32 protein-coding genes, 2 tRNA genes and 1 pseudogene are annotated in these 41,287 nt (G+C 60.7%); 10 read left to right on the top strand and 25 right to left on the bottom strand.

From position 1 onward, the window contains the following. Window positions 1-141: 141 nt before the first annotated feature. The gene (gene fucO, locus DXD49_RS08740; protein WP_117794757.1) at window positions 142-1,308 is read right to left on the bottom strand and encodes a lactaldehyde reductase; all 1,167 of its coding nucleotides are present in this window, start codon (window positions 1,306-1,308) and stop codon (window positions 142-144) included. 164 nt (window positions 1,309-1,472) lie between these two features. Continuing rightward, on the bottom strand, window positions 1,473-2,189 hold the full coding sequence (locus DXD49_RS08735) for a YoaK family protein (RefSeq protein WP_117734433.1): 717 nt from the start codon (window positions 2,187-2,189) through the stop codon (window positions 1,473-1,475). A gap of 268 nt (window positions 2,190-2,457) precedes the next feature. Between DXD49_RS08735 and DXD49_RS08730 the strand changes: the two genes are divergently transcribed. Beyond that, window positions 2,458-4,605 (top strand): YgiQ family radical SAM protein, encoded by a 2,148-nt coding sequence (locus DXD49_RS08730; RefSeq protein ID WP_233541784.1) that lies wholly within the window; start codon window positions 2,458-2,460, stop codon window positions 4,603-4,605. On the opposite strand, the gene DXD49_RS08725 is transcribed toward DXD49_RS08730, so the two are convergent. The 8 genes and pseudogenes from DXD49_RS08725 to DXD49_RS08690 all read right to left on the bottom strand — a co-directional run bounded on the left by DXD49_RS08725 (window position 4,602) and on the right by DXD49_RS08690 (window position 13,431). Next, window positions 4,602-5,513 carry a CPBP family intramembrane glutamic endopeptidase gene (locus DXD49_RS08725; protein ID WP_147347846.1) on the bottom strand — a complete coding sequence of 304 codons (912 nt, stop codon included), beginning with the start codon at window positions 5,511-5,513 and terminating at the stop codon, window positions 4,602-4,604. The two genes, DXD49_RS08730 and DXD49_RS08725, sit on opposite strands and share 4 nt — an antisense overlap. A gap of 88 nt (window positions 5,514-5,601) precedes the next feature. Then, window positions 5,602-5,805, bottom strand: a complete 204-nt coding sequence (locus tag DXD49_RS08720) for a hypothetical protein (protein WP_117734431.1) — start codon at window positions 5,803-5,805, stop codon at window positions 5,602-5,604. A gap of 217 nt (window positions 5,806-6,022) precedes the next feature. Further along, a pseudogene (locus DXD49_RS09800) lies at window positions 6,023-6,226 on the bottom strand (hypothetical protein); the annotation flags it as partial. A gap of 125 nt (window positions 6,227-6,351) precedes the next feature. Continuing rightward, window positions 6,352-7,734 (bottom strand): 6-phospho-alpha-glucosidase, encoded by a 1,383-nt coding sequence (locus DXD49_RS08710; protein WP_117734429.1) that lies wholly within the window; start codon window positions 7,732-7,734, stop codon window positions 6,352-6,354. 3 nt (window positions 7,735-7,737) lie between these two features. Next, complete coding sequence (locus DXD49_RS08705) at window positions 7,738-9,354, bottom strand: PTS transporter subunit EIIC (RefSeq protein ID WP_117794754.1); 1,617 nt, start codon at window positions 9,352-9,354, stop codon at window positions 7,738-7,740. Between the two features lie 99 nt (window positions 9,355-9,453). After that, the gene (locus tag DXD49_RS08700) at window positions 9,454-10,308 is read right to left on the bottom strand and encodes a PRD domain-containing protein (protein ID WP_117794762.1); all 855 of its coding nucleotides are present in this window, start codon (window positions 10,306-10,308) and stop codon (window positions 9,454-9,456) included. A gap of 18 nt (window positions 10,309-10,326) precedes the next feature. After that, window positions 10,327-10,839, bottom strand: coding sequence for a PTS glucose transporter subunit IIA (locus tag DXD49_RS08695; RefSeq protein WP_158557550.1), 513 nt, complete (start codon window positions 10,837-10,839; stop codon window positions 10,327-10,329). A 348-nt stretch (window positions 10,840-11,187) separates the two neighbouring features. Next, window positions 11,188-13,431 (bottom strand): DEAD/DEAH box helicase, encoded by a 2,244-nt coding sequence (locus DXD49_RS08690; protein WP_117794752.1) that lies wholly within the window; start codon window positions 13,429-13,431, stop codon window positions 11,188-11,190. 600 nt (window positions 13,432-14,031) lie between these two features. Between DXD49_RS08690 and DXD49_RS08685 the strand changes: the two genes are divergently transcribed. From DXD49_RS08685 to DXD49_RS08660, 6 genes are all read left to right on the top strand, one after another. Then, a complete protein-coding gene (locus DXD49_RS08685) occupies window positions 14,032-14,994 on the top strand; it encodes an FHA domain-containing protein (RefSeq protein WP_117794751.1) in 963 nt (320 codons plus the stop codon). A 187-nt stretch (window positions 14,995-15,181) separates the two neighbouring features. Further along, window positions 15,182-17,257, top strand: coding sequence for a DUF6273 domain-containing protein (locus tag DXD49_RS08680; protein ID WP_117794750.1), 2,076 nt, complete (start codon window positions 15,182-15,184; stop codon window positions 17,255-17,257). Between the two features lie 493 nt (window positions 17,258-17,750). Beyond that, the gene (locus DXD49_RS08675) at window positions 17,751-20,093 is read left to right on the top strand and encodes a cation-translocating P-type ATPase (protein ID WP_117794749.1); all 2,343 of its coding nucleotides are present in this window, start codon (window positions 17,751-17,753) and stop codon (window positions 20,091-20,093) included. 152 nt (window positions 20,094-20,245) lie between these two features. Beyond that, window positions 20,246-20,467 (top strand): heavy-metal-associated domain-containing protein, encoded by a 222-nt coding sequence (locus DXD49_RS08670; RefSeq protein ID WP_117794748.1) that lies wholly within the window; start codon window positions 20,246-20,248, stop codon window positions 20,465-20,467. A gap of 43 nt (window positions 20,468-20,510) precedes the next feature. Further along, the gene (locus DXD49_RS08665) at window positions 20,511-20,783 is read left to right on the top strand and encodes a metal-sensing transcriptional repressor (protein ID WP_117763176.1); all 273 of its coding nucleotides are present in this window, start codon (window positions 20,511-20,513) and stop codon (window positions 20,781-20,783) included. A gap of 128 nt (window positions 20,784-20,911) precedes the next feature. Further along, window positions 20,912-21,385 (top strand): hypothetical protein, encoded by a 474-nt coding sequence (locus tag DXD49_RS08660; protein WP_117794747.1) that lies wholly within the window; start codon window positions 20,912-20,914, stop codon window positions 21,383-21,385. A gap of 133 nt (window positions 21,386-21,518) precedes the next feature. On the opposite strand, the gene DXD49_RS08655 is transcribed toward DXD49_RS08660, so the two are convergent. From DXD49_RS08655 to gltB, 5 genes are all read right to left on the bottom strand, one after another. Then, the gene (locus DXD49_RS08655) at window positions 21,519-22,889 is read right to left on the bottom strand and encodes an amidohydrolase family protein (protein WP_233541783.1); all 1,371 of its coding nucleotides are present in this window, start codon (window positions 22,887-22,889) and stop codon (window positions 21,519-21,521) included. Between the two features lie 249 nt (window positions 22,890-23,138). Next, a complete protein-coding gene (locus tag DXD49_RS08650) occupies window positions 23,139-24,215 on the bottom strand; it encodes a hypothetical protein (protein WP_147347844.1) in 1,077 nt (358 codons plus the stop codon). Window positions 24,216-24,573: 358 nt separating this feature from the next. Next, on the bottom strand, window positions 24,574-25,281 hold the full coding sequence (locus DXD49_RS08645) for a hypothetical protein (protein WP_117794744.1): 708 nt from the start codon (window positions 25,279-25,281) through the stop codon (window positions 24,574-24,576). A gap of 415 nt (window positions 25,282-25,696) precedes the next feature. Further along, window positions 25,697-27,178: a glutamate synthase subunit beta gene (locus DXD49_RS08640; protein WP_117794743.1), complete on the bottom strand. Its 1,482-nt coding sequence runs from the start codon at window positions 27,176-27,178 to the stop codon at window positions 25,697-25,699. A 5-nt stretch (window positions 27,179-27,183) separates the two neighbouring features. Beyond that, window positions 27,184-31,881 (bottom strand): glutamate synthase large subunit, encoded by a 4,698-nt coding sequence (gene gltB, locus DXD49_RS08635; RefSeq protein ID WP_117794742.1) that lies wholly within the window; start codon window positions 31,879-31,881, stop codon window positions 27,184-27,186. A gap of 522 nt (window positions 31,882-32,403) precedes the next feature. Here gltB and DXD49_RS08630 point away from each other — a divergent pair. Further along, window positions 32,404-33,660 carry an Nramp family divalent metal transporter gene (locus DXD49_RS08630; RefSeq protein ID WP_117743043.1) on the top strand — a complete coding sequence of 419 codons (1,257 nt, stop codon included), beginning with the start codon at window positions 32,404-32,406 and terminating at the stop codon, window positions 33,658-33,660. Between the two features lie 267 nt (window positions 33,661-33,927). Next, window positions 33,928-35,010, top strand: coding sequence for an IS1595 family transposase (locus tag DXD49_RS08625; protein ID WP_158553197.1), 1,083 nt, complete (start codon window positions 33,928-33,930; stop codon window positions 35,008-35,010). 71 nt (window positions 35,011-35,081) lie between these two features. Here the strand turns inward: DXD49_RS08625 and DXD49_RS08620 are convergent, their stop codons facing one another. The 7 genes from DXD49_RS08620 to DXD49_RS08590 form a co-directional block, all read right to left on the bottom strand. Continuing rightward, a complete protein-coding gene (locus DXD49_RS08620) occupies window positions 35,082-35,576 on the bottom strand; it encodes a nucleotidyltransferase domain-containing protein (RefSeq protein WP_117635919.1) in 495 nt (164 codons plus the stop codon). A gap of 390 nt (window positions 35,577-35,966) precedes the next feature. Next, the gene (locus DXD49_RS08615) at window positions 35,967-36,110 is read right to left on the bottom strand and encodes a rubredoxin-like domain-containing protein (protein ID WP_035137395.1); all 144 of its coding nucleotides are present in this window, start codon (window positions 36,108-36,110) and stop codon (window positions 35,967-35,969) included. Window positions 36,111-36,200: 90 nt separating this feature from the next. Then, window positions 36,201-36,704: a flavin reductase family protein gene (locus tag DXD49_RS08610; protein ID WP_117743517.1), complete on the bottom strand. Its 504-nt coding sequence runs from the start codon at window positions 36,702-36,704 to the stop codon at window positions 36,201-36,203. A 231-nt stretch (window positions 36,705-36,935) separates the two neighbouring features. Next, window positions 36,936-37,406: an SsrA-binding protein SmpB gene (gene smpB, locus DXD49_RS08605; protein WP_006235325.1), complete on the bottom strand. Its 471-nt coding sequence runs from the start codon at window positions 37,404-37,406 to the stop codon at window positions 36,936-36,938. Next, window positions 37,396-38,313, bottom strand: a complete 918-nt coding sequence (locus DXD49_RS08600) for a hypothetical protein (protein WP_117794741.1) — start codon at window positions 38,311-38,313, stop codon at window positions 37,396-37,398. The genes smpB and DXD49_RS08600 overlap by 11 nt, the downstream gene beginning before the upstream one ends. 97 nt (window positions 38,314-38,410) lie before the next feature. Beyond that, a tRNA-Glu gene (locus DXD49_RS08595) sits at window positions 38,411-38,487 on the bottom strand. A gap of 17 nt (window positions 38,488-38,504) precedes the next feature. Then, window positions 38,505-38,578 (bottom strand) — tRNA-Gln (locus tag DXD49_RS08590). 276 nt (window positions 38,579-38,854) lie between these two features. Between DXD49_RS08590 and DXD49_RS08585 the strand changes: the two genes are divergently transcribed. Continuing rightward, window positions 38,855-39,265, top strand: a complete 411-nt coding sequence (locus DXD49_RS08585) for a hypothetical protein (protein WP_117794740.1) — start codon at window positions 38,855-38,857, stop codon at window positions 39,263-39,265. Window positions 39,266-39,337: 72 nt separating this feature from the next. Here DXD49_RS08585 and DXD49_RS08580 read toward each other — a convergent pair whose 3' ends face one another. From DXD49_RS08580 to DXD49_RS08570, 3 genes are all read right to left on the bottom strand, one after another. Beyond that, entirely contained in the window at window positions 39,338-39,697 is a 360-nt protein-coding gene (locus DXD49_RS08580) for an arsenate reductase family protein (RefSeq protein WP_006235321.1), read from the bottom strand. A 92-nt stretch (window positions 39,698-39,789) separates the two neighbouring features. Next, on the bottom strand, window positions 39,790-40,842 hold the full coding sequence (locus tag DXD49_RS08575; protein WP_117794739.1) for a MupG family TIM beta-alpha barrel fold protein: 1,053 nt from the start codon (window positions 40,840-40,842) through the stop codon (window positions 39,790-39,792). A gap of 117 nt (window positions 40,843-40,959) precedes the next feature. Beyond that, the gene (locus tag DXD49_RS08570; protein WP_233541782.1) at window positions 40,960-41,220 is read right to left on the bottom strand and encodes a hypothetical protein; all 261 of its coding nucleotides are present in this window, start codon (window positions 41,218-41,220) and stop codon (window positions 40,960-40,962) included. Window positions 41,221-41,287: the final 67 nt, after the last annotated feature.

The raw sequence follows: 41,287 nt of genomic DNA, 5'->3' as shown, positions 1-41,287 counted from the left end.
GAGCCGGCGGCCCCCGCCCGTTAGCCCCACAATCTTTCCGCAGGACGGAGGAAGCCCCCGCCGCACGAAGTGCGCAGCGGGGGCTTCCGACATGTCCGAGGACGATTGTGGGGCTAACGGGCGGGGGCCCGCCGAACCAAGTTAGGCAGCCGGGCAGATCTTCTTGAAGAGCTCGATAACGTCGTCGAGCGTCGCCTCGCGCGGGTTGCCCGGGAAGCAGGCGTCAGCCATAGCGTCCTTGGCCAGGACCTCGATCTCGTCGGCCTTCATGGCCTCGCAGACGTGCGGGATGTTCACGTCGGCGGAAAGCTGCTTGACGGCGGCGATGGCAGCGTCAGCGGCCTCGTCGGTGCTCATGCCCGTGGTGTCAACGCCCATGGCGACGGCAACCTTGGCCAGGCGCTCGGCGCAAACCGGCTTGTTGAACTCCATGGCGATCGGCAGCAGCATGGCGCAAGCGACGCCGTGCGGGGTGTCGTAGTGAGCGGACAGGGTGTGAGCCATGGCGTGGTCGATGCCCAGGCCAACATTGGAGAAGCCCATGCCGGCGACATACTGGCCAAGGGCCATGCCCTCGCGGCCGGAGCCGGGCTGACCGGACTTGGCCTCAGCGACAGAGTCGCGCAGGTTCTCGCTAATCAGCTTAATAGCCTCAAAGTGGAACATGTCGGAGAGCTCCCAAGCGCCCTTGGTGGTGTAGCCCTCGATGGCGTGGGTCAGAGCGTCCATGCCGGTAGAGGCGGTCAAGCCGGCGGGCATGGAAGCCATCATGTCGGGGTCGACGACGGCGACCTCGGGGGCATCGTTGGTGTCGACGCACACGAACTTGCGGACCTTCTCGGGGTCGGTGATGACGTAGTTGATGGTCACCTCAGCAGCGGTACCGGCGGTCGTCGGCACGGCGATGGTGAACACGGCATGGTTCTTGGTGGGAGCAACGCCCTCGAGGCTGCGGACATCAGCGAACTCGGGGTTGTTGATGATGATGCCGATAGCCTTGGCGGTGTCCATGGAGGAGCCACCACCAATGGTCACGATAGCGTCAGCCTCGGCGACCTTGAAGGCCTCGACGCCGTCCTTGACGTTCTGGATAGTGGGGTTGGGCTTGATCTCGGAGTAGAGGCTCCAAGCGATGCCGGCGGCATCGAGCTCGTCGGTCACCTTGGCGGTAACGCCAAACTTGACCAGATCGGGGTCGGAGCAGACGAAGATCTTCTTGTAGCCACGACGCTGGAGCTCGCCGGGGATCTCCTTGATGGCGCCAGAACCATGATAAGAAATGGTGTTAAGAACGAAACGATTAGCCATTGATAGCCTCCCATCGTGTGCGGGGCACCCATTACGCCCCGCGCTATGAATCTCATCCTAACGCTTTTGAAACAAAAAATGCATGAGAACGTCAAAAGTGTTAAAGCGTTTCAACAGGAAATGAAAAAACAACGGCAAAGGGACAACCCCTCTGCCGCATTCGGTTACTTTCGACAGCCCTCTTTCCAAGCCTCGGCCGCAACCTTCCAGCGAAAACGCAAGTCGCGTTCGCGATCGATAAACATGATGGCAAACGCGATAAACAGCAGCACGCTCGCCACCGCAATGGCATGCAGACCCATGCGCTCAATGCACCAATTGCCCAGCACGGCGCCAAACACAAAGGTAAAGATCACACCAAAGTACAGCAGGCCGTTTTCCAAAAAGCCGCGCTTGTGGGTGATGATGTAATCGTCCACGTTTTGCAAGGCATTACGGAGGTTGCCGATACACATGGTCGTGGCGATGCCGTGTCCATGAATCTTGCGGAAGCTCTCGACCTGCATGCCGCAGGCAAACGAGGTAAGGCAGTTGGCGAGCAGGTTGAAATCGCCACCGGGAATAAAACTCACGCCCAGCAAGATGACGGCTTCAAAGAACACCGTCACCTGGCGCCAGTGAATCACGCTGCCAAAACGCTCGTGTACCAGGTCGGCAAGCATAATGCCCACAGCAAACGAAACCACAGGGAAGAAGTAACGCCCCGCAAGTGCCCAATTGCCCTCCGAAATACTCACGCCCACCAGCAGGATATTGCCTGTCTGCGCGTTGGCGAAAACATGGTCGCGCCCAATGTACGAATACACATCCATAAAGCCACCGGCGAGCGCCAAGATGATGCCCAGCTCGATGGACTCCGATATCTGTTTGGCACGCTGCATCGTCGTACATCCTCCTTGTTGACGACCCTCTCGTGCGTTGGCGGAGACATTGCCGCCGTTCATACTGTAACCCATTGACAACATGGCGTGCGCGCGAGACGACCCCTTCGACACGGGGATACACAGTCTGGAAACAAACGGCGGGAGAGGCGCCGACACCCGCATCGACGCGCCGATCCGCCAGCCCATGTACTCCACCAGTCTTTTTAGCCCCGTTCCAAAAAGACTGGTTACAATTACGTGCAGCATACAAACACCGGGAGGGATCGTGGCAAAAAAGCCTCAGCACGCTCAGAATAACCAGCGCAGTCAGCAGGGCAAACAGGGCCAGCAGCAAAAGCGCGGCGGTAAGGCGCAGGTCACGGCCGCCCCCGCCACCCGGGCCGCGCACACCCAGGCAGCGCCCTCACGCCCCTGGCGTCCGAGCCGCGATAAGTTCCTACCCGTCAGTCGCGCCGACATGGATGCACGCGGCTGGGACCAGTGCGACTTTGTCTACATCTGCGGCGACGCCTACGTGGACCACCCCAGCTTTGGTATGGCCATCATCAGCCGCGTACTCGACGCGCATGGCTACAAGGTGGGCATCATCTGTCAGCCCGACTGGACCGATCCCGCCAGCATCACCGTGCTCGGCGAGCCGCGCCTGGGCTTTCTCGTCAGTGCCGGCAACATGGACTCCATGGTCAACCACTATTCGGTGACCAAGCACCGCCGCCACACCGACGCCTATACCCCCGGTGGCGAGGAGGGTCACCGCCCCAACCGTGCCGTTACGGTCTACGGCAACCTCATCCGCCAGACGTTCAAGGACGCCCCCATCATCATCGGCGGCATCGAGGCGAGTCTGCGCCGCCTGGCCCACTACGACTACTGGCAGGACAAGCTCAAGCGCTCGGTACTGCTCGACTCGGGCGCCGACATCCTCATCTACGGCATGGGCGAGCACGCGATCGTCGAGATCGCCGACGCGCTCGACGCGGGACTGCCCGTCGACCAGATTACCTATATCAATGGCACCGTCTACCGCACCAGCTCGCTCGACGAGGTCTACGACTACGACCTGCTGCCCAGCTGGGACGACCTTACCGCCGACAAGCTCAACTACGCGCGCAGCTTTAACGTGCAGCAGCAGAATATGGACCCCATCACTGGACATCGCCTGGTAGAGCCCTACCCCAACAGCGTCTATGTGGTGCAGAACCCGCCTTCGGCGACGCTCACCACCGACGAGATGGACGAGGTGGCAGAGCTCCCCTACGCACGCGATTGGCATCCCGACTACGACGCGGCAGGCGGCGTGCCTGCCTTTGCCGAGATCAAGTTTTCCATCAGCTCTAACCGCGGCTGCTTTGGCGAGTGCTCGTTTTGCGCGCTCACCTTCCACCAGGGCCGCGTGCTGCAGATGCGCAGCCACGATTCGATCATGCGCGAGGCCGAGCTGCTCACGCGCGACCCCGAGTTTAAGGGCTACATCAACGACGTGGGCGGACCGACGGCCAACTTTAGCCGTCCTGCCTGCGACAAACAGCTCAAGCACGGCGTGTGCAAGAACAAGCGCTGTCTGTGGCCGAGCGTATGCAAGAACATGGTGGTCGACGAGAGCGGCTACACGCAGCTGCTGCGCGACCTGCGCCAGCTTCCCGGCGTCAAGAAGGTCTTCGTCCGCAGCGGCATCCGCTTTGACTACACCATGGCCGACACCTCGGACGAGTTTTTGCGCGAGCTGCTGGAACATCACGTCTCGGGCCAGCTGCGCGTAGCGCCCGAGCACGTGAGCGATGCGGTGCTGAGTGTGATGGGCAAGCCGAGCCGCGCCGTCTACGATGCGTTCTGCCGTAAATTTGAACGCCTGAACCGCGAATACGGACTCAAGCAGTATGTGGTGCCGTACCTGATCTCGAGCCACCCCGGTTCAACCATGAAGGAAGCCGTGGCCCTTGCCGAGGCTGTGCGCGACATGGGCTATATGCCCGAGCAGGTGCAGGACTTCTACCCCACGCCGTCCACCATGTCGACGTGCATGTACTACACCGGCGTTGACCCGCGCACCATGGGGCCAATCTATGTGGCGCGCGACCCGCACGAGAAGGCCATGCAACGCGCACTCATCCAGTATCGCAAGCCCGAGAACTACAAGCTGGTGCGCGAGGCGCTGGAAAAGGCCGGGCGTCGTGACCTGATCGGCTACACCAAGCATTGCCTAATCCGTCCCGTGCCGCCGCGCCCGGGCGAGACGTCTGCTAGCGGCGGACACGGCACCGGCAAGAAGGGCGGCAAGGCCCACGGTGGCGCCGGCAAGGGCCCCAAGGGCAGCAAGGGGCACGGCGGCATGTCGCGTGCGCAGAACACCGCCGGCCGCAACCGTGCGGCCCAGGGACGACAGGGCGCCAACGGAGGCGGGCGTCGCAACTAGGGCAGCGGCGCGCTCACTGCGTCCATCCCACACGCGTGGCGCAGTGAGCGCATTGCCTCAACGAGGATGACGCCAGCGATAGCGACCGTAATTGCCACATCGAACGGCGTGTTCACAAACCAGAGCAACGTCATGAGATACGACCCGGCGTTAAAGGCAAAGTGCAACAGGATCGTGTAACGGAGCTTTCCGGTGGTCACGAGCACCCAGCCAAAGACCAGACCGGCAGCGCCCGCGTAGCAACCCTGCACCCAATTCATGTGCATAAAACCGAAGATTGCCGCCTGCAGCACAATCGCCGCGGCAATACCCCACGTACTTGGGGCCGCCCAGGACACCATGGCGCCGTCCTGCGCACCCGCACGACGCCGGCGCTTCCAAAGTGGGCGGCACTGCGGGTTAAACGCTCGGAGCGAAAACTCAAAAATGATGCCGCGCACCAGCAGCTCTTCACAAAATGGGGCGCCGAGCACCGTAGTCAGGACGGCGAGATAGCTGGTGTCGCCCATGCCGGTTTCCTCGACAAGCTCGCTGTAGTCGGCCGCGGCATCGGGCAACAGCGCCAGCACGGCGTCGGTCACGTAGCCAACGACCACCTGCAGGGCTAGGCCAATCACGATAACGCAAACGATGCGCTTCCATGCAGCATTTGCTCCCCCGCCAAGCGGGCGCTCGCCCTGCCAGCGCGCCATAAACGAGCGCGGCCACAGATAACGCCACCACAGCAGCGCCATCAAAAACGACGCCATCTGCGCGGCAGCCTGAAGCAATTGAATATCGAGGTCGTCAATCGAAAAGCCCATGAACACCGATGCGACGCCCAGAGCGGAGAACAAAACCACACTCAGGGCGATATCGGCAGCGACGACGCCAAAACAGGCAAGCGCCCAAATCATCGCATTGAGCATGCCAACCTCCTCAAAACCCGGCACTTAGGGACGTTCCTTAACTGCCGGCAGAAAAGGAACGTCCCCAAGTGCCGGCAGTTTGGGACAGTCATTGTTGATGAGAATCGGGCGCAGTGCCAAAGGCCCCGTTGGGCGAAATGTCGAACGGAAAGGTGCCGCAGCGATTAAACGCGGCGATAAACATGCGGATGGCGTTGGACGGCGTGGTACCTACGAGCTGCGTTGCCGCCGCGAAGGCCGCCTTTTCCTCGGGCAAGACCTTCGCGACAACCGGGGTCATGTGTTCTGCCATGGCGCTTCCTTTTTGAAACGACGGTGGTGCGGATAGATGCGGGCCACGCGGCTGGGCGACGGGCTGTGAAGGCAACCCGATTGGCCCGCATCTAGAGTTTGTTTCTACGGCGTTGGTATTACTTGGTATTCCGAAGTATTACCCCGCAGATAGAATACCATACCCGACCCCATGGGGACGGAGAAAAAAACGGATCATTTTGTTGCTGAGTAAGTATTTAGAGCGTGATGATATCCGAGATATTGAGGGCTTGAGCGTCGACGGCATCGTGCGTGGCAAGCAACAGGATGCGACCGTCGAGCAAGTCGAGCACGACCTCGGCGCATGCGTCGCGCGCAGCGGTATCTAGACCGGTAAAGGGCTCGTCCAGAATCACCGCGTCGCCTGGGCACAGCAGGGCTCGGGCAATCTCGACGCGACGGCGCTGCCCACCCCCATATCAACCCTTTGCGCAAAACGGCAATGCCCCGTCCGCGCAAACACGCGAACAGGGCATTGATCAAGTTTTACGGTCAGCGGCTCTTTTGTGCCAGAGACCTTCTGTCTTTAGCGAAGCTCGGGCCAGTAACCCTTGTTGGCCTCGATCATGTCGTCGAGAACCTCCTTGGCGACCTTCATCGAAGGCACGGTCTTGTTGAGCGTAAAGGCCTTGAGCGCCTTCTCGTACGAACCCTCGATCGTAGCCTCGACGATGAGCTTCTCGGAGTTCAGCTGCTGCATCATAAGACCCTGCTGGAACAGCGGGATGTTGTCGCGGCTGATGACCTCGGGGCCGTTCTTGCCAATGTAGGCAGGCAGCTCGACCATGGCGTCGTAGGGCATGTTGGGGATAGCGCCCTTGTTCTCGCAAATGACCAGGAAGCGCTGCTTGGTATCGTTCTTCAGAGCGATGGCCAGATCGGCAATCCAGTCGCCGTGGCTGCCCGCATAGAACGTGCTCTCGTCGATCTCGCCCGTCTTCTCGTAATGGTCGATGCCATCAAAGAGGTTCTTCTCGCGCGTCTCCTCGACCTCGTTTGCACGGGTGCGCTCGGGGTTGGAATGCTCGACGAACTCCTTCTGCTGCAGGTAGTAGTTCAGATACGTGTTGGGCAGGTACTCCGGGAAGCACTCCATGATCTCGTACTCGCCCTTCCAGACGTAGTACCAGCTGCCCTTGGTGTGGCGGTTCTGCTCGGGATGCTCGTCGGTGGCCTCCTCGGGCTTCTTGGACATCAGCGAGCTCATGCCCTTGAGGTAAGAATCGGGCAGCAGAATCTCGTGCTCCTTGATGTACTCGCGCAGCTGCGGGAGCACCTCCTCGCCCTTGTGGCGGATCGAGGTGAACCAGCCAAAGTGGTTGAGGCCAAAGTAGTCGTACTCGACGTCCTTCTTGTCGATATCGAGCGCGGCGCAAACCACGTCGATGATCGCAATCGGCATGTCGCAGATGTTGATGATGCGAGCGTTGGGGCGCAGGACGCGGCAGCCCTCGGAGACGATGGCGGCAGGGTTGGAGTAGTTGAGAATCCAGTAGTCCTTCTTGGCGTACTTCTCAACGTCGTCAATCAGCTCGACCATGGGGAAGATGGTACGCATGCCGTAGGCAAGGCCGCCGCAGCCGCAGGTCTCCTGGCCCACGCAGCCGTGACGCAGCGGAATCTTCTCGTCCTGCTCGCGCATGGCATAGCCGCCCACGCGCATCTGGGCAAACACGAAGCTCGCGTCGGTAAAAGCCGTCTTTTTGTCGGTGGTCACCGTAAGCTTGATGTCCAGGCCGAGGTCCTCGTGCAAAATCCAGTCCACGAGCACGCCGATCTTGCGCTGGCGCTCCTCGTTGATGTCGTACAGACGAATCTCGTCAACGTCGAGCTCGTCCTTGCGCAGAGCGATGGACTTGACGATGCCGGGGGTAAAGGTGGATCCGCCACCACACAGAGTAATGATCATTGTTTACTGCTCCTTCTCAATTGCGTTTTCGACCTTGTCGCGCATCTCGGCGACCTTCATGCCAAAGATGATCTGGATATTATTGCCATTGCGGTTGATGCCGCTGTTGGGCACGTGGTTGATGAGGTTCTCATCGATGAGGTCCGGGTTCTTAACGTTCACGCGGAGACGCGTAAAGCAGTTCTCGAGCTCCTCGATGTTGTCCTTGCCGCCAAGACCTGCGACCAGATCGGCAATGCCCGCATCGACGCCCTCTGCGGGAGCCGCGGCAACAGCGCCCTGCTTCACCGCGACAGACGCGGCGGCCTCGCCCTCGGCGACGGACTCGGCGAGCTCGGACTCCTCCTCGCGACCAGGCGTGTGGAGGTTGAGCTTCTTAATAAGGAAGGTGAAGAGGAAGAAGTACAGAGCGGCGTTGAGAACTCCAAGCACCAGCATCATCGGCCAGTTGGTCTTATCGACACCAAGGACCAGGTTGGAAACAACGATGTTGATGATGCCGCCTGCAGTCGAAGCGGGCACGGAGAGAACCTTAAGAAGAACCAGGAAGACGCCGGAAAGAATCGAGTGGACGACAAAGAGCACAGGGGCAGCAAAGACAAAGAGGAAATCCATGGGCTCGGTCACGCAGGAAAGCACGGCGGTGATGATCAGCGGGATGATGACAGCCTTGGTCTTGTCCTTGTTCTGCTTGTAGGCGGTGAAGATAAAGGCGAGACCGATGCCGATGTAGGGCCACAGGTTGTTGAAGGCGTAGCTGTTGAAATACGTGCTATCGGAGAAGGGCTGGCCCGTCATTGCCATCTCAGCGACACGGATGGGATAGGCGCCGGCGATAACCTGATCGCCCAGCGTAAGGGTGCCACCCACATCGGAGAACTGGAACGGGGTGTAGATGAGGTGGTGCAGACCGGTGGGAACGAGCAACTTGTTGAGCATGCCGTAGATAAACAGACCGATGTTGCCCGACTCCTTAATGATGCCGGCAACGGAGGAGATGGCACCCTGAACCGGAGGCCAAACGATGCAGAAGCCAGCGCCCATGATCCAGGAAATGATGATCATGATCAGGAACGGAAAGCGAACGCCCGAGAACATCGAAAGGGCAACGGGGAACTGCTTGTTCGAGTACTTGTTGAACACGGCACCGGTGATGCAACCAAGAATGATGCCGCCAAACACGCCGGTATCGAGGACCTGAATGCCCATAACGGTGCTCTGGCCGGTTCCGGTAAGGCCGAGCATGCCGCTCGCTTCGGCAAGAGAACCGGTGGCGTTGAGCACGATGTTATTGGCCTGAAGGAACAGGAAGAACGACATCAGGGCGATCAGCGAAGCATGGCCCTTGTTCTTCTTTGCCATGGCGCCGGCGATACCCACGCAGAACAGAATCGAGAGGTTGTTGATGATAAACATCAGCGACTGATAGACAACGGCGCCCGCAAGCTGGAACGGGCCGGAGCCCAGCACGGGGACCACGGCACAGATGGTCTTGTTGGTCAGAATGATGCCCACGATGAGCAGGATGCCGGCAACCGAGAGATACATCATCGGCTGGACGATCGACTTCGCGAACACCTCCAACGGCGCCTTGAGGTTTATTTTCTTTTTTGCGGTCATAGCGATACTCCCCTTTCTTTTCCGCAAATTAAGACAGGTGTGCCCTGGACAAGACCATGAGCCTTGTCTTATATCAATCGATGTGCGGGCACGTTATGCCTAGAGACCAGATTCTCCAAGCAGGTTAACAATGTGATATGCGAGATAACTCTTCTCGGCATTGGTAACGACAACGTTATAGGTAGACGCTAAGCGGTCGGCAATTGACTCCGCGCACGAGAACGCCCTCGGATACACCGTTTCATCGATACGGAACAGCGCGTCGCCATTGACCTGCCCCGCCGCGGGATCGAGCGCTCGCTGCGCAAAAAACTGCAGATGGCGAACGAAACGCTCGTACGGCAACGAGGCGACGTCAAGGGTCGTGGCATAGTGCTCGGAAACAATCGCGAGCACGTCGCGAACAAGCTGGACCGAAACAATCAGACGGTCAGAGCGCTGCGGCATGGTAGCGTTGACGATATGCAAGGTGATGAAGCCCTGCTCCTCCTCGCTCATCTCGATGCCCAGGTAATCCTTGATAATCTGAAGGGCACGGCCCGCAAACGCATACTCCTTGCGATAGAACTGCTGGATCTCGAGCAGCAACGGGTTCTCGCACGGAATGCCCTTGCGCTCGCGATCAAGGGCGAGGCTAATATGATCTGCGAGAGCAATGAGAATCTTGTCATTGATATCAACATTGAGCTCTCGACGAAGCATCTGAACAATGTCCTCGGAAATCACGAGGTTAACGGTGGGGATGGACTCCAAAAGATGTGCCAAGCGGTCAATCGTACGAGAATCCTGGGAGGTACCCTCCTGCAGCGCATAGGTCTTTTCGACCGACGCCTCGTCGATGATATCACCGGCATGGCGGCCAAAGCAGAGGCCTCGGCCGATGACGATGAGCTCGGATCCATCGTCCGAAGTGACCATTGCGACGTTATTGTTGAAAACTCGCTTGATAACCACGGTACCCACCACAAGAATTTACTCGGAAAGCCAGACGACAGGCTCTTTAACAGCAACAGGGCCGGAAGCATGCTCACGAAGAGTCGAGTTCTCCGAGCGCTCGCACACGATAACGAAGACCGTGGGGTCGAAGCCAGCGGCGCGAACCGCGTCGAAATCGACCTCGACGAGGGGCTGGCCCACGTCGACATGGTCACCCTGAGCAACGAGCGCATGGAAGCCCTTGCCCTCAAGTTTAACAGTGTCGATTCCGATATGCAGCATCACCTGAGCAGAGCTGTCGTCGGACATGATGCCCAGCGCGTGCTCAGTCGGAAACAACGCCGCGACGGTGCCGGAAACAGGAGCGCACACCGTTCCCTCTTGGGGAACCACGGCAACGCCATCGCCCACCGCGCGACTGCTAAAAGCAGGGTCATTGGTATTTTCTAGATGAACAAGCTCGCCGGAAACGGGAGCGAGGATTTCGAGCTCGGAAGCTGCAGTCTTCTGCTCATCCGAACCGCCCATCAGGCGAGAAAAGAAACCCATGGCGGCATGTCCCTTCATAAATATAGCCCAACCAAAATCATGCGAATGCATCCATAGAGACACACCCGTTCAAAGACTTTGGTTAGGCCCACGTCCGAGGGACTCGGTAACCTTCCGCATTTCTTTTTACGAGAGCTATTGTAGACAAGCCCAAAGCCAGAATAATCATTATGACCGGTGAACGGTATTTATTCTCCGATAAACGGTAGCTATGCGGCACTTAGGGACGTTCCTTTTCTGCCGGCACCCAGGGACACTCCTTGCTCTGACCCCTTTGCACCAAAAAGGGCCCCGAGCGTAGTTGCTCGGGGCCCTTAGCTTGTCTCACGCTAGCGTGCGATGTGTATGTTATTTGCGCTTGCCGCCGCCGTCGCCGGGACGACGGGAGCTGCCGCCGCGCTTGCCGCCACGGCTGTTGCCATAGCTGCCACGGTTATCGCGACCGCCGGCGCGGCCGCCACGGGAACCGGCCTGGTTGCCGCCGCGACCACCACGGTAGCCGCCGCGACGCTCCTCGCGGGTATCGTCGTAGTTGCGCCAGTCATCGCGACGATCGCGGCTGGCACGCGGATCGCGACGCTCGCGCGACTCACCGGAACGCCCAGCGCCGCTGCGCCCACCATTGCCGCGAGCGCCCTCGCGACGCTCGCCGCCGCGGCCACCGCGCTCTTCAAAGCGCTTGCCGCCACGGGACTCACCGCTGCGGGTGCCATGCTCACCGCGACCCTCGCCGCCACGGCGCTCATCGCGCCCGCCGCGCTCGTCATTGCGACCGGAACGACGACGATCGCCCGAGCCACGCTTGCCGCCGCGCGAGCCACGGCCCTCGTCCTCGCGCTCAACACGGCGACGACCGCCGCGGTCCTCGTCCTCGCGGCGACGGCGATGCGCCTCGCCCTGGAACTGCTTGGCACGGCGCTCGGCACGGTTGCCTCGCGGGACCTGCTCGGCAGCGCCAGCACGCTCCTCGGCAGCCACCTCGCGGGCCACGCTCTCAACAGCCTCGTCCACGCGAGCCTGAACGCCCTCGCGCACGCGGATCTTGCCGCCGCGCTTGGGACGGCTCGGACGCTCGCCGTCGCCGCGACGCTCGTCGCGACCGCGGTTGGAACGACCGGCCACATCGCCGTAGTCATCGCCGTTGCGCTTGCCGTCGCGACGTGCCTGCTCAAGCTTCTTCTTGCTCTTGGACTTGCCGCGCTTGGTCTTCTTCTTCACCTTAAAGGCCGCAGGGTCGCGCTCGGGATCGACGGCGGGCGGGTTGGGGCCCACATGCAGGTCGCCGGCCTCGTAGATGTCGGCCGTCTTGTCCATGAGCTTCTCGATCTCGTAGAACTCATCGACGTCCTGCTCGGTCACAAACGTGATGGCCCAGCCTAGCTCGCCGGCGCGGCCCGTGCGGCCGATGCGGTGGATGTAGTCGGTCGGCTCGGCCGGCACGTCAAAGTTCACGACGTAGCGCACGTCGCTGATGTCGATGCCGCGGGCAAGCACGTCGGTTGCCACCAGCACGTCGACGGTACCGTCGCGGAAGGCCGAAAGCGCGCGCTCGCGCTGGGCCTGGCTACGGTTGCCGTGAATCGCGGCAGCCTTGATGCCTTTACGCTCCAGACGACGGCAGCAGCTGTCGGCGCGGTGCTTGGTGCGCATAAAGACGATGGTGCGCTCCGGGCCCTCCTTCTTGAGGAACTCGGGCAGCAGGTTGTTCTTGGCCTCAATGGACACCGGGAAGACAAACTGGTCAACGGTGTCGGCGGTCGATGTGGCGGGCGCGATCTCCACGCGGGCCGGATCGCTCACCAGGTCGGTGATCTCGCCCACGGCCTCCTCGTCGAGGGTCGCCGAGAACAGCAGCGTCTGGCGCTCGGCCGGCGTCTCGCGCACAATGCGGCGGACGGCAGGCAAAAAGCCCATGTCGAGCATACGGTCGGCCTCGTCGAGCACCAGCACCTTGACCTCGTCCAGATGGCAGGCACCCTGCTCGATCAGATCGACCAGACGGCCCGGCGTTGCGACCAGGATGTCGCAGCCGTACTTGAGGGCAGCGGTTTGCGGCTTGTAGCTCACGCCGCCCACGACGGTCACGGCGACATGGCCGGTGACGTCGGCGATCTTGCTCGCGACCTCGTCGATCTGCTGTGCGAGCTCGCGCGTGGGGGTGATGACGAGCATCACGGGGCCACGGCCGTTGCCCTCGGGCTTTTTAGCACCGCGACGGCGGTTGCGACCGCCGCGCTCGTGCACAGGCTTGGGAGGAGCGATGTGCTCCAGATTATTCATGGTCGGCAGCAAGAAGGCGGCCGTCTTGCCGGTGCCGGTCTGAGCGGCGGCAAGCAGGTCGCGACCCTCGAGCACTACGGGAATCGAGCCAGCCTGAACAGGCGTCGGCGCCGTGTAGCCCAGGTTCTCGATGGCACGGAGCATCTCGTCGGAAAGTCCCAGCTCGTCAAAGGCGGGCAGGTTCTCGGTCGCGGACTCGACGGCCTGGGCAGCATTGGCCTCGTCGGCAGCATCGAAGGCAGCCTGGCTCATGGCCTCGCGGGCCTCGTCCAGGATCTCGGCGTCGGTGACGTCGGATACAGAATTACGCATATGTTGTTGTTCCTTATCTGCACGCGCAATGGGCACGGCATGCGGCCGCGCGGGCGTGCTTGGTAGTGCGCTAATACATACAAAAATAGGTGCGCACAGAGAGGACGTTGCTCAGCACGCTGGCGATCGCTTTGGCAGCCCTATCACGCGCCGTCCAGACGCAGCAGCCCTAAGCGATGGAGCAGATTCGCCGCCGGTAAGTATACCCGTGCTTCGCATGCCCCCACGTAAACCACAGATGACGGGGCGGACGAGACGGGCCCGAGGCGGGCCCGGCTGATTGTCTCAATCAGTAACATCTACAGGGCAAATCTTCCTCTACGTGTTACAGATCGAGACAAACGGTCGACACGGTTCAGAAACGTCTCAATCTGTAACAGTTACGCAGCAAAATCGGTCCCAATTGTTACAGATCAAGACAGAGGGGAATTTCCGTCCAGTCCAAACCAAATCTCTCAGTCTTCCTGCAATTTCGAACATGTGGCCTATAATGTTGCTTTGGTTACGCCATATATTGCGCAGCCATTTAATACGTGGCCCACCGGGGGGGCATTAATTCCTATCGCCATATTGGCTAGGAAGCAATCAAAGGAGGTATCCGTGGCAGCAGAGACGCCTTGCTCGGTCCTCTATAACGATATTCGCTCGTTCGGCGGTCTTAAGCATCTCGAAATCGCCCGAATGCTTATCAATGGAAACTCCTATCTCGGCAGCACCTTGCTCGAGAAATGCTCTTCCAACCGCTCGTATCTCACCCGTTACATCGTCCATCGCGAGCCCGACCAGTACGCACCCGCCATCTACAGCGACTTTACCGTCACCACGCTCAACATTTCCGCGGCAATCTGCAGCAAGCTCGGCGGCGGCGAGTCCGCCTATCAGGCAATCGCCGAGCACTATCGTGGTCCGGCAGCCAACGAAATGATGTCAGCTCTCGCCAGCTACAAGCTGGACAGCCGCCTATATGCAAATGCCCTCAATCACATCGATAACTTTGACGGCAATACCGTGCGCGAGAAGAGCACGCTTTACCTTATGCTCTTTGTGGCAACGGGGGCGCTCGCTGACCCCATCCAAGGCGTGGCCACCGTCGAGCGCTTTTGCGACAGCAAGACAGGCGGGCACTTTGGCACCACCGAAACTACCGTCGGACGTGGCTTTATGAGCAGCCTGGAGCAGCCGCGCACTGTCGCCCCCAACCTCGGTCTGCTCAGAACCCATGCCGACAACTGCGCCGACATGCAAATCCATCCCCTCACACGCGATCCGCGCGGCACGGTAATTGGGTCCTTGCCCAAAACCTCGCCCAGCATCACCGATGTAGGCGCTGATGCATCGCGCGAGCATCTCCGCATTTGGCTCGAGGGCGGGCACTGGTACGCCCAGGGCCTTGGGTCGACCAACGGCACAGTGCTCGAATCGGGCGCGGGCGACGGCGATATTGTGATTGAGCCGCCCCGCGACCAACGAGAGCCCGGCAAAATCTATCCCCCGGTGGAAATCGAACACAGCGACAGGCTCCATCTGGGCCTCTACACGACATTCCTTGTCATTGTGGACTAGCGCGGAAAGGCGGACGGCGGCCAATCGTCCTCCGCCTTTCCGCCGTTTGCGTCGTGCTGCACGCAATAATTGCGACAATGAACATTCACTTTTCATCAGAGCCGTCTATCATAGGTTCTATCGATGTCCGTACTTTTAGTATGAGCATACGGCCAACCCCTATAAACAAAGGAACGTTGTGAACACTATGGATCCCGTTCGTGGCAGCAAACTCATCCGTCTCGACACATTCGACACCGCCGTGGCGGTCAATCCGAGCGCGGAAGACGATGCCAAGCGCCGTTTCATGACGCTTATCCTCCAAACGCCCTATCGCAGCAACGGCAATATCGGACAGGTACTGCGCGCGACCAACACGAGCGGCGAGGTCTTTGCCGTCAAGCTGCTCAAGGACAACGCCATCCTTTCCGACCAGACGCCCAATCGCTCCGCCGAGCAAGCATCTGCGCACCTGGCCAACACCGCCGCGCTGTTCGAGGAGTACCGTCATCTGTGCACCGTCTCGCACCTGCGCGGATTTCCGCGCGTCTATGGCTATGGATCGTGCGAGGACGACCCGCTCATCCTCATGGAGTGGGTCGAGGGTGCCTCGCTCAAGCAGGCGCTGCCTTTGCTTCCGCACGACGCCTCGGGCGGGCTGACCACCCAGATGGTGGCCGCCGTTGGAAACGCCGTGCTTCGTGCGCTCTTGATGACCCAAGGCCTCGTGAATCCGGTCGTCCATCGCGACCTGTCGCCTGCCAATATCATGTTCCGCACCACCAGCCGAACACTCGAGCAGCAGATCGACGATTGCTCCTTTGACCCCTGCCTCATCGACATGGGCTCCGCGACCATGGCCCTCGGCGACGACACGATCACCCGACGTGCCGACATCTGGCGTTTTGCCACGCCCGCATACGCCGCGCCCGAGATGCTCACGCAGGATATCGAAGGCATCGCGGCCCTTCGCCGCTCGCCCGCCATCGACGTCTATGCGCTTTCGAGCATTCTGTACCAGCTCTACAGCGGTCGCAAGCCGTTCGATGTCGAGTCGACGGGTGCCGCGGCAACCGGCTCGTTCTACCTCATAAAGACCAAGACCAAGCCGGCACCGCTCGAGCCGCGATGCGATGACGACGAGGCACTCGTCCAGATCATCATGAAAGGCATCTCAGTCGAGCAGTGCGATCGTCCCACCGAACAGCAGATGCTCGAGGTGCTCTCGGCATACCTCCCCGCTGCAGAATCTGAGGGCCGCGAGGGCGCGGGCAATGACGCCGTAATTGACATCGACTCCGGTACGCACCTTAAGGTCGACGTCGCCGGCGAGCGCGCGCGAGAGATCCTGGAGCAGGCCCGGCACGATGCCATGACCCGCCGCCGGTTTATTATCGGTGGCGTCGTTGCAGTAGTTGCGGGGCTCAGCGTCGTTGGGGCGGCGACCCATGGCTTTGGCATCCCCGACTACCTCGATGGCATCCGCAGCTCTCTTGACGACTACACCTGGGATCAGCTGCAGGAGATTTCGCTCAAGATTAAGGCCGCCGAGACCCGTAGCGAGGCACGCGAGATTGCCAAGCGCTGTCACCTGCTCGATGCCGATGGGCATATCCCCTATCCATGCACCAAGCGCGTCACGCTCACCAACGGGCTGCAGGTTGGCGCACAGCTTGTGGGCATCCGCCACGATGAGCTTCTGGACGGGACGGGCAAGGCCGGACTGACGTTTATGTTCGATGCCGGCATTGCCGAGCGCGATGCCGCAACGCAGGCATTGAACGCCGGCTGGGCAGATTGCGAACTGCGAGAATGGCTCGACAGCGACGGCCTCAAGCTGCTGCCAAGCGAGCTGCGCGCGCTCATCAAGTCTGTCAAAAAGACCTCGAATAACGTTGGCGCCGCCAGAAGCGCATCGTGTCTGAGCAAGTTGCCCGCAACCCTTTGGCTGCCCGCCATGGTCGAGCTGTGCGGTACGCAACCGCCCGAGTCATTTGCCGAGGGCTTTCACTACCTGGCCGACATCTACAACGGCGAGGGCAAGGAGTACCAACTCTTCCGCGAGCTCAAGGTAAGCCCGTATTCCACGAACGAGACGATGGTCCGCCAGTGGAAGGGCAAGGACACCTGTTGGTGGGAGCGCACGGTGAGCCCCGACACATCGGAGAGCGAAGGCACGCTCTATATGAACCGCGTGGGGCACGACGGCGACGTCTTTACGTACGCAACGCCTGCGGAAAAGCCAAACAAGCGAACCTGCGTGATTCCCGGATTCTGCATCTAGGCAGCGGGCGCCTTGCCGCGGCGGGGCCCCTCCCCGGCAATTGTCTCGATCTGTAACATTAGCTCGGCAGATACAGGTCTAGATGTTACAGAACGAGACAAACCCCAGCCCCGCGAGACAACATCTCAATCTGTAACAGTAAGGGGTCAAAAACCTCTCTTGATGTTACAGATCAAGACATTTGAGTTGGCCGCGGGCGATCTGTCTCGATCTGTAACATCTATCAGAAAAAACGGTCCTTAGGTGTTACAGATTGAGACGTTAAGCTGTGGCTCGATGCAATGTCTCGATCTGTAACAGTTACTCGACAAAAACGGGTCTAGTTGTTACAGATTGAGACATTAGACCGGCTACGGTCCGCCGACCTGGCTATCACCTCGACCAATACCAGAATGTCATACATTTCAATCTCCAGTGGACACCCCCAGGGGGTATGGGTGTATAGTATCTCTAGGTTAACATTCATGACACTACGCCACAGAAAGGGGAAGCCATGGCCCAAGATACGTTCGACGTGGACGGCATGACATGCGCCGCCTGCCAGGCGCATGTGGACCGCGCCGTAAGCAAGCTCGGCGGCGTCCAGAGCGTCGCGGTCAATCTGCTCGCCGGCTCCATGTTGGTCGACTACGACCCCGCACAGGTCTCCCCCGACGATATCTGCACCGCTGTCGATCGCGCAGGGTACTCTGCCTCGCCCATCGATGCGGGCACCGGTGCCGTCGGCTTAAACGGCAGCGCGCAAGCCCGATCCGGCGCCACCCATATGGAGCCGCCCACCAAAAAGCTGGAGGCCGCCGCCTCCGCCATGCGCACCCGCCTCATCGCCTCGATCGTCTTCCTCATCCCATTGTTCTATATAGGCATGGGGCATATGCTCGGCTGGCCGCTGCCTGGCGTCTTCACCGACCACACCCACAGCATGACGCTCGCGCTCACCGAGCTCGTCCTGCTCATCCCCATCGTCTACGTCAACGACGCATACTTTATCAACGGGTTTAAATCGCTCGCGCACGGCGCGCCAACCATGGATGCCCTTATCGCCGTTGGCGCCACCGCGTCCATCGCCTGGTCGCTCTACGCCATGTTCATCATGGCCGACCAGCTGGCCGCGGGTCAGGTCCACGAGGCCATGATGACGGGCATGGACAACCTGTATTTTGAGAGTGCGGGCACGATCCTGTCGCTCGTCACCGTGGGCAAATACCTCGAGGCACGCAGCAAATCCAAAACCGGCGGCGCCATCGAGGCGCTCATCGACTTGGCACCCAAGACCGCGACCGTCGTTGCCGATGACGGCACCGAAACCACCGTCGACGTCGACAGCATCCTTCCCGGCCAGGTCCTGCGCGTGCGCCCCGGCGAGTCCATCCCCGTCGACGGCGTGGTGCTCGAGGGCAGCTCGGCAGTGGACGAGAGCGCGCTCACCGGCGAGTCCATCCCCGTGGAGAAGACCGCCGGCGACACCGTCAACGCCGCCACCGTCAACCGCACGGGCTCGTTTACCTTCCGCGCCACGCGTGTGGGCGCCGACACGTCGCTCGCCAAAATCATCAAGCTCGTTGAGGACGCCAACGCCACCAAGGCGCCCATCGCCCGTATGGCCGATAAGGTCGCCGGCGTGTTCGTACCCGTGGTGTTCGCTATCTCTGCCGTGACCTTTGCGGTGTGGATGGCACTGACTGGCAGCGTGAACGAAGCGCTCACCTCCGCCGTGGCCGTGCTGGTGATCAGCTGTCCGTGTGCACTGGGCCTGGCCACGCCTGTCGCCATTATGGTGGGCACCGGCAAGGGCGCCGAGATGGGCATTCTGTTCAAGAGCGCCGAGGCGCTGGAGAACCTGCGCAGCGTGGGCACCGTGGTGCTCGATAAGACGGGCACGGTCACCCGCGGCAAGCCTGCCGTGACCGATATCGTGGTAGCCACGCGCGCTGACGGGTCACCCGCGGCGAGTGAGAAGGCGCTGCTGAAGCTTGCCGCTGCGCTGGAACGCCAGAGCGAGCACCCGCTGGCAGAGTCGATTATGGCCGAGTGCGAGACACGCGGCATTGTCGCTCGCTCGGTTGAGGACTTTACCGCTGCGCCCGGTCGCGGCGTTACGGCACGCGAGGGGCAAAACGCCATCGCCGCCGGCAATATGCGCCTGATGGACGAGTTGGGCGTTACCGTGCCCGCCGGTCTTGCCGAGCAGTTCGCTGCCGAGGGCAAGACGCCGCTGTTCTGTGCCAAGAACGGCGAGCTCGTTGGTACCATCGCCGTGGCGGACGAGGTCAAAGAAACGAGTGCCGAGGCCATCGCCGCGCTCCGCAAGCTCGGCGTCGACGTGCGCATGCTCACCGGCGACAACCGCGTGACGGCCGAGGCCATCGCCCGCCGCGTGGGGCTGAGCAGCGAACAGGTCATTGCCGACGTCCTCCCCGCCGACAAGGAACGCCACGTGCGCGAACTGCAGGACGCGAGCAGCATGGTGGCCATGGTGGGCGACGGTATCAATGACTCCCCCGCCCTGGCGCGCGCCGACGTGGGCCTTGCCATCGGCACCGGCGCCGACATCGCCAAGGAGGGCGCCGACGTGGTACTCATGCGCAGCGACCTCATGGACGTCGCCCGCGCCATCGAGCTTTCGCGCGCCACGATCCGCAACATCAAGCAGGACCTGTTCTGGGCACTGTTCTACAACGGTATCGGCATTCCGCTGGCGGCGGGCGTGTTCTTCCCGCTCACCGGCTGGCAACTCTCGCCGATGTTTGGCGCTGCGGCCATGAGCCTGTCGAGCGTATGTGTCGTAAGCAATGCGCTGCGCCTGAAATCCTTTAAGCCCAAGACGGCGCGCTGAAGCACCCGACCTTGCCCCTCAAACCGTCGCTCGCGTACCCAAGTACGCTTCGCTCCTCTTTCGGGGCAAGGTCGGGTGCTTCAGCACACCTTTAAGATGACGCTGTTCACGACTAAACTGTCAAATAATCTCAATCGATAAGGAGTACACCCATGCGTTACAAAATTAAGACTTCCGGCCTCATGTGCGGCCACTGCGACGCCACTGTCGAGACGGCACTGCTCAACGTGGCAGGCGTGACCGACGCCGACGCCGACCACGAGACTCAGACCGTCCAGGTGGAGTGCGCCGACACCGTGACCGCCGAGCAGCTCGCTGCCGCCGTCGAGGGCGCCGGCGAGAAGTTCCACGCCCTTTCGGTGACCGCCGCGTAACGACCCGCACGTACCCCCCCCCGACCAGAAACGAGGACCCGCCATGATGGCAGACCATAAATCGGTGACCCGCATGCTCAAGACGGCGCGCGGCCAGATTGATGGCATCCTGCGGATGGTCGAGGAGGACCGCTATTGCGTCGATATCTCCACGCAGCTCATGGCCACACAGGCGCTCCTCGCGCGCATTAACGCCGACGTGCTCAAGGCGCATATTGAGGGCTGCGTGACCTCGGCAATCGAATCGGGCGACGAAGACCTCAAAGCCGCTAAGCTCGCCGAGATCGAACGCGTCGTCGACAAGCTCGCCAAGTAATTGGGGCATTGGGAACAAACTTCTTTGCACCGTCTTGGTATTCCGGGGACAGGTATGTTTTTAACCTGTCCCCCTTGCTCTAAATCGGGTATAAAGGCGTGCAGCATATCGAACGAAAGGCAATTTGCATGAATGACTTTATGAAGGGTCGCAATGGTGCCGATGAGCTCACCATCGTGATGGGTTTTGCCGGCATCGTCATCGCGATGATCGGATCGATAGCCCACATCCAGTGGCTCAGCTGGATTGCCATCGCCGTAATCGTGATTGGCGTGCTGCGCGGCCTATCCAAAAATATCGACGCACGTCGTAAGGAGAACGAGGCCTTTGTCGCCGCGACTGCAAACGTACCCGGCTTGGGCAAGTTTGTAGCTAGCTTGGGCGGCGGAGCTGCAGCGGCCAACGCCTCGCGCGCAGCCGGTACTAGCAAGGAAGACTTTGAGCGCGCCAAGCGCACGGCCAAGAAGATGTGGAAGGGTCGCAAGACCACGGCATACCTCAAGTGCCCCAACTGCGGCCAGATGCTCTCCGTCCCCAAGGGCAAGGGCAAAATCCGCGTCACCTGCCCCAAGTGCCACGCCAAGATGGAAACGCGCTCCTAGCGCCCGCACGCGGGACAAATTAATCAGGTTTGTTTGTCCCAAATCTTAAGTATTTGTTCGATAAAAAAGCCGAGGCCTCGTGTTGAGACCTCGGCTTTTTGCATGCGGTAATGGAGTCGTCCCTTTGTCACATCTACGCCACGCCGTCGCGGGCAAGCTCCTCAGCCAGCGCTTCGGCAGGCATGGCCATAATCGCGTCGAGCTCGGCATCCACCTCGGGGATGCGCTTCACCTTCAGCTTGCGCACCAGATCGCCGCGGCACATTACGTGTACCGGCTCACGCAGAGCGCACAGGTCATCCAGAGGATTCTCGCGCGTCACCAGGATATCGGCGGCCTTGCCGCACTCGATCGTGCCGGTCTCGCCGCCCAGACCCAGCAGCTCAGCATTGACCTGCGTGGCCGTATGCAGCGCAAAGGCGTTGCTCACACCCACGTACTTGGCAAAATAGGCTACCTCGCGCCACATGTCGTACTGCGTCACAAACGGGCAGCTCGAGTCCGTGCCCAGGCCTACCTTGATACCGGCTTCCAGCGCCGCACGAGCACTCTCGATAATGCCCGAGCACACGATATCGCCGTTCTTCTTTTGCGTATCGGTCGAATGGGTCTTCTCCGGGTCGAGCAGCACAAACGGCAGCGCCGGACTGATAGTGCAGGTAACGCTGGGTGCACGATCCTCAAGCTGAGTGCCCGCGGTGCCGCGGTATAGTTCCAAGATCTCGGGCGTCATCGGGGCACCGTGCTCGATCGTATCGACGCCGGCCTGAAGCGCAGCCTTCACGCCCTCGGTGCTCTCGACATGAGCCATAACCGGCAGGCCCACCTCGTGCGCCGCCTTGCACGCCGCCGCGGCAACCTCGACCGGCATGCGCAGCACGCCCGGCTCGCCCACCTCGGTCGCGTCGAACACGCCGCCCGTCACGAACAGCTTGATGACATCGGCACCGCGCGCATACAGGTCTCGCACCTGCTCGGCTGCCTCAACGGGGCTGTTGGCCACCTGCGCGAACAAGCCCGCACCGTGGCCGCCCGGCACCGTGACGCCCGTTCCCGGCGCTACCAGGCGCGGACCCTGATATCTGCCGGCGTCGATAGCGTCGCGCACGGCGAGATCGGCAAACAACGGATCGCCCGCGCCGCGCACCGTGGTCACGCCGCTTGCCAGCTGCTGCTGGGCACTGCCCTTGAGGATGCGGCGGACGATGGCACGGCCCACGGGATTATCGAGTTTCTTCATCAGCGCTCCCGCATCGCCGGCCGAGACCGGTTTGCCCGAGCCGCACAGGTGCACGTGCATATTGATGAGACCGGGCATGAGATACGCACCACCCAGGTCGATGACCTCGGCACCCGCGGGCGCCTGCGCCACAGCACTCGGCCCCATCCAGGTGATGACGCCGCGCTCAACAGTCACGGCCATATCGGGTTGCGACTCCATATGTTCCGAACCATCCAGGACGGTCGCATTGATAAACAACGTGGAACGATCGGCAGACGCCATATCGAGCTCCTCCCTCACGATTAACTTGAACATTTGTCCATTATCGCCCAAGGCGACGGAGATGCAGCCGATGTATCGGTTAACGGAGAAAAGGGAGGATGCGAGGATAGAGAGGCCAGCGCGGCGATGTCCCAGCCGTGTGTGCCGAACGTCTCGATCTGCAACAGTAAACCCGGATTTTGGGCCACTAGATGTTACAGATCGAGACAAACTCGGCAGGAACAACCACATTCGCGTCAGTTGCACCCCTTAGCACCCATACCACTGGCGTCTCCATTCCTCAGCCAGATCTGCCCGCTGTTGAATTCCCGCCAGTCTCATCTTTTCAGCCAGTTTCCCCGGGTTCTTGAGTTCATCAAACGTAAACCGAAGCACCTTGTGCCCGAGCATCGTCAGATGAGACTCTCGCTGACGTTCTGCCACGAATGGGTCGACCGACTCCCGATCCCCACCATCCTGCAGGGTATACTTTCCCTTCCCGTCGAGCTCGCCGATGACACATGTCCCGTCCTCGAGCTTCCAGAAATAATCAACCCGAAACACCTGGCTCGGATCGAGCGGGTCGCGAAACTCCATCTGCAGCTCCGGAACCGAAAAGCCGTATGCAATAAAGAACGCTCGGAACCGAGACTCGCCACCGTTTTCGGACAGGCCGTCTGCATGCGACGCAATCACCCGAGCTCTGCGATACCCGCGCCTGCCCTCGCAATCGGCCTGAAGCCGTTCGCACAGGTCGTCGCGCGACATGCCCTTCGCCCGCAATGCGGAATCGGCGATTGCCAGACCATACGAAAACGGCGCGCGCAGCAGACAATCCTCCACCGTTCGCCAAAACGGCGTCACTCGCACGCCGTCAACTTGTTCAAGCGCACCCGCCGCCTGCGGACGCAGCAGCCTATATCCCGTACTCAACGTCACTGAACAACCCGTCTTAACAAGAAAACGCGGCCCGAGCAGATCATTCGGCACCTCCAAACCCCACAAAAGTGCCGCGTCATAACCCCAAAACGCCCAATCTGGATGAAACTTCGCAAGCCCTTTGATGGTACGCAGCGCTCGCTCCGCCGGTGTCAACGTATCCCAATCATGTTGAAAACAGAACAGATACGACTCGGGTTCCGCGATATCGTCGGTTCCAACATGGCGTCGCAGCCACATGAGCTCGGCATTGTCATGCGTTGCGAGCAGTGCACCTTGCTCGGTCGCCTCCGTGAGCCGCGCGAGCATCCTGTTCCGTGCCAACGTGTTGCGAGTCGTATGCTTGTGTTTGAAAACGGTATTAGACACTTCCATCACCACCACGTCAGACAAATGGACCATCGTCACCGTTGCCTCCGCTGACAAATGTCTTGATCTGTAACAGGAAGACAGTCTTTGAGCCTCTAGTTGTTACAGATTTAGATCTTTCGGCACCGCTTCCAGCCTTTGTCTCAATCTGTAACAGTAAGGTCGACTTTCAGCCTGTAGATGTTACAGATTGAGACATTCCCCCAACCAGGTGCCAAACGTCTCGATCTGTAACAGGTAGACGTTCTCCAGGCCCCTAAACGTTACAGATTTAGACAAATCAGCAGCGCCCAAGCATTCGTCTCGATCTGTAACAGGTAGACCGGTTTTTTGTCCCTAAACGTTACTGATCGAGACATAAAGACAGAGAGCAAGGCAGGCGACAGCTGCCCATCCCCTACTCCCACTCTTGCTCGTAGATGTTGAGGGACTTTACGTACCGCCCCTGGGCGCCCATGACGTCGCGGACCAGACGCAAGAAGAAGCTGATGCATGAGGTGTCAAAGCCGTCCTGCAGATCCTCGGGATGCACCGCACCCGGCCCGTCGACCGCCGTGTCGTTCAGGCGCGCGATGTCATATAGGTAGAGCTGTCCCACCGCAAGCCAGACATCGTCAACGCACGCGATGCGCACCGCGATCGCGCCGTCATTCCAATGCTCCTTTTGCACGATATGGGGATCGTAGACATCAAAGCGATGATCGGTGCGTGTGTCCTTCAGCGCGACCATGCCGGACGCAGGATCCTTGTCCAAAATGCCAAAGCGAGAGAAGTACTGCGTGCCGCGCACCTGCTCGAGCCGCTTGAGCGAGGCTGGCAAAATGGATGCTGGCGGCTCATCCACATATAGCTCGAGCAGCGTCTTGCCATGGCGATAGGGGCGCTCAAACAGCAGCCAATCGGTAAACGCCATGTTGTAGGCCATGATTTCGTTTTGAGAAGGTTCGGTGCAATAGCTGAGCCACGGATCGACAATGATCTCGAACTGTTCGCGCGCCGACTCCAAAAACTGGAACTTCCGCAGCATCCAAAAGTGAGCCATGTCGGCAATATCGTTGCCGACGGCTTCGGCCAGCTCTGCTCGGTCAAAAACTTGGTCAGTCATGGCATCCTCCTCAAACTGATGGACCTCAATTTGAGCTTACGAGGAGGGCGAGCAACCGAGGCAAGCGCGGGCAAAATAGGCCTCCGGCTGCAAACCAGATGCTGACCAAACACTTGACGAAAAGCTTGACCGAATGAGCGCACCGCAAAGAAACCGCAGGTAGACATAGACAGCCAACCCGCCCTTTTGAGCCAGATGCCCGCAGCCACCACAGAAACAACAGGTGACCACAGCCCAAAAAGTCGACAAATGAACACCCGTACGTCGACAAACGAGCAAGTCGCTCGCAAATCCGCAAGGAGTGTCCCCGAATGCCGACAGAAAAGGAACGTCCCCAACTGCTGGCACTTAGGGACGTTCCTTTTGTGCCGGCAGTTGGGGACAGCCCTTGTTGATTCGATTGTGGGCGACTACCTTACAGCTCCAGCGCGTCTGCGACTTCGGTAGCACAGGCCAGGGCGTCGGCCATGGCGTTCACCACGAGCGAGCTGCCGTTGCGGGCGTCGCCGGCAACAAACACCGGCGCGGCATCCGCAGCAACGCCATCCACGCGAGCTGCACGATGCGAACCCTCGGCAGCCATTACGGGCAGAGGTCGCCCGGCCGTGGCAACAGGCACGCCGACAGCTTCGAACACGCTGTGCTCCGGACCCGTAAAGCCGCAGGCGATGAGCACCAGCTGCGCCGGCACCTCGTGCTCGGAGCCCGCGATGTGCTCGGGCTTTCCCGCCGACCAATCCAGATCGACCACGCGCAGGCCCGCAGCCGCACCCTTCTTGTCCAGCAGCACCTCGAGCGTATCCACGCCCCAGGCACGCATCTCGCCACCCATCGCAGCGATAGCCTCCTGCTGGCCGTAGTCGGTCTTCTTAACGTTGGGCCACTGCGGCCAGGGGTTGCTCGCCGCGCGCTTATCGGGCGCGGCCGGCAAAAACTCAAACTGGCGCACACTGCGCGCACCCTGGCGCACGGCGGTACCCACGCAGTCGTTGCCGGTATCGCCGCCGCCAATGACCACGACGTCCAGGCCGCGAGCGTCCACCGCGAGCTCGCCACCATCGAGCAGCGAGACGGTCGAAGCCGTCAGGTAGTCCACGGCATACACCACGCCGGGCGCTTCGATGTTCGCAGCCGAAAGCCCGCGCGGGGCACGGGCACCAGCAGCCACCACGACAGCGTCAAAGCCATCGAGCTTGGCTGCCACCGCAGGGTCCGTCACATCGGCGCTCAGCTCAAACACAATGCCCAACTCACGCATGAGCGCCACGCGACGCTCGACCACGGACTTCTCGAGCTTCATGTTGGGAATGCCATACATAAGCAGACCGCCCGGGCGGTCATCGCGCTCAAACACCGTCACACGGGCGCCGCGACGCGCAAGCTCCCATGCAGCCACCAGACCAGCCGGTCCAGAACCAACCACCGCGACCGTGGGCGCATCCTCCCCCGCCGGCTCAAAGCGGCGCGGACCGCCGTTGGCCCACTCATGGTCGCTAATCGCGCGCTCGTTATCGTGAATCGTCGTGGGCTGGCCGTCGACCGAACCCAGGTTGCACGCGGCCTCGCACAGCGCCGGACACACGCGGCTCGTAAACTCGGGCATGGGCGAGGTGAGCGACAGGCGCTCGGCCGCCTCGTCCCAGCGGCCGCGGTACACCAGCTCGTTCCACTCGGGAATCAGGTTATGCAGCGGGCAGCCGCTCGGGCGTGCCTTGCCAAAGCTCGCGCCCATCTGGCAAAACGCCACACCGCACATCATGCAGCGGCTCGCTTGGGCGCGACGCGCATCGTCGTCGAGCTCCACGTACAGCGGATCAAAATCATGGCTGCGCTCCTCCACGGGGCGAAGCTCGTGGGTCACGCGATCGATATCAAGAAAAGCACCGGGCTTACCCATGGCACTTACGCCTCCTTCTTGGTCGAAGCAACAGAGCTGGCAGCCACGGACGCAGCGCCCGCAGCACCGCCCACAGCATCGAAGCGAGCAGCATCCGCGGCACTCGCGCGACCGGTCACGATGTCAAACGCCAACTCCTCGCCCTGCGCATGCGTCTTGCCGACGGCCTCGGCGGCGGCGACAATCGCCAGCACGCGCTCGTACTCGGTCGGGATGACCTTCACAAAGTGCTTGCTCATCGTCTCAAAGCTGTAGAGCAGCTTAATACCGCGCGGGCTCTGCGTCGCGTCCACGTGCTCCTGGATGAGCGCACGAATCTGCGCCAGTTCGTCGGCCGTCGGGGCCTTGAGCTCAACGCTCTCGTGGTTCACACGGGCATCGAGCGTGCCGTACTGGTCAAAGACATAGGCCACGCCACCTGTCATGCCGGCGGCGAAGTTCTGCCCGACCTCGCCCAGGATGAGCGCCAGGCCGCCCGTCATGTACTCGCAGCCGTGGTTGCCGCAGCCCTCGACCACCACGGTAGCACCGGAGTTGCGCACGCCAAAGCGCTGGCCGGCCAGACCGTTAATGAAGCCGCGGCCGCTCGTAGCGCCAAAGAACGCAACGTTGCCCACGATGATGTTCTCGTCGAACTTGAAGGTCGCATGCGGGTTGGGGCGCACCGACACCTCGCCGCCCGAAAGGCCCTTGCCAAAGTAGTCATTGGCGTCACCGCACACGTTGAGCGTAATGCCGCGCGGCAGGAACGCGCCAAAGCTCTGACCAGCCGATCCATCGCAATCGATGGTGATGGAGCCGGCGGGCAGGCCCTCGGGATGCGCCTTGGTCACCGCGTTGCCCAGAATGGTGCCAACGCAGCGGTTGACGTTTGCGATATCGGCGCGGAAGCGAATCGGACGCAGGTGCGCACGAGCATCGGACGTGTAGGGCACAAACAGCGTGGAGTCGAGCGTCTTGTCGAGCTCACTGTCGGCAGCCATCTGCGGCAGGAAGTGACGACCGTCGGCACCCGGAATGTGGGCACCGAACTCGCAGGTCGCGCTCGCCAGCACGGGCGACAGATCGAGCAGGTTGGCCTTGCGGTTGCCCGGGACCTCGATCTGGCGCAGGCACTCGGGATGGCCGACCATCTCGTCGACGGTGCGGAAGCCCAGGCTCGCCATGACCTCGCGCAGCTGCTCGGCAACAAAGAGCATAAAGTGCTCGACGTGCTCGGGCTTGCCGCGGAAGCCACGACGCAGGCGGCAGTTTTGCGTGGCGATGCCGGCCGGGCAGGTATCCTGCTGGCAGTCGCGCTGCATGAGGCAGCCCATCGAGATGAGCGGCATGGTCGCAAAACCAAACTCCTCGGCACCCAGCAAGCAGGCGACGGCGACATCGGTGCCGTCCATGAGTTTGCCGTCGGCCTCGAGCACCACGCGCGAGCGCAGGCCGTTTTGCAGCAGCGTCTGCTGGGCCTCGGCAAGGCCGAGCTCCAGCGGCAGACCCGCATGCCAGATAGAGTCGCGCGCAGCGGCACCCGAGCCGCCATTGTGGCCGCTGATCAAGATCTTGTCGGCAGCACCCTTGGCCACACCGGTGGCGATGGTACCGACGCCGGCCTCGCTGACCAGCTTGACCGACACGCGCGCGCCGGGGTTGGCGTTCTTAAGGTCAAAGATCAGCTCTGCCAGATCCTCGATGGAATAAATATCGTGGTGTGGCGGAGGCGAGATCAGGCCGATGCCGGGCGTGGACTGACGGACCTCGGCGATCCAGGGGTAGACCTTCTTACCGGGCAGGTGGCCACCCTCGCCGGGCTTTGCGCCCTGGGCCATCTTGATCTGAATCTCGAAGGCGCTGCACAGGTAACGGCTCGTCACGCCAAAGCGCGCGCTTGCCACCTGCTTGATGGCGGAGTTCTTGGAGTCGCCGTTGGCCAGCGGGGTCTCGCGACGCGGGTCCTCGCCGCCCTCACCCGAGTTGGAACGTCCATGCAGGCGATTCATGGCGATGGCCATGCACTCGTGCGCCTCTTTGCTGATGGAGCCGTACGACATGGCGCCGGTGTTAAAGCGGCGGACGATGTTGAGCGCGGGCTCGACCTCGTCGAGTGGCACCGAAGTGCGGCCGCTGGCATTAAAGTCCAGCAGGTCGCGCAGACGCACGGCACGACCGGTGCGGTGCAGGCGGGCGCTGTACTCCTTAAAGGTGTCGTAGCTGTCCTCGCGACAGGCAGTCTGCAGCAGGTAGACAGTCTGGGGGTCGATCAGGTGATCCTCGCCGCCGAGCGGGCGCCACTTGGTCAGGCCCAGTGTGGGCAGCTGATCGGGAGCCGGGCTCTTAAGGATAGCGAGCGCGGCGTCGTATCGCTCGTTTTGCTCGCGCTCAACGTCCTCGACACCCATACCGCCCACACGGCTCACCGTGCCGGCAAAGTACGCGTTGACGAACTCCGGCGTAAAGCCCACGGCCTCGAAGATTTGCGCGGAATGATAGCTCTGCACCGTGGAGATGCCCATCTTGGACATGATGGAGACGATGCCGGCGGTCGCAGCTTTGTTGTAATTGGCGATGCCCTGCTCGGCCGTCACGTCCAGATCGCCGCGCGCAGCCAGATCGCGGATGCACGCATGCGCGTTATACGGATAGATGCCGCTCGCGGAGTAGCCCACCAGTGCCGCAAAGTCGTGCGGGGACACCGCGTCGCCGCACTCCACCACGATATCGGCAAAGGTGCGCACACCGGCGCGGATCAGATGGTTGTGCACACAGCCCACGGCAAGCAGCGAGGGCACGGGTACCTCGCCCGCTCCGGCGCGATCGCTCAGCACCACGATGTTCACGCCGTCGCGGACCGCAGCCTCAACGTCCTCGGCAAGCTGCTTGAGCGCAGCCTGCAGCGCGCCCTCGCCGGCATCGCGGCGGTAGACGGCACGGAAACGGCGGGTCTTAAAGCCCACACGGTCGATGGCACAGATGCGCTCGAACTCCTCCTCGTTGAGCAACGGGCGCTCCAAGCGCACCAGCTGGCAGGCCGTGCGGGAGTCCTCGAGCAGGTTGCCGTGGTTGCCCAGGTAGAGCGTGGTCGAGGTGACCATGTGCTCGCGCAGGGCATCGATCGGCGGATTCGTGACCTGGGCGAATAGCTGATAGAAGTAGTCAAAGAACGAACGCGTCTTCTTGGACAGGCAGGCCAGCGGTGCATCGATACCCATCGAGGCGAGCGGGGCCTTGCCCTGCTGGGCCATAGGGCGCACGACCTCGTCAACATCATCCCAGTGATAGCCAAGCTTGGCCATACGCACGGCGGCAGGCACCTCGGCGTCCTCGGCGGGTGTTGCCGCAACGGGTTCATCGAGCGCGTCGACGGTCAGCGTCTCCTCGGCAATCCAATCACGGTAGGGCTTTTCCTTGGCGTAACGGGCGCGCAGCTCGTCGTTGTAGATCACGCGGCCGCGGGCAAAGTCGACCTCGAGCATCTGACCCGGTCCCAGGCAGCCGCTCGTCAGGATGTTCTCGGGGCGCACCTCGATGGTGCCCACCTCGCTCGCCAGCATAAAGCGGCCGTCGCGCGTCACGTAGTAGCGAGCCGGGCGCAGGCCGTTACGGTCGAGGGCGGCACCCAGGGTACGGCCGTCGGTAAAGGCGATCGCCGCCGGACCATCCCAAGGCTCCATGAGCATAGACTGGTAGGCGTCGTAGGCGCGACGCTCCTCACTCAGACTATCGTTGTGGTCCCACGGCTCGGGCAGCAGCATGGATGCGGCACGCGTAAGCGGACGACCGTTCATAACCAAAAACTCGAGAACGTTGTCCAGAATCGCGGAGTCGGAACCCTCGCGGTTGATGATGGGCATCACGCGCTCAAGATCGTGCTGCAGCACGGGACTGTACAGGTTGGGCTCGCGGGCGCGAATCCAGTTGACGTTGCCCTTAAGGGTGTTGATCTCGCCGTTGTGAATGATAAAACGGTTGGGGTGCGCACGCTCCCAGCTGGGCGTGGTGTTGGTGGAGTAGCGCGAGTGGACGAGCGCCACAGCCGTCTTGACGGCGGCGTCGTTAAGATCAATGAAGAAGCGGCGCATCTGCGTGGCGACCAGCATGCCCTTGTACACGATGGTGCGCGAGCTCATGGAGCACACGTAGAAGATCTTGTCACGCAGAGCGAACTCAGCGTCGGCCTTCTTCTCGATGGTACGGCGGCACACGTACAGGCGGCGCTCGAAGGCATCGCCGGCGGGCGTGTCGTCCGGACGGCCCAGGAAGGCCTGCAAGATAGTAGGCATGCAGGCGCGGGCCGTCTCGCCCAGGTCGTGCGGGTCGACCGGTACCTCGCGCCAAAAGAGCAGCGGCACGCCGGCCTCGGCGCAGCCCTCCTCAAACACGCGGCGGGCATCCTCTACGCCCTTGTCGTCCTGCGGGAAGAACAGCATGGCCACGCCATAGTCGCCCTCTGTCGGCAGAATCTGGCCGCACTTTTGAGCCTCTTTTCGAAAAAAGTGATGCGGAACCTGGAACAGGATGCCGGCACCGTCGCCGGTGTTCTTCTCGAGTCCCGTGCCGCCGCGGTGCTCCAAGTTAACCAAAATGGACAGCGCGTCGTCCAGAATCTGGTGATGGCGCTCGCCGTTGATATCGGCAAGCGCGCCGATGCCACATGCATCGTGGTCGAATTCGGGGCGATAAAGGCCCTGTTGCTGAGCGGAATCTGCCTGCATCGCGATCCTCCCCTAGATATAAGACAGTCAGTTGAATAGGCATACTAGGAGCATCGCCGGCCCGCTGTGTTTCCCGCCCGTTTCGAAACAATCGCGTAACGCACGCCCTACGAGTGGACACCGCCGACCTCAAGGGCGACAACAAGGGCCCCAAGTTCGGCCTGTAAGCTCACCGCTTCAAACATCTCAATCTGTAACAGGAAGACCCAATTTCGACGGCTTACTGTTACAGATTGAGATGTTTTCGAGAGACAATTCCGAATGTCTCAATCTGTAACACGAAGGGCCGGCTTTGGCGGTCAGCTGTTACAGAACGAGATTTTCCATAGGACCATTTCTTCCTGTCTCGATCTGTAACACCTAGGCCCAATTTCCATCCCCAGTTGTTACAGATCAAGACATTTCGGCAGCCCCCTTTCACCATCCTATTCAAATACGGCAATTTTATTAGTCTTGGTTAACTTTCGAGCCTAAAACGGGTATCCTTTGTGGCGTCAAACAAACGGCACGCAGGAGTGCACCATGATCGACCAGCTCAAACATCACTTTGGCTCCCCGCGCACCGGCGGCCACGGCGGACTCGACATCGCACGGCATATCGGCCCCGGGCTGCTCGTGACCGTCGGCTTTATCGACCCGGGCAATTGGGCCTCCAATATGGCCGCCGGCTCGCAGTTTGGCTACGCGCTGCTGTGGATCGTCACGCTGTCCACGATCATGCTCATCATGCTGCAACACAACGCGGCTCACTTGGGCATCGCCACGGGCATGTGTCTTGCCGAGGCCACGACGCGCCACCTGCCCCGCCTCGTCGGGCGTGCGATACTCGGCAGCGCGTATCTAGCCACGGTCGCCACCGCCATGGCCGAAGTCCTGGGCGGTGCGATCGCACTTCAAATGCTCTTTGGCCTGCCCGTACGTGCCGGCTGCATCATCGTGGCGGCGGCATCGATTGTCATGCTCATGACAAGCTCCTACAAACGCGCCGAACGCTGGATCATCGCCTTCGTGGGCGTGGTGGGACTTTCGTTTTTAGCCGAGCTTGCGCTGGTCAAGGTCGACTGGCCGCAAGCCGCCACAAGCTGGATTACACCCAGTATGCCCACCGGCTCAGTCGCGATTATCGTAAGTGTCCTAGGCGCGGTCGTTATGCCCCACAACCTCTTCCTGCACTCCGAGGTCATCCAATCCATGCACTTCGAAGGCCAAGGCGAGCAGGTTATCGAAGAACGCCTGCGCTACGAGCTCTTCGACACGCTCTTTTCGATGGGTGTGGGCTGGGCAATCAACTCGGCCATGGTCATCCTGGCCGCAACGACCTTCTTTGCGCACGGCATTGTCGTAGACGACCTCGCCGTCGCAGCGGCCACGCTCTCCCCCATTCTGGGCCCGGCAAGCTCGACCATCTTTGCGGTGGCACTGCTGTTTGCGGGCATATCGAGTAGCGTGACGGCGGGCATGGCGGCGGGCACCATCACCGCGGGCATATTCGACGAGGAATACGACATCCACGACCGACATTCCTCGATCGGAGTGGCGGCCTGTTTCGTCGGCGCAGTGGCGGCGTGCCTGGTCGTCCCGAATCCTTTTGAGGGTCTCATTTGGAGTCAGGCACTGTTGTCGCTTCAGCTGCCGATTACGGTCTTTGTGCTCATACGACTCACCAGCTCGCCCCGCGTCATGGGCAAATACGCCAACTCGCGCCCGCTCAACGCGTTGCTCGTAGGGATCGGTGTCATCGTGACGATTCTCGACATCGTGCTGCTAACGGGGATGTAATGGGATGGCGTGACTGTCCAGATATAACGTCTCAATCTGTAACAAGTGAGGCCGCTTGGAGCCCTTAGATGTTACAGATTGAGATTTTCTGAGAGATAGTTTCAGTTTGTCTCGATCTGTAACAAGTGGACCCAATTTCCTCGCCCAGATGTTACAGATCGAGATATTTCGTTGTGTTAGACCACTTTGGATAAGTGTCCTGCACGCAGTACACGCGACGGGGCCCCGGTTGCGACAATTCCATCATCAGGAGAGATGGAGGTTGCAATGGAAGACGTGCTCACCCAGCTGACGAGGCAGTTCCTCCCGCAGATGACGGCTGCCGAGAAGAGCAGGGTCCTGAGATCGCTCAAGGCGCTGATAGACGCGGAGCTTTTCGAACTCGCGGCAAGCGAGGGGGCGGAAGACGATCCCGACAGAGCCTGCCCCTGGTGCGGCTCCCCGCATTACGTGAAGAGGGGGCGAGACGGGCGCGGCCGTCAGCGGTTCCTCTGCCGAGGGTGCGCCAGGACCTTCACCGACGCCACCATGCGCATCTTCTCCACCACCAAGCTCGACAGGTCGGCCTGGATGAGGTTCGCGGAGTGCCACGTGGACATGCTCCCGCTGCGCGAGTCGGCGGAAAAGTGCGGCGTGTGCCTCAAGACGGCGTTCTTCATGCGCCACAGGCTGCTCGAGGCCATGGCCAAGCGCATGCCCGCCTTCCGCGTGGAGGCCGGCGGCGGGGCCGAGCTCGACGAGTGCTTCTTCAGGGAGAGCTTCAAGGGAAACCGCTCCAGGTCGGAGTCCGGCATGCCCAGGAAGCCCCGCACAAGGTCGCAGGGAACCGACGGGCACGAGAAGATATGCGTGCTCACCGGCATCAACGACGCCGGCGACATCTTCTACGAGATCGCGGGGAGGGGCGGCCTCGACGAGGCGGCAGCCAGGGAGCTGCTCGCCGACAAGCTCGCGGTCGGCGCGATAATCTCGACGGACCGTGCGCACGTGTACCGCCGCGTCCTGCCCGCCCTCGGCGTCGGCGCGCACATCGCCAGCAAGAGGGAGGAGCACGCCATCAACAGGGTGAACAGCCTCCACTCCCAGATGAGGCACTTCATCGGCAGGTTCCGGGGTGTCTCCACGAGACGCCTCGAGAACTACCTCGCCTGGTTCAAGTGGACATGGTGCTTCAAGGTCCGCAGGAGCGCGGACGAGCTCGCCGAGCTCATAGTGAGGCAGGCAGCCCGCGGCACGTACGAGAAGACCTGGCGCCAGTACAAGGTGACCCCCTATCCGTTCTACGAGTACTGGATCAAGCAGGCGAAATGGGACTCGCGTGCGCGGAGGGCCATATACGGCGTGGCGTGATGTCCAGGGCGGTCTGGCGCAGCGCATCTGCGGCAAGCGCTGAAGTCGTGCCCCGATGCAAATAGCAACAGCTAGCGATATTCTTCGGGAACGTCGAAACCGTACTCACGGCATAGGAGCATGACATCGTGGGCGTCGTGCTCGTCATGCTGATAGCCCAAGTGAAACAACAGCTGGCTTTCGGGGTCGATGCACGACACCTCCACCTCGCCGATGCGCCCCCTCCCCGAAAAGACCTCCCCGGGAAAACGATCTCCCTGATACAGAATATCGCCATTCTCGGCGAAATCGAAGCAATGCAGGTCGACGATGCGCCCCGCCTCGTCTTGCCACACCGTGTGATCTTCGGTGGTGAAAGATGCAGCCACCTCGGAAAACCCCTCATCAGCAATTAGATCCACGAACCTTTGGTAATCCCCGCGCTGAACGAACAGGTCGATGTCGTTATGAGCCCTGGTCTCACGCCCGACAAGCGCATCGACGCCCCAGCCGCCATCAAGGTATACGCCAATGCCCGCACCTGCGGAAAGGCCGATTATCCAACACGCATCATCCTTGGTGACCATAGGAGCTCCTTCGCTTTCGCCTGCTATCTAAGCAAGAAAGATTATAGGAAAAGTCCCAGTATCCAAAGCGGTCTAACACAACGAGATATTTCTTCAGCCCCAACCTTTTGTCTCGATCTGTAACAAGTAGAGGGGGTTTACGTGCCTAAATGTTATAGATTGAGATTTTGAGAATGATGGTTTTGGTTTGTCTCGTTCTGTAACAGGAAGACCCGTTTTGAGCCGTTAGATGTTGCAGGTTAAGACAAAAGGTCGGCCGGACTCACAACAGACAGGATCGGCTATAGCAGCCGTGATCCCTTGGGGACGGAGGAAAAGGGCCCCGGCCGGGATATCCGACCGGGGCCCTTGGACAGAGCTATATGTTGCTGCAAGTCGTGTGTCTACGAGCTACTCCTCGACGAGCTCAAACTGATCGGGACCGACGCCACACACCGGGCACACGTAATCCTCGGGCAGTTCGGGCGTGTCGACCTCTACCTCGTAACCGCAAACGGTGCACACGAACTTGTACGTCTTCTTTTCCTCGGCCATGATGTTCTCCTCTCGAACGTGGCTGCTGATGTACTTTGCTTAATTAGTATATATTCTTAATAATATAATGCAAGAAGTTTTACCGCATTTCTACCCTTGGTACGAAGACGCCTTGGGCGGCGTCTTGCCCTTCAGGACCTTATGGTAGTAATCGTAGGTGAGCGGCGTCTCGTCGCTCAGGCGCTCGGCATCCTCGACCTCGCCGATAAACAGTAGATGCGTGCCCACATCCACTGTGTCGATCAAACGGCAGCTAAACAAGGCTGCCGCATGCTCGGGAACATAGGGCATGCCCAGTGCGGTCTCGCGCGTCTCGTACTTGGCAAATTTGTCATAGTTGCTGCTGGTACGGAATCCAAAGTTACCAATGTAGGGCATATCGGCCGTCTGATCGATCACGGTCAGCGCAAAGGCCTTGGCAGACGAGATAACGCTAGACGTGACATTTTCCTTGTTCACGGCAACCGAAATGCGCGGCGGCGTGGACGTCACCTGCACCGCGGTGTTGATAATGCAGCCGGCGCGCGACCCATCTGCCGCGGCACTCACCACATACAGCCCGCACGGCATCGTAAAGAACGCAGTTTTATCCAAAACGACCACTCCCCTAACTCGGAATTGAGCCTTGCAGATGTATATACCCCCAATGAGACATATGTGTCAGAACGGTAAGAAAAATGAGACACACGCAGCTGCGGTGAAAAGTCCCTGTTTAAGCCTGGATACCCAACAAACAGGAACTATTCCACCGCAACTTGCGAGGAGCAGACCGGGAGTACGACAACAGTGATGGATGAATATCCCTCCCCGACCGGATATCAACTCTTAGCGATTACGCTCCTTAAGCGCGCGATCGATTTCGCGCTGAACGTCACGTTTGGCCATGTCCTCGCGTTTGTCGTAGAGCTTTTTGCCACGGCCCAGGCCCAACAGCAGCTTAACGCGACCATCGGTATTAAAGTAGAGCTCGAGCGGCACCAGTGCATAACCGCGGTTGCGTAGTTTGCCGTCAAGAAAATCAATCTCCTTGCGATGCAGCAGCAGACGGCGCCGGCGATCGGGATCACGGTTCCACACGCCACCGTGACTATAGGGATGGATGTGCAAACCCACCAGCCAGCACTCGCCGCCGCGAATCAGCGCAAAAGTATCGGTAATCTGACAGGCGCGCTCGCGAATCGACTTGACCTCGGTACCGCTCAACTCAATGCCGCATTCGAACGTCTCGTCGATAAAGTACTCGTGATGCGCCGAGCGATTCTTGGAAATGAGCTTGCGCTCGCGCTTACTGGGCATCGCCGGCCTCCTCGGCGTCATCGGCTTTCCCGCTCGCGGCCTCGCGTTTGGCCTTGCGCTCGGCGTTGAGCTCGGCATCGCTTTCGCGCACCAGCTTAATGATCGCCGCACATGCCTCCTCGCCCACCAGGTCGCGGGCACGGACCGTCAGGCGCGTAGCCTCCTGCTTGTCGCCGTCGCTCGCAGCGTCGGTCGCACACATGATCAGGCAGATGGCGATCTCGGCCGAAGGTGAGGTCGGCACGCCCTGCAGGGCGAGCTCACCCATCACGTGGTCGTCGCTCTCATCGGCGGCATCAGGATAGGTGGTATGGATCTTATTGAGCAGGCGCGTCGTATGCGCATCATTGGGCGCCAGGCGCAGCGCCAGACGCGCGCAGCCCACGGCAGCCGAAATGTTCTCGGTCTCGGGCTCCAAGAAGTACTGACCCAAGTTGGTGTAGGCGCGTGCGGCGCACTTACCGTCGCTCGAGCGCTCCAGCACCGAGAACGAGAGCGATGCCCACTCCTGCTTGTCCTCGAGCGCACGGAACAGCTCGGCCAAGTCCAAGCGATAGTTGCAGTTCATGGGATCCCAACGCACGGCCTGCATCAGGGCATTCCGAGCACTCACATAATCCTGCTGGCGGATGTAGGCAAACGCCATGTCGGAGTACAGGCGGTCAAAGGGAACCTCGACCTGCACCAGCTCGCGCGGATCCTTCTCCACGCGGCGATAGGCCAGACGCTCAAACTTACTATCGAAGCTAAAGTACTGGCGCTTCTCCTCCGTCTTGCACTCAGCGTCGATATACTCCTCGGCGAGCTCAACCAGACGCTCCAGCAGCGGCGTCGCCGTAGCCAGGTCGCCCTGCGCCAGATAGTTCTCGGCATACGTGATGTCTTCCAAGCTGATAGGCAGGTCCATGACAACTCCTCGGTCCGGGCGGCAGACTCAACGCGCGCCTTAAATATCGGTCAATACACAAAACCCGGGTCTCTTACGAGGCCCGGGCGTTCAATTTTGGTAGCCCGTACCAGATTCGAACTGGTGATCTCCGCCTTGAGAGGGCGGCGTCCTAAACCGCTAGACGAACGGGCCATATGTAGCAAATGCAATGGCTGGGATGGAGGGAGTCGAACCCCCATTGACGGAACCAGAATCCGCTGTCCTGCCATTAGACGACATCCCAATGATTGCATCGCTGCGCTCGGCTGTGCCTTTGCGCAAGAAAGAAATATACGGGAAGTACCGCCGTGACGCAAGCCCCAATTATGACTTTTTTAAAATTCAGCCAAATTGGCCTAATTTAGTCCAACCCGTGAAGGACCTGTGAAGCCGACCGCTGCACACGAAGGGCAAAACGCCGCAAGCGGTAGCCGTCAACCGTTGGCAGATTCTACCGCGAAAACGATAGCACCAGGCAACACAATCGAAGTATCAATGATCGCGTAGATATCGAGGCGCCGTGGACGAAGAGCTTGATTACCTATGGGAGACCCTGGGCCTCGAGATCACTGCTGACCTTTGGCCCGAACGGGACAAGATCCATCCCACACTGCGCCCCGCCATCACGGTGATGCGGGCAAACTACCGCCGCGCCTCATTTTTGATCATGCGGATGTCATGGCACGCGGGACTCCCCGACCTTAAGCGAATCCAGGCAAGCCTCGTCGAGCTGTCCGGTATGCCGACCGTCATATCCGAGGCGCACCTGGAGCAGCGCCAGCGCGAGCGACTGCAACAGCAGCGGATTCCCTTTATCTGCCCCGGCGTTCAGGCATATCTGCCCTTTATGGACGAGGAGTACTGGAGCGGCAAGCCCAACAAGCACGTAAAGGTCTACGATCCGCACGAATGGGCACAGCTCGAGGATTGAGCCGAGCGAGCCCGCCGATGGAAAACACGTCCCGCCCTGAGCACTCAAAACGGGTCGCACTTTCCGCAGCCGCTACAGCAACGCCTCGGCCCAAGCCGCTTCCCTAAAGCCGGGGATCGCAAAGTCGTCGCCCACCAGCAGCGGACGCTTGACCAGCATGCCGTCGGTCGCCAGCAGCTCGTAGCACTCCCGATCCGTCATGCCCGCATCCAGACGCGCCTTCAGGCCCAGCTCTCGATATTTCATGCCCGACGAATTGAAGAAGCGCCGCACCGGCAGCCCCGAACGAGCAATCCAGGTCGCAAGCTCATCAGCCGTGGGATTGTCCAAAACGATATCGCGGTCGATATACTCTACCCCGTGTTCGTCCAGCCATGCCTTAGCCTTCTTACAGGTCGAGCACTTGGGATATTCAACAAATAGTACGGTCATGAGAATCCTCCGAATAAAGATCGGCCAACGCAGGCACACGCCACACGAGGCGCCTTCGCACGATGGCCCAATTGTAGCCCACGGATTACACGCTAAACGAACCGTACCCCGAATCCGCGTTTGATGAACGGCAGCAGCTCCATTGCCTCGGGCTTGATATGGCCCGCAACGTTCATACGCTCGTCACCGGGAAGATCGACCCGAGCAATCTCAAGCTCGCCTTCGTAGCGCCCATAGCCGCTATTGCTCACAGCGATCGACCCCGCCTTTCGCGGCAGGCCGGCTCCGGCATCTGTCGGCACGGAATCCGGCTTATGCGTCGTGCGCGACTCCTGAGACCTAAAGATGAGGACGCTCGAATCGGGCCGGTCGTGATGAATCTGCCCACGTACATAGGCATAACTGGACTCAAGCTCGCATTGCAAGTCCACGTATCCGGCGGAAACTTGAGCAAACTGCGCCCAGCCCGCATCGGAAAGATCGGGGTCGCCGACCAACACAATGTCGCAATCGGCGCCATGTGCGAGCTCAAGCATGTTGAGGGCAACCTTTGACGCGCGACCGCGCTGCGTCTCAACCGTCGGCAGCCCCTCGAATACCGGCCCGCGAACGTTAGCATCACCCGGCACAAAAGCCATGATTTCGAATCCAAGCGCCGCAAGACGAAGATTCACCCGAGCAATGTCCTCCAGAGCTAAGCCGGTATAAGGCTTGGGGTAAAAATTGTGGCAGGCGGCAAAACGAGTCACATCGGCACCGGCCTCACGCCACGATGCGATTTCATCAGAACTCACCGTCGATGCATTGACCACAATGCGAAATACACCGGACAGCTCCGCGACCCGCTGGGCGCTAAAGCCATAGTCCAAACGAAGGTATTCCAACCCCAGATCGCGCAGGTCCTCGATGCGCTCAAGCCCGAGCAAATCGCACGTGCGCGGCCCCACATCGGCAATGAGCGCAATGCCGCGGGCGGAAAGCAGCGACAGCACATGACGGACCTTATCGGCATACGCCGCTCCCCCATCCTCGGGAATATGCAGTGAGGTAAACGCATAGCGCGCACCCGCCGCAGCACCACGCTCAATCGTCCGCTCAATATCCTGCAGAGGGCTGGAAAGATAAATCGAAATACCCGTTTTCACGCTTCAACGCTCCTTTAAAAAAGGCCGGCGGAGCAGTTAGCCCCGCCGGCACAACCATAGCATCAAGAAATCTGCCGCGCGCCGCGAGCTCTGAGCAACACGGCTCGCGATATCAAACTACTCGCCAAAGAACTCGTTGATCTTCTGCTCGTCGACGCCAAAGAACCACGTCAGGACAAAGCCGGCGGCATAGGCAAGCAGCATAGCGGCAACGTAGCCGAGCTGCTGGCCAGGAACGACGATCAGCAGGCCAAACAGACCGGAAACGCCCTGAGAAACCGTGCCGATGTGAAGCAGCGCCGCGAGCGCGCCACCAAATCCGGCACCCAGGCAGGCCGTCACAAACGGGCGAACGAGCGGCAGCGTAACAGCATACATCAGAGGCTCGCCCACACCCAGAATTCGGCTCTTCGGTGGTTTCTGTGGGAGAGATTCCGGCATAGGC

Source organism: Collinsella sp. TM05-38 (genome assembly GCF_003466445.1).
Classification (GTDB): Bacteria; Actinomycetota; Coriobacteriia; order Coriobacteriales; family Coriobacteriaceae; genus Collinsella.
This window is presented reverse-complemented; position numbering and strand designations above follow the sequence as displayed.

Coding starts and splice junctions, on each gene's coding strand:
- fucO (WP_117794757.1), bottom strand. CDS start 1,308: ATGGCTAATCGTTTCGTTCTTAACACCATTTCTTATCATGGTTCTGGC.
- DXD49_RS08735 (WP_117734433.1), bottom strand. CDS start 2,189: ATGCAGCGTGCCAAACAGATATCGGAGTCCATCGAGCTGGGCATCATC.
- DXD49_RS08725 (WP_147347846.1), bottom strand. CDS start 5,513: ATGCTCAATGCGATGATTTGGGCGCTTGCCTGTTTTGGCGTCGTCGCT.
- DXD49_RS08720 (WP_117734431.1), bottom strand. CDS start 5,805: ATGGCAGAACACATGACCCCGGTTGTCGCGAAGGTCTTGCCCGAGGAA.
- DXD49_RS08710 (WP_117734429.1), bottom strand. CDS start 7,734: ATGATCATTACTCTGTGTGGTGGCGGATCCACCTTTACCCCCGGCATC.
- DXD49_RS08705 (WP_117794754.1), bottom strand. CDS start 9,354: ATGACCGCAAAAAAGAAAATAAACCTCAAGGCGCCGTTGGAGGTGTTC.
- DXD49_RS08695 (WP_158557550.1), bottom strand. CDS start 10,839: ATGGGTTTCTTTTCTCGCCTGATGGGCGGTTCGGATGAGCAGAAGACT.
- DXD49_RS08690 (WP_117794752.1), bottom strand. CDS start 13,431: ATGCGTAATTCTGTATCCGACGTCACCGACGCCGAGATCCTGGACGAG.
- DXD49_RS08680 (WP_117794750.1), top strand. CDS start 15,182: ATGGATCCCGTTCGTGGCAGCAAACTCATCCGTCTCGACACATTCGAC.
- DXD49_RS08675 (WP_117794749.1), top strand. CDS start 17,751: ATGGCCCAAGATACGTTCGACGTGGACGGCATGACATGCGCCGCCTGC.
- DXD49_RS08670 (WP_117794748.1), top strand. CDS start 20,246: ATGCGTTACAAAATTAAGACTTCCGGCCTCATGTGCGGCCACTGCGAC.
- DXD49_RS08665 (WP_117763176.1), top strand. CDS start 20,511: ATGATGGCAGACCATAAATCGGTGACCCGCATGCTCAAGACGGCGCGC.
- DXD49_RS08660 (WP_117794747.1), top strand. CDS start 20,912: ATGAATGACTTTATGAAGGGTCGCAATGGTGCCGATGAGCTCACCATC.
- DXD49_RS08655 (WP_233541783.1), bottom strand. CDS start 22,889: ATGGCGTCTGCCGATCGTTCCACGTTGTTTATCAATGCGACCGTCCTG.
- DXD49_RS08645 (WP_117794744.1), bottom strand. CDS start 25,281: ATGACTGACCAAGTTTTTGACCGAGCAGAGCTGGCCGAAGCCGTCGGC.
- DXD49_RS08640 (WP_117794743.1), bottom strand. CDS start 27,178: ATGGGTAAGCCCGGTGCTTTTCTTGATATCGATCGCGTGACCCACGAG.
- gltB (WP_117794742.1), bottom strand. CDS start 31,881: ATGCAGGCAGATTCCGCTCAGCAACAGGGCCTTTATCGCCCCGAATTC.
- DXD49_RS08630 (WP_117743043.1), top strand. CDS start 32,404: ATGATCGACCAGCTCAAACATCACTTTGGCTCCCCGCGCACCGGCGGC.
- DXD49_RS08625 (WP_158553197.1), top strand. CDS start 33,928: ATGGAAGACGTGCTCACCCAGCTGACGAGGCAGTTCCTCCCGCAGATG.
- DXD49_RS08620 (WP_117635919.1), bottom strand. CDS start 35,576: ATGGTCACCAAGGATGATGCGTGTTGGATAATCGGCCTTTCCGCAGGT.
- DXD49_RS08615 (WP_035137395.1), bottom strand. CDS start 36,110: ATGGCCGAGGAAAAGAAGACGTACAAGTTCGTGTGCACCGTTTGCGGT.
- smpB (WP_006235325.1), bottom strand. CDS start 37,406: ATGCCCAGTAAGCGCGAGCGCAAGCTCATTTCCAAGAATCGCTCGGCG.
- DXD49_RS08600 (WP_117794741.1), bottom strand. CDS start 38,313: ATGGACCTGCCTATCAGCTTGGAAGACATCACGTATGCCGAGAACTAT.
- DXD49_RS08580 (WP_006235321.1), bottom strand. CDS start 39,697: ATGACCGTACTATTTGTTGAATATCCCAAGTGCTCGACCTGTAAGAAG.
- DXD49_RS08570 (WP_233541782.1), bottom strand. CDS start 41,220: ATGTATGCTGTTACGCTGCCGCTCGTTCGCCCGTTTGTGACGGCCTGC.